This window comes from Shewanella sp. YQ_9 (genome assembly GCF_043103185.1).
Taxonomy (GTDB): domain Bacteria; phylum Pseudomonadota; class Gammaproteobacteria; order Enterobacterales; family Shewanellaceae; genus Shewanella; species Shewanella algae.
The window spans coordinates 1-57671 of record NZ_JBICJO010000059.1 but is presented as its reverse complement, the minus strand read 5'-3'; the positions used below and the strand labels follow the sequence as shown (position 1 = coordinate 57671).

At 52.6% G+C, this 57671-nt stretch carries 48 protein-coding genes, 2 tRNA genes and 1 pseudogene (1 of these 51 running past the window's edge); 35 read left to right on the top strand and 16 right to left on the bottom strand.

The window, feature by feature from the left end; genetic code table 11:
• Both secD and secF read left to right on the top strand, forming a co-directional pair.
• A protein-coding gene (secD, locus tag ACF8D4_RS16125; protein WP_392465892.1) for a protein translocase subunit SecD crosses the window boundary here: on the top strand, nucleotides 1-874 show its 3' portion. The gene continues 962 nt to the left of window position 1, outside the view; only the last 874 of its 1836 coding nucleotides appear in the window; its start codon lies off the left edge, out of view; it ends in the stop codon at nucleotides 872-874.
• Between the two features lie 4 nt (nucleotides 875-878).
• A complete protein-coding gene (gene secF, locus ACF8D4_RS16120) occupies nucleotides 879-1775 on the top strand; it encodes a protein translocase subunit SecF (protein ID WP_370628999.1) in 897 nt (298 codons plus the stop codon).
• A gap of 115 nt (nucleotides 1776-1890) precedes the next feature.
• On the opposite strand, the gene yhbY is transcribed toward secF, so the two are convergent.
• Nucleotides 1891-2190, bottom strand: a complete 300-nt coding sequence (gene yhbY / locus ACF8D4_RS16115; RefSeq protein WP_025009926.1) for a ribosome assembly RNA-binding protein YhbY — start codon at nucleotides 2188-2190, stop codon at nucleotides 1891-1893.
• Nucleotides 2191-2280: 90 nt separating this feature from the next.
• On the opposite strand from yhbY, the gene rlmE reads away from it, so the two are divergent.
• From rlmE to rpsO, 14 genes are all read left to right on the top strand, one after another.
• The gene (gene rlmE / locus ACF8D4_RS16110) at nucleotides 2281-2910 is read left to right on the top strand and encodes a 23S rRNA (uridine(2552)-2'-O)-methyltransferase RlmE (RefSeq protein ID WP_025009927.1); all 630 of its coding nucleotides are present in this window, start codon (nucleotides 2281-2283) and stop codon (nucleotides 2908-2910) included.
• A gap of 44 nt (nucleotides 2911-2954) precedes the next feature.
• Nucleotides 2955-4919: an ATP-dependent zinc metalloprotease FtsH gene (ftsH, locus tag ACF8D4_RS16105; protein WP_392465888.1), complete on the top strand. Its 1965-nt coding sequence runs from the start codon at nucleotides 2955-2957 to the stop codon at nucleotides 4917-4919.
• A 113-nt stretch (nucleotides 4920-5032) separates the two neighbouring features.
• The gene (folP, locus tag ACF8D4_RS16100; RefSeq protein WP_096141561.1) at nucleotides 5033-5869 is read left to right on the top strand and encodes a dihydropteroate synthase; all 837 of its coding nucleotides are present in this window, start codon (nucleotides 5033-5035) and stop codon (nucleotides 5867-5869) included.
• Between the two features lie 98 nt (nucleotides 5870-5967).
• Nucleotides 5968-7305, top strand: a complete 1338-nt coding sequence (gene glmM / locus ACF8D4_RS16095; RefSeq protein ID WP_082050144.1) for a phosphoglucosamine mutase — start codon at nucleotides 5968-5970, stop codon at nucleotides 7303-7305.
• 182 nt (nucleotides 7306-7487) lie between these two features.
• Nucleotides 7488-8270 carry a triose-phosphate isomerase gene (gene tpiA, locus ACF8D4_RS16090; protein WP_045283644.1) on the top strand — a complete coding sequence of 261 codons (783 nt, stop codon included), beginning with the start codon at nucleotides 7488-7490 and terminating at the stop codon, nucleotides 8268-8270.
• A 1-nt stretch (nucleotide 8271) separates the two neighbouring features.
• The gene (gene secG / locus ACF8D4_RS16085; RefSeq protein WP_025009932.1) at nucleotides 8272-8577 is read left to right on the top strand and encodes a preprotein translocase subunit SecG; all 306 of its coding nucleotides are present in this window, start codon (nucleotides 8272-8274) and stop codon (nucleotides 8575-8577) included.
• Between the two features lie 10 nt (nucleotides 8578-8587).
• Nucleotides 8588-8674: transfer RNA gene (locus tag ACF8D4_RS16080), tRNA-Leu, on the top strand.
• An 81-nt stretch (nucleotides 8675-8755) separates the two neighbouring features.
• A tRNA-Met gene (locus tag ACF8D4_RS16075) sits at nucleotides 8756-8832 on the top strand.
• Between the two features lie 174 nt (nucleotides 8833-9006).
• Entirely contained in the window at nucleotides 9007-9462 is a 456-nt protein-coding gene (gene rimP / locus ACF8D4_RS16070) for a ribosome maturation factor RimP (RefSeq protein WP_025887922.1), read from the top strand.
• Nucleotides 9463-9489: 27 nt separating this feature from the next.
• A complete protein-coding gene (nusA, locus tag ACF8D4_RS16065; protein ID WP_028780659.1) occupies nucleotides 9490-10989 on the top strand; it encodes a transcription termination factor NusA in 1500 nt (499 codons plus the stop codon).
• Nucleotides 10990-11013: 24 nt separating this feature from the next.
• On the top strand, nucleotides 11014-13671 hold the full coding sequence (infB, locus tag ACF8D4_RS16060) for a translation initiation factor IF-2 (RefSeq protein ID WP_025887923.1): 2658 nt from the start codon (nucleotides 11014-11016) through the stop codon (nucleotides 13669-13671).
• Between the two features lie 57 nt (nucleotides 13672-13728).
• Entirely contained in the window at nucleotides 13729-14142 is a 414-nt protein-coding gene (gene rbfA / locus ACF8D4_RS16055) for a 30S ribosome-binding factor RbfA (RefSeq protein ID WP_025009934.1), read from the top strand.
• Nucleotides 14142-15089 (top strand): tRNA pseudouridine(55) synthase TruB, encoded by a 948-nt coding sequence (gene truB / locus ACF8D4_RS16050; protein WP_144218558.1) that lies wholly within the window; start codon nucleotides 14142-14144, stop codon nucleotides 15087-15089. The genes rbfA and truB overlap by 1 nt, the downstream gene beginning before the upstream one ends.
• A 100-nt stretch (nucleotides 15090-15189) precedes the next feature.
• Nucleotides 15190-15459, top strand: a complete 270-nt coding sequence (gene rpsO, locus ACF8D4_RS16045; RefSeq protein ID WP_025009936.1) for a 30S ribosomal protein S15 — start codon at nucleotides 15190-15192, stop codon at nucleotides 15457-15459.
• Between the two features lie 195 nt (nucleotides 15460-15654).
• Here rpsO and ACF8D4_RS16040 read toward each other — a convergent pair whose 3' ends face one another.
• A complete protein-coding gene (locus ACF8D4_RS16040) occupies nucleotides 15655-17709 on the bottom strand; it encodes an EAL domain-containing protein (protein WP_044733930.1) in 2055 nt (684 codons plus the stop codon).
• 200 nt (nucleotides 17710-17909) lie between these two features.
• Here ACF8D4_RS16040 and pnp point away from each other — a divergent pair, with 200 nt between their 5' ends.
• From pnp to deoD, 10 genes are all read left to right on the top strand, one after another.
• Nucleotides 17910-20012: a polyribonucleotide nucleotidyltransferase gene (gene pnp, locus ACF8D4_RS16035; protein ID WP_025009937.1), complete on the top strand. Its 2103-nt coding sequence runs from the start codon at nucleotides 17910-17912 to the stop codon at nucleotides 20010-20012.
• A 153-nt stretch (nucleotides 20013-20165) separates the two neighbouring features.
• Nucleotides 20166-21065 carry a lipoprotein NlpI gene (gene nlpI, locus ACF8D4_RS16030; RefSeq protein WP_044733931.1) on the top strand — a complete coding sequence of 300 codons (900 nt, stop codon included), beginning with the start codon at nucleotides 20166-20168 and terminating at the stop codon, nucleotides 21063-21065.
• A gap of 99 nt (nucleotides 21066-21164) precedes the next feature.
• Entirely contained in the window at nucleotides 21165-22748 is a 1584-nt protein-coding gene (gene prfC, locus ACF8D4_RS16025) for a peptide chain release factor 3 (RefSeq protein WP_025009938.1), read from the top strand.
• 228 nt (nucleotides 22749-22976) lie between these two features.
• Entirely contained in the window at nucleotides 22977-23774 is a 798-nt protein-coding gene (locus ACF8D4_RS16020) for a TatD family hydrolase (RefSeq protein WP_025009939.1), read from the top strand.
• A gap of 176 nt (nucleotides 23775-23950) precedes the next feature.
• Nucleotides 23951-25246 (top strand): NupC/NupG family nucleoside CNT transporter, encoded by a 1296-nt coding sequence (locus ACF8D4_RS16015; protein ID WP_025009940.1) that lies wholly within the window; start codon nucleotides 23951-23953, stop codon nucleotides 25244-25246.
• A 293-nt stretch (nucleotides 25247-25539) separates the two neighbouring features.
• The gene (locus tag ACF8D4_RS16010) at nucleotides 25540-26454 is read left to right on the top strand and encodes an outer membrane protein OmpK (RefSeq protein WP_392465934.1); all 915 of its coding nucleotides are present in this window, start codon (nucleotides 25540-25542) and stop codon (nucleotides 26452-26454) included.
• A gap of 391 nt (nucleotides 26455-26845) precedes the next feature.
• Complete coding sequence (deoC, locus tag ACF8D4_RS16005) at nucleotides 26846-27619, top strand: deoxyribose-phosphate aldolase (RefSeq protein ID WP_392465880.1); 774 nt, start codon at nucleotides 26846-26848, stop codon at nucleotides 27617-27619.
• Nucleotides 27620-27763: 144 nt separating this feature from the next.
• Nucleotides 27764-29104: a thymidine phosphorylase gene (deoA, locus tag ACF8D4_RS16000; RefSeq protein WP_025009943.1), complete on the top strand. Its 1341-nt coding sequence runs from the start codon at nucleotides 27764-27766 to the stop codon at nucleotides 29102-29104.
• A 1-nt stretch (nucleotide 29105) separates the two neighbouring features.
• Nucleotides 29106-30323, top strand: coding sequence for a phosphopentomutase (locus tag ACF8D4_RS15995; RefSeq protein WP_044733933.1), 1218 nt, complete (start codon nucleotides 29106-29108; stop codon nucleotides 30321-30323).
• Between the two features lie 75 nt (nucleotides 30324-30398).
• Nucleotides 30399-31109, top strand: a complete 711-nt coding sequence (deoD, locus tag ACF8D4_RS15990; RefSeq protein WP_025009945.1) for a purine-nucleoside phosphorylase — start codon at nucleotides 30399-30401, stop codon at nucleotides 31107-31109.
• Nucleotides 31110-31217: 108 nt separating this feature from the next.
• Here the strand turns inward: deoD and ACF8D4_RS15985 are convergent, their stop codons facing one another.
• Nucleotides 31218-32303, bottom strand: coding sequence for a YtjB family periplasmic protein (locus ACF8D4_RS15985; RefSeq protein ID WP_392465876.1), 1086 nt, complete (start codon nucleotides 32301-32303; stop codon nucleotides 31218-31220).
• An 81-nt stretch (nucleotides 32304-32384) separates the two neighbouring features.
• Here ACF8D4_RS15985 and serB point away from each other — a divergent pair, with 81 nt between their 5' ends.
• Both serB and ACF8D4_RS15975 read left to right on the top strand, forming a co-directional pair.
• A complete protein-coding gene (gene serB, locus ACF8D4_RS15980) occupies nucleotides 32385-33362 on the top strand; it encodes a phosphoserine phosphatase SerB (protein WP_392465875.1) in 978 nt (325 codons plus the stop codon).
• Nucleotides 33363-33453: 91 nt separating this feature from the next.
• The gene (locus tag ACF8D4_RS15975; protein WP_392465872.1) at nucleotides 33454-34374 is read left to right on the top strand and encodes an alpha/beta fold hydrolase; all 921 of its coding nucleotides are present in this window, start codon (nucleotides 33454-33456) and stop codon (nucleotides 34372-34374) included.
• Here ACF8D4_RS15975 and ACF8D4_RS15970 read toward each other — a convergent pair.
• Nucleotides 34341-36755 carry a PilZ domain-containing protein gene (locus ACF8D4_RS15970; RefSeq protein ID WP_392465871.1) on the bottom strand — a complete coding sequence of 805 codons (2415 nt, stop codon included), beginning with the start codon at nucleotides 36753-36755 and terminating at the stop codon, nucleotides 34341-34343. The genes ACF8D4_RS15975 and ACF8D4_RS15970 overlap by 34 nt on opposite strands.
• A gap of 167 nt (nucleotides 36756-36922) precedes the next feature.
• Between ACF8D4_RS15970 and radA the strand changes: the two genes are divergently transcribed.
• Nucleotides 36923-38287, top strand: coding sequence for a DNA repair protein RadA (gene radA / locus ACF8D4_RS15965; RefSeq protein ID WP_039033655.1), 1365 nt, complete (start codon nucleotides 36923-36925; stop codon nucleotides 38285-38287).
• A gap of 91 nt (nucleotides 38288-38378) precedes the next feature.
• Here radA and ACF8D4_RS15960 read toward each other — a convergent pair whose 3' ends face one another.
• A complete protein-coding gene (locus tag ACF8D4_RS15960; RefSeq protein ID WP_025009948.1) occupies nucleotides 38379-38747 on the bottom strand; it encodes a PilZ domain-containing protein in 369 nt (122 codons plus the stop codon).
• A 147-nt stretch (nucleotides 38748-38894) separates the two neighbouring features.
• Between ACF8D4_RS15960 and torR the strand changes: the two genes are divergently transcribed.
• Nucleotides 38895-39605 (top strand): two-component system response regulator TorR, encoded by a 711-nt coding sequence (gene torR / locus ACF8D4_RS15955; protein ID WP_025009949.1) that lies wholly within the window; start codon nucleotides 38895-38897, stop codon nucleotides 39603-39605.
• Here torR and torT read toward each other — a convergent pair.
• Nucleotides 39595-40620: a TMAO reductase system periplasmic protein TorT gene (torT, locus tag ACF8D4_RS15950; protein ID WP_115389962.1), complete on the bottom strand. Its 1026-nt coding sequence runs from the start codon at nucleotides 40618-40620 to the stop codon at nucleotides 39595-39597. The two genes, torR and torT, sit on opposite strands and share 11 nt — an antisense overlap.
• A 184-nt stretch (nucleotides 40621-40804) precedes the next feature.
• On the opposite strand from torT, the gene torS reads away from it, so the two are divergent.
• Nucleotides 40805-43675 (top strand): TMAO reductase system sensor histidine kinase/response regulator TorS, encoded by a 2871-nt coding sequence (gene torS, locus ACF8D4_RS15945; RefSeq protein WP_392468844.1) that lies wholly within the window; start codon nucleotides 40805-40807, stop codon nucleotides 43673-43675.
• Nucleotides 43676-43881: 206 nt separating this feature from the next.
• On the opposite strand, the gene torD is transcribed toward torS, so the two are convergent.
• From torD to ACF8D4_RS15925, 4 genes are all read right to left on the bottom strand, one after another.
• Nucleotides 43882-44511 carry a molecular chaperone TorD gene (gene torD / locus ACF8D4_RS15940; RefSeq protein WP_392468841.1) on the bottom strand — a complete coding sequence of 210 codons (630 nt, stop codon included), beginning with the start codon at nucleotides 44509-44511 and terminating at the stop codon, nucleotides 43882-43884.
• Between the two features lie 71 nt (nucleotides 44512-44582).
• Nucleotides 44583-47072 carry a trimethylamine-N-oxide reductase TorA gene (gene torA, locus ACF8D4_RS15935; protein WP_123115874.1) on the bottom strand — a complete coding sequence of 830 codons (2490 nt, stop codon included), beginning with the start codon at nucleotides 47070-47072 and terminating at the stop codon, nucleotides 44583-44585.
• Between the two features lie 12 nt (nucleotides 47073-47084).
• Nucleotides 47085-48263 (bottom strand): pentaheme c-type cytochrome TorC, encoded by a 1179-nt coding sequence (gene torC / locus ACF8D4_RS15930; RefSeq protein ID WP_025009951.1) that lies wholly within the window; start codon nucleotides 48261-48263, stop codon nucleotides 47085-47087.
• Between the two features lie 20 nt (nucleotides 48264-48283).
• A complete protein-coding gene (locus ACF8D4_RS15925; RefSeq protein WP_025009952.1) occupies nucleotides 48284-48436 on the bottom strand; it encodes a nitrate reductase in 153 nt (50 codons plus the stop codon).
• A gap of 352 nt (nucleotides 48437-48788) precedes the next feature.
• On the opposite strand from ACF8D4_RS15925, the gene ACF8D4_RS15920 reads away from it, so the two are divergent.
• The gene (locus ACF8D4_RS15920; RefSeq protein ID WP_044733941.1) at nucleotides 48789-50144 is read left to right on the top strand and encodes an NCS2 family permease; all 1356 of its coding nucleotides are present in this window, start codon (nucleotides 48789-48791) and stop codon (nucleotides 50142-50144) included.
• Nucleotides 50145-50332: 188 nt separating this feature from the next.
• On the opposite strand, the gene ACF8D4_RS15915 is transcribed toward ACF8D4_RS15920, so the two are convergent.
• The gene (locus tag ACF8D4_RS15915; protein ID WP_025009954.1) at nucleotides 50333-50839 is read right to left on the bottom strand and encodes a GspH/FimT family pseudopilin; all 507 of its coding nucleotides are present in this window, start codon (nucleotides 50837-50839) and stop codon (nucleotides 50333-50335) included.
• A gap of 94 nt (nucleotides 50840-50933) precedes the next feature.
• Nucleotides 50934-51464, bottom strand: coding sequence for a GspH/FimT family pseudopilin (locus ACF8D4_RS15910; RefSeq protein WP_025887938.1), 531 nt, complete (start codon nucleotides 51462-51464; stop codon nucleotides 50934-50936).
• A gap of 343 nt (nucleotides 51465-51807) precedes the next feature.
• On the opposite strand from ACF8D4_RS15910, the gene glnB (ACF8D4_RS15905) reads away from it, so the two are divergent.
• A complete protein-coding gene (gene glnB, locus ACF8D4_RS15905) occupies nucleotides 51808-52146 on the top strand; it encodes a nitrogen regulatory protein P-II (RefSeq protein ID WP_025009956.1) in 339 nt (112 codons plus the stop codon).
• A 253-nt stretch (nucleotides 52147-52399) separates the two neighbouring features.
• Here the strand turns inward: glnB (ACF8D4_RS15905) and ACF8D4_RS15900 are convergent, their stop codons facing one another.
• Together ACF8D4_RS15900 and ACF8D4_RS15895 are read right to left on the bottom strand one after the other, a co-directional pair.
• Nucleotides 52400-52705 carry a hypothetical protein gene (locus ACF8D4_RS15900; protein WP_342203375.1) on the bottom strand — a complete coding sequence of 102 codons (306 nt, stop codon included), beginning with the start codon at nucleotides 52703-52705 and terminating at the stop codon, nucleotides 52400-52402.
• Between the two features lie 76 nt (nucleotides 52706-52781).
• Nucleotides 52782-53003 (bottom strand): annotated as a pseudogene (locus ACF8D4_RS15895) (transposase); the annotation flags it as partial.
• A gap of 107 nt (nucleotides 53004-53110) precedes the next feature.
• Between ACF8D4_RS15895 and ACF8D4_RS15890 the strand changes: the two are divergent.
• Together ACF8D4_RS15890 and glnB (ACF8D4_RS15885) are read left to right on the top strand one after the other, a co-directional pair.
• On the top strand, nucleotides 53111-54085 hold the full coding sequence (locus ACF8D4_RS15890) for a transposase (RefSeq protein WP_392465856.1): 975 nt from the start codon (nucleotides 53111-53113) through the stop codon (nucleotides 54083-54085).
• A 713-nt stretch (nucleotides 54086-54798) separates the two neighbouring features.
• The gene (glnB, locus tag ACF8D4_RS15885; protein WP_025009956.1) at nucleotides 54799-55137 is read left to right on the top strand and encodes a nitrogen regulatory protein P-II; all 339 of its coding nucleotides are present in this window, start codon (nucleotides 54799-54801) and stop codon (nucleotides 55135-55137) included.
• A gap of 368 nt (nucleotides 55138-55505) precedes the next feature.
• Here glnB (ACF8D4_RS15885) and ACF8D4_RS15880 read toward each other — a convergent pair whose 3' ends face one another.
• Nucleotides 55506-55814 carry a hypothetical protein gene (locus tag ACF8D4_RS15880; protein ID WP_208137709.1) on the bottom strand — a complete coding sequence of 103 codons (309 nt, stop codon included), beginning with the start codon at nucleotides 55812-55814 and terminating at the stop codon, nucleotides 55506-55508.
• A 32-nt stretch (nucleotides 55815-55846) separates the two neighbouring features.
• On the bottom strand, nucleotides 55847-56536 hold the full coding sequence (locus tag ACF8D4_RS15875; protein ID WP_208136707.1) for a hypothetical protein: 690 nt from the start codon (nucleotides 56534-56536) through the stop codon (nucleotides 55847-55849).
• Nucleotides 56537-57671 lie beyond the last annotated feature (1135 nt).

The window sequence follows — 57671 nt, the reverse complement described above, 5'->3', positions numbered from 1 at the left end:
TGTGCTGACCGGCGAGCATATTGTCGATGCCCGTGCCGGCATAGGTGAAATGGGTACTGCCGAGGTCAATATTACCCTGGACAGTGAAGGCGGCCGCCGTATGACCGACTTCTCCCGAGACCATATCGGCAAACCTATGGCCACGGCATACAGTGAGTACAGCCGCGATGCCAACGGCAAGGCAGTACAAAGCAATGAAATTATCAGTGTCGCCACCATTCAGTCTGTGCTGCCGGAGCGTTTTCGGATAACCGGCGCCGGTAGTTATCAGGATGCGCAGCAACTGGCTCTTTTGCTGCGGGCCGGTTCTATGACTGCGCCTGTCACCATAGTTGAAGAGCGCACCATAGGCCCGACGCTGGGGGCAGAGAATATTCACAACGGCTTTGCCGCCCTGGCGCTCGGCATGGGGATCACCCTGGTATTTATGGCGCTTTGGTATCGCAGGCTTGGCTGGGTCGCCAACCTGGCGTTGCTGGCTAACATGGTGTTGCTGTTTGGCTTGCTGGCCTTGATTCCCGGCGCGGTACTGACTCTCCCCGGGATTGCCGGTTTGGTGCTGACAGTGGGGATGGCGGTGGATACCAATGTACTGATTTTCGAGCGGATCCGCGACAAGATTCGTGAAGGGCGAGCATTGGCTCACGCCATTGATAAGGGCTTTGACAGCGCCTTCTCCACCATTTTCGATGCCAACTTCACCACTATGATCACTGCTGTAGTGCTCTACGCCATAGGTAATGGTCCTATTCAGGGGTTTGCGCTGACGCTGGGGCTGGGGTTGTTGACCAGTATGTTCACCGGGATTTTTGCCTCAAGGGCGATTATTAACCTGGTCTATGGCAAGAACTTCAGCCGCGAAGTGAGGGTTTAATATTATGATTAATATGAAAAATGCAACCAAGTGGCGTTATTTCAGCAGCGCGATTTCTGTAATTTTGATGATAGTGTCCATCAGTGTGATTGCCGTCAAGGGGCTCAACTGGGGGCTGGATTTTACCGGCGGCGTGGTCAGTGAAATCCGTATCGACAGCTCAATCAGCTCCAAATCGCTGCAACCTGTGTTGCAGCAGGCCTATGGCCAGGAAGTCAGCCTGATTGCTGCCGGTGAGCCGGGACGCTGGGTGCTGCGTTATGCAGCGCCAAGTGCCGGGCAAACCATGCCCGAACTGCCGGAGGTACTGGCGGGGATGAACACTCATGTTGAAGTGCTCAATACCAGCATAGTCGGGCCTCAGGTCGGCCAGGAGTTGGCCGAGCAGGGCGGCTTGGCTTTGCTGGTGGCAATGCTGTGTATTCTGGGGTATCTCTCTTACCGCTTTGAGTGGCGTCTGGCGTCCGGTGCGGTATTTGCTCTGGTGCATGATGTTATCTTTGTGCTGGCTTTTTTTGCCGCCACTCAGATGGAGTTCAACCTGACTGTGCTGGCGGCTGTGTTGGCCATTTTGGGATATTCGCTCAACGATTCCATCATTATTGCCGACAGGATCCGCGAATTGCTGGCTGCCAAACCCAAGTTGGCGGTAAAAGACATCAATAACCAGGCGATTGCGGCCACTTTTGCCCGAACCATGGTGACATCCGGTACTACCCTGATGACTATTTCAGCACTGTGGATCATGGGCGGAGGCCCCTTGGAAGGATTTTCCATCGCCATGTTTATCGGGGTGTTGACCGGTACTTTCTCATCGATATCGGTTGGTACTTCACTGCCGGAATGGCTGGGACTGTCCAGTGAGCATTATCGGGTGACGCCTGTGACCCAGACTCCTTGATTGAAACCCATCAATTAATACTGATTTAATCCGCCGGCGCCACAATGTGTGCGCCGATGGGATTATGGTAACAAAAAAGCCACCGGTTAAGGTGGCTTTTTTGTGGGGAAAGGGCTTATCTGGCCTTGGGCAGAGCGATTTTCATCTCTTCGGATTGACGGAAGAGCACCAAAACATGGCCGATCAGCTGCACCTTGGTTGCCTGGGTTTCACGGACAATGGCATCAACGATAGCGGCTTTCAGTTCTCTGTCTTCAGAGGCGACTTTAACTTTAATCAGCTCATGGTGAGAGAGCGCATTATCAATTTCAGCCAGTACCCCTTCAGTCAGGCCATTGGCACCAAGCAGCACTACCGGCTTAAGGCTGTGTGCCAGGCCCTTGAGATGCTGTTTCTGTTTGGTTGTTAAGTTCATTTCTACCAACTTTTGCTGAGTTACTGTTGAAAAGCCGCTATTCTACCCTCATATAGCCCTTGTGTAACTCTCATTTGTTGCGGATTTTGAATGTCAGGTAAGAAACGTACGGCCAGTTCCACCCGTTGGATGCAGGAACACTTTGATGATCACTATGTCAAATTGGCACAAAAACGGGGGCTGCGTTCGCGGGCCGCGTTCAAGTTAGAGGAGCTGCAACAAAAAGATCAGCTGATTAAACCCGGGATGACAGTGGTCGACCTGGGGGCGGCTCCCGGAGGTTGGTCTCAGGTGGCGGCCAAGTTGGTCGGTGAAAAAGGTAAAGTGGTTGCCTGTGATATTTTACCGATGGACCCAATCGTTGGCGTCGATTTCCTTCAGGGAGACTTCCGTGAGGAAAAAGTCCTTGAGGCCTTGCTGACCCGGGTAGGGGAAGATAAGGTTGACTTGGTGCTCTCGGATATGGCGCCCAATATGAGTGGTTCAGATGGTGTGGATCAGCCCAGAGCCATGTATTTAGTGGAGTTGGCGCTGGATATGTGTCATCAGGTGTTGGCAGCCAATGGTAGTTTTGCTGTTAAAGTCTTTCAGGGGGAGGGCTTTGACGAGTATATGAAAGCAGTCAGACAAGCGTTCAAGACTGTAAAAACCCGTAAGCCGGATTCCTCCAGGCCACGTTCTCGCGAGGTCTATCTGGTAGCGACAGGGTACAAGTTGTAGTACCCTGATTGAAGTAAATCTCAAGACTTTGTGAGGTTCAGTAATTGAGTGACATGGCAAAAAATTTGATTCTCTGGGTGGTCATCGCCGTGGTGCTGATGTCCGTGTTCCAGGGTTACTCCCCCTCTTCTTCGTCAGCGCAGAAGATGGATTATTCGACTTTCCTGGACGATGTTCGCAGCGGCCAAGTCAGTAACGTTGAAGTGAAAAGCGACCAACGTACGATTGAAGGCGTCAAAAAGTCCGGTGAAAAGTTCACCACCATTATGCCCTTGTATGACCAGGATCTGATCAATGACCTGGATCGTAAAGGCATCCGCATGAAAGGGCAGGAAGCCGAAGAGTCAGGTTTCCTGACACAGATCTTTATCTCCTGGTTCCCCATGTTGCTGCTTATTGGGGTGTGGATCTTCTTTATGCGACAGATGCAGGGCGGTGGCGGTAAAGGCGCCATGTCCTTTGGCAAGAGTAAAGCCAAGCTGATGAGCGAAGATCAGATTAAGACCACCTTTGCCGATGTGGCCGGTTGTGACGAGGCCAAGGAAGAGGTGAAGGAGATGGTGGATTATCTGCGTGATCCCACCAAATTCCAGAAACTCGGTGGCCGTATTCCTACCGGTGTCTTGATGGTTGGTCCTCCAGGTACAGGTAAAACCTTGCTTGCCAAGGCGATTGCCGGTGAAGCCAAGGTGCCTTTCTTTACCATCTCAGGTTCTGACTTTGTGGAAATGTTTGTCGGTGTCGGTGCCTCCCGGGTACGTGACATGTTCGAGCAGGCCAAAAAGTCGGCTCCATGCATCATCTTTATCGATGAAATCGATGCCGTGGGCCGTCAGCGTGGTGCAGGACTCGGTGGTGGTCACGACGAGCGTGAGCAAACATTGAACCAGATGCTGGTGGAAATGGATGGCTTTGAAGGTAATGAAGGTATTATCGTTATCGCTGCAACCAACCGTCCAGACGTGTTGGATGCCGCGCTGCTGCGTCCAGGCCGTTTCGACCGCCAGGTTGTAGTGGGGCTGCCGGATGTTCGCGGCCGTGAGCAAATTCTTAAAGTGCACATGCGTAAAGTGCCTTTGGGTGACGATGTTAAAGCCAGTGTGATTGCCCGTGGTACGCCTGGGTTCTCTGGTGCGGATCTTGCCAACCTGGTTAACGAGGCGGCACTGTTTGCTGCCCGCGGTAATCGCCGTGTGGTGACCATGGAAGAGTTTGAGAGTGCCAAAGATAAGATCATGATGGGCGCCGAGCGCCGCTCCATGGTAATGTCTGAGTCCGAGAAAGAGATGACGGCTTACCACGAAGCCGGTCACGCGATTGTGGGCTATCTGGTGCCTGAGCATGACCCTGTGCATAAGGTAACCATTATCCCTCGCGGCCGGGCCTTGGGTGTGACCTTCTTCCTGCCGGAAGCCGATGCCATCAGTGAGAGCCGCCAGAAGCTGGAGAGTAAGATCTCTGTGGCCTACGGTGGTCGACTGGCCGAAGAGATTATCTTTGGCACTGAAAAAGTCTCTACCGGTGCATCTCAGGACATTAAATATGCTACGGCCATTGCCCGTAACATGGTGACCCAGTGGGGCTTCTCCGAGAAACTCGGTCCGCTGCTGTATGCAGAGGAAGAGGGTGAGGTATTCCTGGGCCGCTCCATGGCCAAGTCCAAGCATATGTCTGATGAGACTGCGGCCATCATAGACTCAGAAATCAAGGCTATCATTGACCGCAACTACCAGCGTGCCAAGCAACTGCTGGATGAGAATATGGACGTACTGCACGCGATGAAAGATGCGTTGATGAAGTATGAGACCATAGACTCGCGCCAGATAGAGGACCTGATGGAGCGCCGCGAAGTGCGTCCTCCTGTGGATTGGCATATGGATGACAATGGCTCTTCCAACGGCAATAATGGCAGTAAAGGTGCCAAGCCTGAAGAGACTGAAGTTGAAGAGCATGAGCCGAGTGATACTGCTGCAGATTTGGGCAAACCCGGTGAGAGCCCGCTGAAATAAGCCTACTCTGAGGTAAAAGAAAACCCCGCAAGGGGTTTTCTTGTTTCTGCCTGAAGTCACAATAATAAATCCAATAAAGATGTTCTCGCGCTTGACGCGTAAGGGAGTAAAGAGTGTTTGAACTAAAGTCCGGTGCTCACCAACTATTACTCGATGAGCCCAAGGTAATGGGGATCCTCAATGTAACCCCGGATTCGTTTTCCGATGGCGGCCGTTTTTCTTCCTTTGAACTGGCCTGCCGCCACGCCGACCAAATGGTGGCCGATGGCGCCGTGTTTATCGATATCGGCGGCGAGTCCACCCGGCCCGGGGCTGCCGATGTCAGCGTCGATGAGGAGCTTTCCCGGGTTGTTCCCTTGGTGGAGTATATTGTCGCCAAGTATCCCCAGATCTGGATCTCTTTGGATACCAGTAAAGCCGAAGTGATGCGCGCCGGTATCAATGCCGGCGCTCACCTTATCAATGATGTGCGGGCCTTGCAGGAGCCCGGCGCTCTACAAGCCGCTGCTGAACTGCAGGTGCCTGTGTGCCTGATGCATATGCAGGGGCAACCCAGAACCATGCAGAATGCGCCCCACTATGAGGATCTGCTTGCCGAGGTGAATGACTTCTTTGCCAAGCGCATTGAGGCCTGTATTGAAGCGGGGATCGCCAGAGAGGCAATATTGCTGGATCCGGGTTTTGGATTTGGCAAGACGCTGGAACACAATTATCATCTGCTGGCCCATTTGCAGGAGCTGGCAAAATTTGATCTGCCTTTACTTATCGGACTGTCGCGAAAGAGTATGATAGGAAATCTGCTTGAGCGCAGTGTCGACAACAGATTGGCAGGTAGCTTGGCAGGCGCCATGTTGGCAGCTCAGCGGGGCGCACATATTATTCGGGTACATGATGTCGCAGAGACCAGCGATGTACTCAAGGTCATGGCAGCAACCAAGCAGTTTGGATAAAGACAGCGCCGTGACTTCATAGGTTTCAGGCCGGTGGGTCAGCCGGTATTAGGTTTACAGTATATAGAATAACCATTCAAAGATGGTTCTCAGTAGGAGTGAGCGTGAGAAAGTTTTTTGGTACGGACGGGATCCGCGGCAAGGTTGGAGCGGGCAAGATGACTCCGGAGCTGGCACTTAAGCTTGGCTGGGCTGCCGGTAGGGTCTTGTCCCGCAGTGGTACCCGTAAAGTGATTATAGGCAAAGATACCCGGATCTCAGGTTATCTGTTCGAGTCGGCGTTGGAAGCCGGCTTGTCTGCCGCCGGACTCAATGTGATGTTAATGGGGCCCATGCCGACGCCGGCCGTCGCCTACCTGACCCGAACATTCCGCGCCGAGGCGGGGGTCGTTATCAGTGCATCTCACAATCCCTACTATGACAACGGTATTAAGTTTTTCTCCACAGATGGCAGCAAGCTGGATGACGAACTGGAACTGGAGATAGAAGCCGAGCTGGAAAAACCTCTGGTTTGTGTCGAGTCGCACCTGCTGGGGAAAGTCTCCCGTATCGATGATGCCGCCGGTCGTTATATCGAATATTGCAAAGGTAACTTCCCGGCGGATCAAACCCTCGCCGGGCTCAAGATAGTGGTGGATTGTGCTCACGGCGCAACTTATCACATCGCCCCCAATGTGTTCCGCGAACTGGGCGCCGAGGTAGTGACCATAGGGGATAAGCCCAATGGCATCAACATCAATGATCAGGTTGGTGCGACCTCCATGGCCAAGATTTGTGAGACCGTGGTCAGCGAAGGCGCCGATCTGGGTATCGCGCTCGATGGCGACGGCGACCGTATCATGATGGTCAATCGACAAGGTGAAGTGATAGACGGCGATCAGATCCTCTATATTCTTGCCTGCGACGCCCAAAAGCGCGGCATTCTCAAAGGCGGGGTTGTCGGTACCTTGATGTCCAATCTTGGACTCGAATTGGCGCTCAAGCAGCTCAATATCCCCTTTGCCCGTTCCAAAGTTGGCGACCGCTATGTAATGGAACTGCTGAAAGAGAAAGATTGGCGTATAGGGGGGGAGAACTCAGGCCATATCCTCAATCTGGATCATGGCACTACGGGTGATGGTATAGTGGCAGGTATTCTGGTGCTGGCGGCAATGCGCCGTCACAACGCCTCGCTGGAAGAGTTAACTGAATCTATGAAGATGTTGCCTCAGGTCCTTATTAATGTTCGCTTTGAAGGCAACTCAGATCCGCTGGCATCACAACTGGTGCAAGACGCCCAGGCTCAGGTTGAGTCGCAACTGGGTGAGCGCGGCCGGGTACTGCTGCGTAAATCCGGTACTGAGCCTTTGATCCGGGTGATGGTGGAAGGGGACGATGAAGCCCAGGTGCGCGCCCATGCCGAAACCATAGCCACCGCAGTCAAACAAGCGGTTTAAACTGGCCTTTTTTAGCTTAATCAAAGTAAAATTAATGACTTAAGCTGGAATTGTGAGCGATTTATTGAGTGCGAGCGCAAAAAGTAGCCGAACACACAGTAAATCGCAAAAATTCCGCAATCAGGTATTGTAAGTTAATAAGTGGTTCGCTATTATTCACGCCGCTTTCAGAGGAGATGGTGATGGCACTCAGACGTCCAATGGTAGCAGGCAACTGGAAAATGAATGGCAGCGCGCAGTTGGCGCAAGAGTTGTTCAAGAAGTTTGCCACCAAGCTACATAATGATTCTGTTGAAGTGGTTTTATGCCCACCAGCAATTTACCTGGAAAGCGTAAGGCAACTGCTCGAAACTAACAAGGAAACCCTGAATGGTTCTCTGGTTAGAATGGGGGCTCAAAACCTGAGTCAGCACGATTTTGGTGCCTACACAGGTGAAACCTCAGGGCGGATGCTGAAAGATGCCGGCTGTCGTTATGTGATAATCGGTCACTCGGAACGCCGCCGTATGTACGGTGAGACGAGTAATATAGTGGCAGAGAAATTTGCCGCAGCTCAAAAGCACGGTTTGACCCCGATACTTTGTGTCGGTGAATCGGGCCCGGCTCGTGAAGCAAGACGTACCTTCGAGGTGCTTGCCGAGGAGTTGGATGTGGTAATCGAAAAGAACGGTACCATGGCTTTTGATAATGCGATCATCGCCTATGAACCCCTTTGGGCTGTAGGGACAGGAAAGAGCGCAACACCGGAGCAGGCACAAGAAGTTCACGCGTTTATACGCAATCGCCTCTCTGAAGTGTCCCCTTATATTGGGGAAAACATCAGGATCTTGTACGGCGGCAGTGTCACACCGAGTAATGCTGCAGATTTATTCGCCCAACCTGATGTGGATGGTGGACTGATAGGCGGTGCTAGCTTAAACTCTACCGAATTCTTGAGTTTATGTACGATAGCAATGAGCGCTTAATATGAAAGAAGTACTGATGGTTATTTACTTGTTGGTGGCTTTGGGTCTGGTTGGACTCATCCTTATCCAGCAAGGCAAAGGGGCTGACATGGGCGCATCTTTTGGTGCCGGTGCTTCAGGAACCCTGTTCGGTTCAGCAGGTTCAGGTAACTTTCTGACCCGTACAACGGCGATTCTCGCTATCGCGTTTTTCACTCTCAGCCTGGTTATCGGCAATATGAGTGCACATCACGTGAAGCAGGAAACCAACATTATGGGGCCTGATGTAGAACAGACCCAACAGTCTGAGACCAAAATTCCAGACTAATACCGAATATGCCGAGGTGGTGAAATTGGTAGACGCGCAGCCTTGAGGTGGCTGTGACCTAACGGTCGTGCGGGTTCAAGTCCCGCTCTCGGCACCAATATTTAACTGAGAAATGGATGTGAAATTTTCCTCAGTTATTGCAAGTAAAAGCTGAAATCAGTAAACTTGCAGCAGTTGACGCGGGGTGGAGCAGCTTGGTAGCTCGTCGGGCTCATAACCCGAAGGTCGTCGGTTCAAATCCGGCCCCCGCAACCAGCTCCCAGTGATGAATTGCGCTACTCTACAATTCATCCTGTTTACAGGTTCTTGAAGATAATGACCTCGTGATTACGGGGTTTTTTGTTATCTGGGACTTTTAAATTTGCTGCCTTTTACGGCAGCTCAATACTGGGGCTATTAATAGCCCTTTTTTGTTTTTCGGGGGTTACCTTGGCAACATTAGAATCCAGACTCACAGAAATGCTTACTCCAGCAGTGGAAGGCTTAGGCTACCAGCTCTGGGGTATTGAATTTGTTAAGGCCGGCAAGCATTCAACCTTGCGGCTATTTATTGACAGTGAGAACGGCATTAATATTGAAGACTGTGCCAATGCCAGTCGTCAGGCGAGCGCCATTCTGGATGTCGAGGACCCTATCACTTCCGAATACACTCTGGAAGTCTCCTCTCCCGGTCTCGACAGGCCGCTGTTCACCTCTGAGCAATATGGTATGTACCTTGGAGAGGAAGCAAAGATTCAACTGACTATGCCGGTAGCGGGTAGTCGTAACTTAAAAGGTACCATCACTAAGGTGGAAGGGCAGATGCTCACTCTGACAGTGGATGGAAAAGACTTGATTATTGCCTTGGATAACATCCGTAAAGGCAACCTGATCGCTAAGTTTTGATGGTTTCAAGGTGAACGAGGCAAGACGATGAATAAAGATATTTTGCTGGTCGCTGAAGCGGTTTCCAACGAAAAGGCTGTACCGCGCGAAAAGATTTTCGAGGCGCTCGAAATTGCGCTGGCTACCGCAACCAAGAAAAAGTATGAAGGCGATATCGATGTTCGTGTTGCCATAGATCGCAAAACCGGCGACTACGAGACTTTTCGCCGCTGGTTGGTGGTTGATGATAACGGTGAAGCGTTGGAAAACCCTTACCGTGAAATCACTCTGGAAGCGGCTCGTTATGAGAACCCGGAGATCCAGCCTGGCGAGTTCATTGAGGATGAAATTGATTCGGTACAATTTGACCGTATCACCACTCAAACCGCCAAGCAGGTGATAGTACAGAAAGTCCGTGAAGCCGAGCGCGCCCAAATCGTCGAGCAGTTTATCGACAAAGAAGGTGATTTGGTTACCGGTGTGGTCAAAAAGAGCAACCGCGACAGCGTAGTGGTTGACCTTGGCAACAACGCCGATGGCGTGCTGTTCAAAGAAGATCTGATCTCCCGTGAGACTTTCCGTCCGGGTGACCGTGTACGTTCTCTGTTGTATGCAGTGCGTCCCGAGGCCCGTGGTGCTCAGTTGTTCCTGACTCGCACCAAGCCAGAGATGCTGATCGAACTGTTCCGTGTTGAAGTACCGGAAATTGCCGATGAGATGATCGAAGTGATGGGCGCTGCCCGTGACCCAGGTTCACGGGCCAAGATCGCCGTGAAATCAAATGATCGTCGTATCGACCCTATCGGTGCCTGCGTAGGTATGCGTGGAGCCCGGGTACAGGCCGTATCCAATGAGCTCGGTGGTGAGCGTGTTGACATAGTGCTTTGGGACGATAACCCGGCACAATTTGTTATCAACGCCATGGCACCGGCCGATGTGGCCTCAATTATTGTTGACGAAGATAACCACTCAATGGATATCGCCGTCGAAGCCGATAGTCTGGCACAAGCTATCGGCCGCAATGGTCAAAACGTTCGTTTGGCGACACAGCTGACCGGCTGGGTACTGAACGTGATGACAGTGGAAGACATGAACAAGAAACATCAGGCCGAAAGCGCCAAAGTGATGGAGCTGTTCATGGGTGCGTTGGATGTGGACGAAGATTTCGCCCAGGTGCTGGCCGACGAAGGATTCACCTCTCTGGAAGAGGTGGCTTATGTTCCTGTTTCCGAGCTGTTGGCCATCGAAGGATTTGATGAAGACATTGTTGCCGCATTGCGTGAGCGCGCCAAGGCTGCCTTGTCTACCCGTGCACTGGCATCCGAAGAAGCACTGGATGGTGCCGAACCGAGTGAAGAGTTGTTGTCCATGCCTGGAATGGAGCGCCACCTGGCCTACGTTCTGGCAAGCATGGGTGTGATAACTCTGGAAGATTTAGCCGAGCAAGGCATTGACGATTTGATCGAAATTGAAGAATTGACAGAAGAAAAAGCAGGTGAGCTCATCATGGCAGCCCGCAACATCTGTTGGTTTGGCGAAGAAGCATAGTCGATCAACAGGGGGATTTAACTGATGGCAGAGACAACAGTAGAGAAACTGTCCACTGAAGTGGGAAAAAGCGTAGAGCGATTGATCGAGCAGTTTTCCAAGGCCGGTATCAAGAAAGGCAAGAATGACAGCGTCACCGAGGCCGAGAAACAGCAACTGCTGGACTACCTGAAAAAGCAACATGGTGCGGACAGTGCGCCCACCAAGATGACATTACAGCGTAAAACCGTATCGACTCTGAGTGTCGCCGGCAGCGGCGGCCAGTCCAAAGACGTCAAAGTCGAAGTTCGCAAGAAGCGCACCTTTGTGAAGCGTGACCCGGCCGAATTGGCCCGTCAGGCGGAAGAGCAGGCCCGCGCAGAAGCCGAAGCCAAAGCTCAGGCGGAAGCCGAAGCGAAAGCCAAGGCAGAAGCTGAAGCCAAGGCCAAGGTAGAAGCCGAAGCGAAAGCCAAGGCGGAAGCTGAAGCCAAAGCCAAGGCTAAAGCGGCTCAGGATGCCGGCAAAGCCAAGGAAGAGGTCAAGGCCGATCCCAAGACCAGCGCCGAGCAGGAAGCTGCCCGTGTTGAAGCCGAGCGTTTGAAAGCGGCTCAGGCTGAAGCTGTTAAGCGCAAGGCCGATGAAGAAGCCGCCCGTGCGGCAGCCGAAGCCCGTCGCCTGGCTGAAGAGAATGAAAAGCGCTGGGCCGAAGAAGAGCGTCAGCGTCTTGAAGCCGAGAAGCGCAGCGATCACCATATCACTACCTCTAAAGTGGCCCGCGCCGCCGAAGATACCAGCGATATGGATGAGGAGAAGCGTGGTCGTCGTTCACGTCACAAGAGTGCCGGTAAGAAACGTACCAAGGACTCCCGTGACGGTCGCGAGCGCAACATCCGTAACCGTGCGCCTCAATCCATGAACCATGGCTTCAACAAGCCGGTTGCCGCGGTAAACCGCGATGTACGCATAGGTGAAACCATTACTGTGGCCGAGCTGGCCCAGAAGATGGCCATCAAAGCCACTGAAATCATCAAGACCATGATGAAGATGGGCTCTATGGTGACCATCAACCAGGTACTGGATCAGGAAACTGCCCAACTGGTTGCCGAGGAGATGGGCCATAAGGTTGTGCTTATCCGTGAAAACGAGCTGGAGCATCAAGTTCTGGCCGACCGTGACGGTGAAGATGTCAAACTGGAGCCACGTGCGCCGGTTGTGACCATCATGGGTCACGTTGACCACGGTAAGACCTCGCTGCTTGACTATATCCGTCGCACCAAGGTTGCGGCCGGTGAGGCCGGTGGTATTACCCAGCATATCGGTGCCTACCATGTAGAAACCGACAACGGCATGATCACCTTCCTGGATACTCCAGGCCACGCCGCGTTTACCGCTATGCGTGCCCGTGGTGCCAAGGCCACTGATATCGTGGTTCTGGTTGTGGCTGCCGATGACGGCGTAATGCCTCAGACCATTGAAGCTATCCAGCATGCCAAGGCCGGTGGTGTACCGCTGATCGTGGCAGTGAACAAGATGGATAAGCCCGAAGCTGATATCGACCGCGTCAAGAGCGAACTGTCCCAGCACGGCGTGATGTCGGAAGAGTGGGGCGGTGACAACATGTTTGTGTTCGTATCTGCCAAGACAGGTATGGGCGTGGACGAGCTGCTGGAAGGTATCTTGCTGCAAGCCGAGATCCTCGAGCTCAAAGCCGTACGTGACGGCATGGCCGCCGGTGTGGTTGTTGAGTCTCAGCTGGATAAGGGCCGTGGTCCTGTTGCTACCGTCCTGGTTCAGGAAGGTACTCTGCGTCAGGGCGATATCGTTCTGTGTGGTCTGGAGTACGGTAAGATCCGTGCCATGAAGGATGAAAACGGTAAGAGCATCACTGAAGCCGGTCCGTCGATTCCGGTTGAGATCCTGGGTCTGTCCGGGGTGCCTTCTGCCGGTGACGAAGCGACTGTTGTTCGTGACGAGCGTAAGGCCCGTGAAGTCGCCCTGTATCGTCAGGGTAAGTTCCGCGACATCAAGCTGGCGCGTCAGCAGAAGTCCAAGCTGGAAAACATGTTTGCCAACATGACCGAAGGCGAAGTGAAAGAGCTGAATATCGTGCTCAAGTCCGACGTACAGGGTTCTTTGGAAGCCATCGTCGACTCGCTGACCCGTCTGTCTACCGAAGAAGTGAAAGTGAACATCATAGCCAGTGGCGTAGGTGCACTGACCGAGACAGATGCGACTCTGGCAGCGGCGTCCAACGCCATCATGGTGGGCTTCAACGTCCGTGCTGACGCTCAGGCCCGTAAGACCATCGAAAGTGAGAGTGTGGATTTGCGTTACTACAGCGTAATCTATGACCTCATCGACGAAGTCAAGTCGGCCATGAGCGGTATGCTTTCTCCTGAATTCAAGCAGGAGATCATTGGTCTGGCTGAAGTGCGCGATGTGTTCAAGTCACCTAAACTAGGTGCAATCGCCGGTTGTATGGTGACCGAAGGTATCGTTAAGCGCAGTGCACCTATCCGGGTTCTGCGTGAGAACGTGGTTATCTATGAAGGTGAGCTTGAGTCTCTGCGTCGCTTTAAAGATGACGTTAGCGAAGTTCGCAATGGCATGGAATGTGGTATCGGCGTGAAGAACTACAATGATGTTCGCGTAGGCGACCAGATTGAGGTGTTCGAAACCGTCGAGGTTGCCCGTACCCTGTAACGACAACATCGAAAAGGGCGGCTGAGGCCGCCCTTGTTGATTTTGGGGAAGAATACTATGGCAAAAGAATTTAGTCGTACCCGGCGTATCGCCCAGCAACTGCAACAGGAGCTGGCGCAGGTACTGCAGCGTGATATGAAAGATCCTCGTGTAGGCATGGTCACTGTCAATGACGTGGAAGTCTCACGGGATCTGAGTTATGCAAAGGTGTTTGTCACCTTCTTTGAAGAAGACCCTGTCAAGGTCGACGAAAAGCTCGCTGCACTCAACAAGGCAGCGCCTTATGCCCGCACCCTGGTTGCCGGCAGAATGAAACTTAGGGTGATGCCTGAGCTGAGATTTGTCTATGACAAGTCTCTGGTCGAGGGGATGAGAATGTCCAACCTGGTGACCGAGGTCATCAACCAGGACAAGGCCAAGCAGCAGACCTTTGGCACCGAGTCTCAAGACAAGGATGAGGAAAACAACTGATGGCGCGTCGTCCCAAAGGCCGTTTGGTCGATGGTATCGTCCTGTTGGATAAAGACACTGGCATGAGTTCCAACTTTGCCCTGCAAAGGGTAAAGCGGATCTACAACGCCGCCAAGGCCGGCCATACCGGCGCGTTGGATCCTCTGGCGACAGGTATGCTGCCCATCTGTCTTGGCGAAGCCACCAAGTTTTCCCAGCACCTGTTGGATGCCGATAAACGCTATCTGGTGACAGCCAAGCTTGGAGAGCGCACTGATACCAGCGATTCTGACGGTGAAGTGGTACAAACCCGGCCGGTTGAGTTTTCCATGACTCAACTGGAAGTGGCGCTGGAGCATTTTCGCGGCGATAGCATGCAGGTGCCTTCCATGTACTCGGCGCTCAAGTATCAGGGTCAACCCTTGTACAAGTACGCCCGGGAAGGCAAGGAAGTGCCCCGCGAAGCCAGGCCTATTCATGTCTATGAGCTCAAGTTCATCTCTTTGGAGAATGACGAGCTGACGCTGGATATTCACTGCTCCAAGGGTACGTATATTCGCACTATCGTAGACGACTTGGGCGAAATGCTTGGCTGCGGTGCCCATGTGATCATGCTGCGCCGTACTCAGGTGGCGGGTTATCCCTATGAGCGTATGGTTAGTCTGGCACAGCTTGAAGCCTTGCTGGAACAGGCCATGACCGAAGAGCGGGTGCCTTCCGAGCTGTTGGACCCTTTGCTGCTTCCCATGGACACTGCGGTTGCCGACCTTCCCGAGTGCAATGTACCCGATGCCATGGCCGGATATCTGCTTAATGGTAACCCGGTGCGGGTCGCCAAGCTGGAAGCCGATACCCTGGTGCGGATCACCTTGGGTGACAGCAAGCGCTTTATCGGTGTTGGTATGATGAATGACGATGGTTTGTTGGCTCCCAAGCGTTTGGTAGTGTTGCCTGAGGCAAAAAGCTGAGCTTGACTTGCGATCTACGGCCCTTGAGGTTATTATGTCGCGCCCTTGGCTGAGTTAGTGATCGGCTGGGGAAACAATCAAGACTATTTTGGAGAGACACATGTCACTAAGTACTGAAGCGAAAGCGAAAATCCTGGCTGAATTCGGCCGTGGCGAAAACGACACTGGTTCTACTGAAGTTCAGGTTGCACTGTTGACTGCTCAGATCAACCACCTGCAAGACCACTTCAAAGAGCACACTCACGATCACCACTCACGTCGTGGTCTGCTGCGTATGGTTAGCTCTCGTCGTAAGCTGCTGGCTTACCTGAAGCGTACCGACGTTGCTCGTTATACCGCTCTGATCCAGAAGCTGGGTCTGCGTCGCTAATCGCGAACTGTACCAAAAGAAGAGGAGGCCCAGGCCTCCTTTTTTTGTATCTGCAATTTGGGGCAAACTTATTGAAATCAAGCCCTTTTCTGTGCGCTTTCGTCCTAACCTGTCTTTAAAAATTCTACCTAGGCATTCTCTTTGAGCACGGGCTTTTCAGAGTGAGTGAATGCAGCGAAGCTTATCGGCTCAAGCTCAGCTTAGTTGGCCATCCAACTCCAGGATCCTGGCGTTATTCGGGATGATGTACTTGGCCTCAAACTCTTCCAGTGACAGCGGCTGACTGAAATAGAAGCCTTGACCTATGGCGCAGTGATTTTGCTTCAGCCACTCAAGTTGCTGCTCGTTCTCTATGCCTTCGGCGACAATTTTCAGATCCAGTTGCCGTCCCAACATCAAAATAGTGGAAGCTATTGCGCTCTCGTGGGGCAGGTCGGTCACGAAACAGCGGTCAATCTTCATGGTGGTGATTGGCAAGTGTCTCAGATAGGAAAGGGATGAGTAACCTGTACCGAAGTCATCGACGGCAATACCGAACCCTGCGGATTTAAGTTGCTCCAGCTTGCTGATTGCCAACTCAATATCATTCATCAGCGAGGTCTCGGTGATCTCCACTTCCAGCAATTCGGGCTTTATCTGATAGCGCAGCGCCATCTGTTTGATATCCGGTACCAGGCTGGCGTCAGCAAACTGCTGTGAGGCGACATTGACGGCGATAGGGGTGCTGAAGTTATAGCGTTTTTGCCAGCGGCGCAGCACCCGGCAGCTTTGTTCTATGACCCAGCGGCCGATAGGGATGATGATCCCGGTTTCTTCCGCCACGGGAATAAACGACATGGGGCTTATCAGGCGGCCGTCTTTTTGCCAGCGGATCAGCGCCTCACATCCCATCAACTCGCCAGTCTCTATATTGACCTTAGGCTGAAAGTGCAACAGGAATTCGTTGTTACGGATGGCATCGTGCAGGGAGGCTTCGGTGCGCAGTCTCACCGCCGCTCGCTCTGTCATCTGTTGCTTGAAGAAAGCCCATTGGTTGGAACCGGCGGCCTTGGCACTGTACATGGCGATATCGGCATGACGAATAAGGTCTTCGGCGCTCAGACCATCTTCGGGGTAGATGGAGATACCTATGGAAGCGGCCGGGTGAATGGCATGTTCGTTGAGCTGCACCGGAGTATTGAGCTGGACCAGCAACTTGTCGACAAAGTCGGCGGCCTGGGTCGGTGATTGGATTTCATCGGCCAGGATCACAAACTCATCGCCGCCGAGACGGGCCACTGTGCCCTTGTCACCGACCACCCGCTCCAAAATACGGGCGATTCTTGCCAGAAACTGATCACCCACCGCATGACCCAAGGAATCGTTGACGTTTTTGAACCTATCGAGGTCGATAAACAGCAGACTGAAGTTACGTCTGTGCACCCTGGCGCGTTGAATGGTGACGGCTATGGTTTCAAGTAGCAAGGTACGGTTGGGCAGGCCGGTGAGTGGATCCCGGGTCGCCATTTTACGCAGCTTGCTTTGGGTCTGGCTGAACTGTTTGAGGATCTGGTTGAACTTGGAGGTAACCAGCCCCAATTCGTCATCTTTGTGGTTGGCCGATACCGGCAGCATGTTTTCATCCGGTGATTCCGGGTCAATTTTGTCTATCGCCTCGCTGATACGGGCGATGGGTTGGGTCAAGAAGCGGTGGAATACTATGGACAGCACCAGAGTCAGAAACAACGCCCTGGCCAGGGTGGCGGCAAAACTGAACTGCAACTGGCTTATAAGGCTTTGGGTCAGCTCTCGGGTATCATAATTGATAGTGAGCGTGCCTATCAGTTGCTCTTTTTGCGCACCTTCAAAATAAAAGGGCCGTTGCAGTGGCCTTGATATCTGCTTGAGATCGCCAAACAGTTTGAGACTGATATCCCCGAAAGTATCTGAGGGCTCCGGGCGGCTGCTGCCGAGATTCACGAATAGAGAGTTGTCGTCCAGAGTGATCTTGGCCGAACCGACATGGTCTACCTTCATCACCCCTTCAAGGGTTTGCCGGGCCAGATTATCATCCAGCGCCCAGACAGCATTGGCGGCAGGCTGCTCCACAGAATCGAGCAACTCCTGCTGGCTGCTGATCAAGGACTGCCTTTCTGTAGTCACCACAATCAAAATTTCGATGATAAAAATGGCAACGGCAAAGAATAGCGCAGTGAAAACCACCAGATTGGTTTGCTTCCAGGTGAGTGATTTGAACCTGGCAGTATTCATCTGCCTCTTCCTGCTTTGTAGTCGAATTCTATATTCAAGGCTAGTCCAAATTGGTAGCAATGCAGCAACTTGTGGTTGATATAGTCCACTTTAGAAAAAAGAAGCGCCTTTGTCATCATCTGGCACTCTTTATCTATTCAAGATGTTTGCAGTATACTTACGCGCGAAATTCAAGGTTATTAAATTAAGGAATGGGTCAAGTGAATCCTATTGTAAAAAGTTTTGAGTATGGTCAACACACAGTCACTCTGGAAACAGGGGTTATTGCACGCCAAGCCGATGCAGCCGTTCTGGCCAGCATGGGCGATACTACAGTTCTGGTGACTGTGGTTGGCAAGAAAGAAGCAGACCCAAGCCGTGACTTCTTCCCGCTGACTGTTAACTATCAGGAAAAGACTTACGCAGCTGGTAAGATCCCTGGTGGTTTCTTCAAGCGTGAAGGTCGACCATCCGAAGATGAAACACTGATCGCCCGCCTGATTGACCGTCCTATCCGTCCACTGTTCCCTGACGGCTTCACTAACGAAGTCCAAGTGATCATCACTGTGGTTTCTGTTGATCCACAGATCGAGCCAGACATTGTGGCCATGATAGGTACCTCTGCTGCTTTGGCTATTTCCGGTATTCCATTCAATGGTCCTCTGGGGGCGGCACGTGTCGGTTACATCAATGGCGAGTACGTGCTGAATCCTGGTGCAGAATTGCGTGAAAACAGCCAGCTGGATCTGGTTGTTGCCGGTACTCAGAGCGCCGTGCTCATGGTGGAATCTGAAGCCAAGGCCCTGCCTGAAGAAGTGATGCTGGGCGCCGTGGTATACGGTCACGAACAGCAGCAGGTGGTGGTTAATGCCATCAATGAACTCAAGGCCGAAGCCGGTAAGCCTGCTTGGGACTGGACAGCTCCTGTTGCCAACGAAGAGCTGGTTGCCAAGGTTAAGGCGCTGGCCGAAGAAGGTCTTACCGCCGCTTACCAGATCATCGCCAAGCATGAGCGCCGCGATGCGGTAGTTGAAGTCAAGAAAGCCGCTATCGAAAAGCTGCTCGAGGAAAACCCTGAGCTGGATCAGCGTGAGCTGGACGGCCTGCTGGGTAGCCTGGAGAAGAAAGTGGTTCGTAGCCGCATCATCAAAGGTATGCCTCGTATCGATGGTCGCGAGCCTGATATGGTGCGTGCCCTGTCTGTGATGGCCGGCGTGCTGCCACGTACTCACGGTAGCGCCCTGTTTACCCGTGGTGAAACTCAGGCTCTGGTGACCTGTACTCTGGGTACCGAGCGTGATGCGCAGAAGATTGACTCCATCATGGGCGAGCGTACCAACCGCTTCATGCTGCACTATAACTTCCCTCCATACTCTGTCGGTGAAACCGGCATGGTGGGTTCACCCAAGCGTCGTGAAATCGGTCACGGTAAGCTGGCATGGCGTGGTATCAACGCAGTAATGCCTTCTGCCGAAGAATTCCCATATAGCGTGCGCGTAGTATCTGAAATCACCGAATCCAACGGCTCCAGCTCTATGGCGTCTGTGTGTGGTACTTCTCTGGCGCTGATGGATGCCGGTGTACCTATCAAGACTTCTGTTGCCGGTATCGCCATGGGTCTGGTAAAAGAAGGTGATGATTTCGTCGTACTGTCTGACATTCTGGGCGATGAAGATCACCTGGGTGATATGGACTTTAAAGTGGCCGGTACCCGTGATGGTGTAACCGCACTGCAGATGGATATCAAGATTGAAGGTATCACCAAGGAGATCATGGAAATTGCGCTGCAGCAAGCCTATGGTGCCCGTGTGCATATCCTCAATGTAATGGATCAGGCCATTGGCTCTGCCCGTGACGATATCTCTGACCATGCTCCACGTATCACTACCATCAAGATCAACCCTGAGAAGATCCGTGAAGTGATAGGTAAGGGCGGTGCAACTATCCGTGCACTGACCGAAGAGACAGGTACCACTATCGAGTTGGAAGACGACGGCACTGTGAAGATTGCTTCAAACAATGCCGATGCCACCAAGGAAGCTATCCGCCGCATCGAAGAGATCACCTCTGAAGTGGAAGTGGGTCGTATCTACAAGGGTAAAGTTATCCGCATCGTTGACTTCGGTGCCTTCGTTAACATACTGCCTGGTAAAGATGGCCTGGTACACATCTCTCAAATCGCTGAAGAGCGTGTGGCCAACGTATCCGACTACCTGCAACTGAACCAGGAAGTTACCGTTAAGGTAATGGAAGTGGATCGTCAGGGCCGTGTACGTCTGTCTATCAAGGAAGCACAACAAGCCGCTCCAGAAGCAGCCGAGTAAGCTTTCATAGCATGAGAAAAGGAGACCTTGGGGTCTCCTTTTTTATTGTCACCACTTAAATTATCTTGGATTTGCCACTGCGGCTTGATAGCGTAGGCACTGCTGTATTGCTATGATTGAGCCTGCATTGGGATATGACAAAGGAAGGATTGGATGAGTTTTAATCTGCGCGCCGCTGTGTTTTCTGTACTGGCCGGAGCCAGTTTGCTGACTTCGGGATGCGCTTCCCTGCCGGCGTCTGAATCCAACAGTGAATTGTTGGTTGCTCCCGTCTTGCCGGACTATAAGTTGGAAGTCACTCTGGCAAAACTCAACGAAATCCTGGCCAGAGCAGAGCTGACCACAGAGCAACGCGCCCGTTTTCATTATGATCGCGGCGTTATATATGACAGCGTAGGCTTGAGGATCCTCGGACGTATCGATTTCCATCAGGCGCTGAAATTGCAACCGGATTTGGCCGATGCCTATAACTTCCTCGGTATCTATTACACCCAGGAAGGTGAGTTTGAAAGTGCCTACGAGGCGTTTGATGCGGTTCTTGAGTTATCGCCTGAATATGATTATGCCTTTCTCAATCGCGGAATTGCCCTTTACTATGGCGACCGCAAAGAGCTTGCTGCCAAAGACATGGAAAGCTTTTACCTCAAGGATGAAAGCGATGGTTACCGGGCGCTGTGGCTATATCTGACCGAGTATGAACTCTCTCCCCAGGAAGCGCTGGCAAGGCTGCAGTTCAACCGCACCCGTCTGGATGACAATGCCTGGGCGACTGTGCTGGTCGACTATTATCTGGGCGCGGTTGATGAATCCCAGGTGTTTGCCATGGCCAAGAGTGGCCTGACTCACCCCAAAGAATATGCCGAGCGCTTGTGTGAAGCCTATTTCTATTTGGCCAAGGTGGCGACCGAGCAAGGCCATAAGGATAAGGCGGCCGATTATCTGCGCCTGGCGCTGGCTACCAATATCTATGATTTTGTCGAGCACAGATATGCCAGAATGGAACTGGCATTGCTGGAGCAAACGCCGCAACCTGTACAACAGACAGCTAACTGATCTGCCTTTATCTGACAATCAAAGGCCTTGCCTAGCCAAGGCCTGAGTGAGGCGCTATAATTTGCGCCTTTTTCAAGCGTCATAAGTGTACGGAAGAACATGTCAGGTATTAAAGTCGAAGTGGACAAGCGCCGCACCTTCGCCATCATTTCTCACCCGGATGCGGGTAAAACCACCATTACAGAGAAAGTCTTGCTCCATGGCCGCGCCATTCAATCTGCCGGTACAGTGAAAGGCCGTGGCTCGTCTCAGCATGCAAAATCTGACTGGATGGAGATGGAAAAGGAGCGGGGGATCTCGGTCACGACTTCTGTGATGCAGTTCCCCTACAACGACTGCCTGGTTAACCTGCTGGATACCCCAGGCCACGAAGACTTCTCTGAGGATACCTACCGTACCCTGACAGCGGTGGACTCCTGCCTTATGGTTATCGATGCTGCCAAAGGGGTTGAGGATAGAACCCGTAAGCTGATGGAAGTGACGCGGCTGCGTGATACCCCTATCGTCACCTTCATGAACAAGCTCGACCGGGATATCCGCGATCCGATGGAATTGCTCGATGAAGTGGAAAACGAGCTCGATATTCTCTGTGCACCGGTCAGCTGGCCTATAGGCTGTGGTAAGTCTTTCAAAGGCGTTTATCATATCCATCGCGATGAAACCATCCTGTATCAAACCGGTCACGGTCACACCATTCAGGAAGTGAAGATACTCAAAGGATTGGATAACCCTGAGTTGGACCAAGCTGTTGGCAGCGATCTGGCAGCGCAGCTGCGTGAAGAGATGGAGTTGGTAACCGGCGCCTCCAATGAATTTGATCTCGAGCTGTTCTTAAGTGGTGAGCTGACACCTGTGTTCTTCGGTACCGCCCTGGGTAACTTCGGGGTTGACCATATGCTGGATGGCCTGACCGCCTGGGCCCCCAAGCCAATGCCAAGACAGACCACTGAGCGTTTGGTCGAAGCCGGTGAAGACAAGTTTTCCGGTTTCGTTTTCAAGATCCAGGCGAATATGGATCCCAAGCACAGAGACCGTATCGCCTTTATGCGTATCGTTTCCGGTAAATACACCCAAGGCATGAAGATGAAGCATGTCCGTATAGGGAAAACCGTCAGTATTTCCGATGCGGTAACCTTTATGGCCGGTGACCGTGAGCGCGCCGCCGAAGCCTATGCCGGTGATATCATAGGCCTGCACAACCATGGCACCATTCAGATAGGTGATACCTTTACCCAAGGTGAAGAGTTGAAGTTCTCCGGGATCCCCAACTTTGCGCCGGAAATGTTCCGCCGTATTCGTCTTAAAGATCCATTGAAGCAGAAACAGCTGCTTAAAGGCTTGGTGCAGCTCTCGGAAGAGGGGGCCGTACAGGTTTTCCGCCCTCTGGACACTAATGACCTTATTGTTGGCGCTGTTGGGGTGCTGCAGTTTGAGGTAGTGGTAGCCAGACTCAAGTCGGAATATAACGTGGAAGCCATCTATGAGGCCATCAACGTGGCAACCGCGCGTTGGGTCTACTGTGACGATGCCCGCAAGTTGGAGGAGTTCAGGCGCAAGTGCTCCACCAACCTGGCGCTGGATGGTGGCGACAACCTGACTTACATTGCCCCGACCATGGTTAACCTCAATTTGTCCATGGAGCGCTATCCGGACATTGAGTTTGCCAAGACCCGGGAACACTAAATCATAAAGGTGGAGCTTGCTCCACCTTTTTTATTGGGATGTTGTTGAGAGATCTTCTGATGTTTTTTATTCAAAAGTGCTGGCAAAGTTACATCCGTTTTTGTGATCGCATGGGGTTAACCGAAGAAAACCGGCGCTGCTGTATGCCAAGACTCAGCGATCCTCCTTTGCAAAAAGTTGGGCAAGAGGCCGACGCTAAAGACAGGCAAAAAGAAGGAGAACAGCATGATCTTTGATTCTCACGCTCATCTGGATTTCAGCGACTTTGATCATGACAGACTAGCCCTCATGGCCGCGATGAAAGCCGCCGGTATTGGCGGTGCTATCATTCCCGGTGTCAGTCCTCGGCATTGGTCAAAGCAGAAAGCGATTGCTCACCAGCTGCAACTGCCTTTCACCTTAGGGATACATCCTTGGTATTGCCCTAAATCAATTGCCGAGAGTGACCTGGCGCTGACAGCGCTCAAAAGTGAGCTCACTTCTGTAAATGACCCTCTGATGGTAGGAATCGGCGAGTGTGGTTTGGACAAACCCAAGGCTGAGCTGGCGCAAGATAACCCGGCGCATGTCCCCTGGAACCTGCAATACAGGGTGCTGGAAGGGCAGTTGGCCTTAGCGGCGGAGTTGAAGCTGCCGCTGATACTGCATTCGGTGAAGACCCATAATGAACTCTTGGGCATGTTGAAACAGCATTCACTGCCGAGGGGCGGAGTGGTTCATGCCTTTAATGGCTCTTATGAGACGGCGATCGCTTATTTGGAGCTTGGCTTCAAGTTGGGGATTGGCGGCTTGTTGCTGAATAAAAATGCAAAAAAGCTGCGTGATGCAGTTGGCAAATTACCGCTCGATGCCTTGTTGGTTGAGACTGATTCGCCCTCAATGACGCCGAGTTTCCTGCCGGAAAAACGCAATACCCCCCTGACATTGGTACAAATAATAGCCGAATTGGCGGATTTGCAGAAAAAAACCAATGTTCTAATATCAGAACACCTCCAACAGAACTTGATGCAACTGTTTGAGCTTTAGTTTCTTTTAATTAAACAGGTGTAACTCGCATTCTGTGATGTGACTAAACTTTTGAAAATTAACTTCAAAAATTTGATCAAAACGACGATTTTGCCCCGGAGGTCGGGTATAATCTTGCTCGGAAAAAGGTTGGTTAACAACATAATTAAAAAGCGTTAACAATAGGGTGATGGTTAATGAATATACTTATGAGCTTGGTAGGGGTGGTCACCCTACTCGCGATTGGTTTCTTGTTGTCCAACAACAAGAAGGCAATCAATCTTAGAACTGTCGGTGGTGCACTGGCAATTCAGGCTGCATTGGGCGGTTTTGTCTTGTACGTGCCGTTCGGTAAGGACGTTCTCAAGAACGTATCCGATGCTGTTTCCAGTGTTATCGGTTATGCACAAAATGGTATCAGCTTCCTGTTTGGTGATTTAGCTAACTTCAAAGTTGGCTTTATCTTCGCAGTGAACGTGCTGCCGGTTATCGTGTTCTTCTCCTCTCTGATCGCTGTGCTCTACTATCTGGGCATCATGCAGTGGATCATTCGTATTTTGGGTGGGGCGCTGCAGAAGGCCCTGGGCACCAGCCGTACCGAGTCCATGTCTGCCACAGCCAACATCTTCGTGGGTCAGACCGAAGCGCCTCTGGTGGTTCGTCCCTTTATTCCAACCATGACTCAATCTGAGCTGTTCGCCATTATGGTGGGTGGTCTTGCATCTATCGCAGGTTCTGTTCTGGCCGGTTATGCACAGATGGGTGTACCTATCCAGTATCTGGTTGCGGCTTCTTTCATGGCGGCACCTGCGGGTCTGTTGATGGCCAAGCTGATGCATCCTGAAACTGAAACTGCCAAGAACGACATGGATGAGCTGCCTGAAGATCCAGACAAGCCTGCCAACGTACTCGATGCTGCCGCTGCCGGTGCTTCTTCCGGTATGCACCTGGCACTGAACGTTGGTGCTATGCTGCTGGCCTTCATCGGTTTGATTGCCATGATCAACGGCATCATAGGTGGTATCGGCGGTTGGTTCGGTATGGAAAACCTGACTCTGGAGCTGATCCTTGGCTATATCTTTATGCCGCTGGCTTACCTCATCGGTGTGCCTTGGAATGAAGCCATGGTTGCCGGTTCTTTCATCGGTCAGAAGATAGTGGTCAACGAGTTTGTGGCTTACATGAACTTCGCACCCTACATCCATGATGCTGCCATGAGCTGTACTGCTGTTGCCGCTGAGGTCACTAAAGAGTTGCCTATGTGTGTGGCTGAAACTCAGGCGCCAATGACAGTCCGTACTCAGGCGATTATCTCTTTCGCTCTGTGTGGCTTCGCTAACTTGTCTTCCATCGCTATTCTGCTGGGCGGCTTGGGTGCCATGGCACCAAATCGTCGTCACGATCTGGCTAAACTGGGTCTGCGCGCTGTGGTTGCCGGTTCTCTGGCTAACCTGATGAGTGCGACTCTGGCCGGTTTGTTCCTGGCACTGTAAGACGGTAGTGAACAGAGGCCTGAATTCGCAGGCCTCTTGTTAACCCAATCGATTTCCAAATTAGCTTTGCTTGGCTCCTGTGCCCACTTAGGTAGGCAACATGAGCAGAACAAGAGTGCAGATATTTCTGACTAGTGAGTGAAATGGGTACTTTTGTTCAAATATAAAATTTAGTGTTCGTATTTTATTTTGTCTTTCTTGTAGTTTTGGATGGAGAAGGTAGAATGCGGGCGCCAATTAAAAGAATGCTGCTCCAAGAGGGTAGCGAGAACCAAAGATGAATGGGGTTGATGATGAAAAACGTTAAAACTTTAGCTTTAGCCGCTACAGCGGTCGCAGCCGTGTCAGGCAATGCCAACGCCGCTGATCGTTCTGACCTGCACGCCAGTGACTACAAATGGATGCAGTTTAATGCGATGTACTCTATTGATGAGCATCCAATTGCTGCCGGTTCAGATGCCGAACATAACTACCTGGAAATGGAGTTCGGTGGTCGCTCTGGTATTGTTGATTTGTACGGTTATGTAGATGTATTTAACCTGGCAAACAGCAAGTCTGGTGACAAGGTTGATGGTGCAAGCAAGATGTTCATGAAGTTTGCTCCTCGCTTCTCAATCGATGCCATGACTGGTTGGGATCTGTCTGCCGGTCCTATCCAAGAAGTTTACTTCTCTACTCTGTTTAACTGGGGCGGTGGCGCTATCACAGGTGTTTACGATGCCAAAGACCCAGATGGTAAAGACGTTAAAGTAGAGACTGAAGGTGATACCAACGTATCATTCTGGGGTATCGGTGCCGACGTTATGGTGCCTTGGCTGGGTAAAACCGGCATGAACCTGTACGCTACTTATGACTTCAATAAGAAGGATTGGAACGGTTATCAGTTCTCCATGAACTGGTTCAAGCCTTTCTACTTCTTCGATAACAAGAGCTTCCTGTCTTTCCAAGGTTATGTCGATTGGCAGTTCGATATGGACGTTGATCCAAACAACTTCAACGCATTTACTGGTAAGAACAATAACTCTTCTCACGGTGGTAACGTGTTCCTGGGGCTGTACTGGCATTCAGATCGTTACGCGGTTGGCTACGGTGCCAAGTACTACAACAGAGTATATGGTCTGAATAACCAAGCGTTTGCCAACGAGTTCTGGGGTGGTTTGGATACAACTGGTTGGGGTCACTACTTCAGCGCTACCTACAAGTTCTAATGGTAGATGGGGGGTTATCCTCTAGGGTGACCCCCGTTTTTATTTTGCTCTGACTTAATCTTTACCTAAGCCTGAGCTATAGTGAGTTGGGTTCAATGAACCCGCAATATTAGCCGGAAGCTGGTTCAGCTTGTTTATGTAAAGGTTGACAGATTTCTCGCGTTAAAAGGGATTTTTCGCGGCAAGGCAAGGAACTCGAGTTCCCCCTTCCCGGTCTTCAAGGATTCAAGTCGTGATACTCGTTATCAAGGTTGAATACCCTACAAAGATGATTTGCAGTCAAATGCAGGCGTCGCCCGAAGGCCCGGCCATAACAATAACCACAAAAAGCCCCTCTGGCGCTGCCAAGACAGATTTTTAATCCTTTGATTTTATGTCTCGGAGAGCAATTATGAGCGATTTAAAACAAGCAGCACAGCGCGCCATCCAACTGATGGATCTGACCACCCTGAATGATGATGATACCGATCAGAAGGTGATCGAATTGTGTCATAAGGCCAACACTCCGGCCGGTCATACTGCTGCTATCTGTATCTATCCACGCTTTATTCCTATCGCGCGCAAGACTCTGGATGCCATGGGCGCCGATGATATCCGTATTGCCACAGTCACCAACTTCCCTCACGGCAATGATGACATCGCTATCGCCGTGCTGGAAACCCGTGCAGCAGTCGCTTACGGTGCCGACGAAGTGGATGTGGTATTCCCTTATCGTGCGCTGATGGAAGGCAACGAAACTGTTGGTTTTGAGTTGGTCAAAGCCTGTAAAGAAGCCTGTGGTGACAATGTGCTTTTGAAAGTGATCATCGAATCCGGTGAACTGAAAGACCCGGCGCTTATTCGCAAGGCTTCCGAGTTGTCTATCGATGCCGGCGCTGACTTTATCAAGACCTCTACCGGTAAGGTACCTGTCAATGCCACTCTTGAAGCGGCTGAAATCATGCTGACCGTTATCAGTGAAAAGAACCCCGCAGTAGGGTTCAAGCCTGCCGGTGGTGTACGTGATGCCGCCCAAGCCGCTGAATTCCTCGGTACAGCCGAGCGTATTCTGGGCAATGACTGGGTTTCACCCCATACTTTCCGTTTCGGTGCATCCAGCCTGCTGGCCAGTCTGCTGCACACGCTGGAATTGGCTGACGCTCCAGCACCGACTCAAGGTTACTAATCCCCGCTGATTGTGATCCAAGTCTATTTGGTGACGTCAAAACTTGGTTAGTATCTGTAATAAAGTTACTACATATTTTGACGTCCAACCCCAATACTGTAACGGCTTTTATAGACAAGGTTGCAGTAGAAAGGAGGCAGTATTATGTTTCTGGCACAAGAGATAATTCGTAAAAAACGCGAAAAAATGGCGCTTTCCAAGGAGGAGATCCAGTTCTTTGTCAAAGGCATTACCGATAACAGCGTGTCTGAAGGTCAGATAGCTGCATTCGGGATGGCGGTGTATTTTAACGACATGAGCATGGATGAGCGCATCGCACTGACTACGGCTATGCGTGATTCCGGCACTGTGCTCAATTGGGATAGCCTGCAGCTCGACGGCCCTGTCATAGACAAACACAGCACAGGCGGCGTGGGCGATGTTATCAGCCTGATGCTTGGCCCCATGGCGGCAGCCTGCGGCGGTTATGTTCCCATGATTTCAGGTCGTGGTCTGGGCCACACAGGTGGCACTCTGGATAAGTTTGACGCCATCCCCGGCTATCAGACTGAGCCCGACAGCGAACTATTCCGTAAGGTGGTTAAAGAGGTCGGTGTGGCCATTATCGGTCAAACCGGCGATCTGGTCCCTGCCGACAAGCGTTTCTATTCCATTCGTGACAACACGGCCACTGTCGAATCCATCCCGCTTATCACCGCCTCTATTCTGTCGAAGAAGCTGGCTTGTAGCCTGGATGCGCTGGCGATGGACGTCAAAGTGGGCAGCGGTGCCTTTATGCCTACTTATCAGGCATCCGAGGAACTGGCTCGTTCTATTGTTGCGGTTGCCAATGGTGCAGGTACCAAGACCACGGCTCTGCTGACAGATATGAACCAGGTGTTGGCCTCCTGCGCCGGGAACGCGGTCGAAGTGCTCGAGGCGGTGAACTTCCTTACCGGCAAATATCGTAATCCGCGCCTCTACGAAGTCACCATGGGACTTTGCAGTGAGATGTTGCTGCTCGGTGGCCTTGCCGCCAATGAGGCCGAGGCCCGCAGTAAGCTCAACGCCGTGCTGGATAATGGCAAGGCCGCCGAGATCTTCGCCCGTATGGTTTCCGGACTGGGCGGCCCGGTCGATTTTGTCGAACATCCTGAAAAATACTTGCCCCAAGCCAAGATTATTCGTCCTGTATATGCCGAGCGTTCCGGCTTTGCTTACAGCATGGATACCCGTGAACTCGGCTTGGCTGTGGTCACTCTGGGTGGTGGTCGTCGTAAGCCAGGTGATGCCCTGGATTACAGCGTCGGCCTGACACAGGTTTGTGCCCTGGGACATGAAATCAATGCCGACAAACCGCTGGCAATGGTGCATGCCCAGTCAGAAAGCGCCTTCGAAGAAGCCGCTGCCGCGGTGCGCAGAGCCATAGTCATTGGCGACAGCGCCCCTGAGAAAACACCGGAGATCTATCGCGCCATCCGCGCTGCCGATCTCCAGGAGAAGTAGTATGAAACGTACCATTATTTTAATGCTGGATTCCTTCGGCGTCGGCGCAGCCGGTGATGCTGCCAAGTTTGGTGACCTGGGTTCAGATACCTTTGGTCATATCGCCAAAGAGTGTGCCGAAGGGCGTGCCAATGATGGCCGTGAAGGGCCGCTGAAGTTACCCAATCTGAGCCGTCTGGGGTTGGCACATGCCGCCATGGAAAGCACAGGTCAGTTTGCCCCCGGGTTTGACGCCGATGTCGAGTTGATAGGCGCTTATGGTCATGCCGAAGAGCTGAGCTCAGGCAAGGATACCCCCAGTGGTCACTGGGAAATGGCCGGTGTTCCCGTGCTGTTTGATTGGGGCTATTTCAGCGACAAACAAAACTCTTTCCCCAAAGAATTGACCGATAAGATCCTGGCACGCGCCGGCCTTGGCGGTTTCCTCGGCAATTGTCACGCATCCGGTACTGCGATTCTGGAAGAATTGGGTGAAGAACATATGCGTTCCGGCCTGCCTATCTTCTATACCTCGGCCGACTCTGTGTTCCAGATTGCCTGCCATGAAGAAAGCTTCGGCCTGGAAAACCTCTACCGTTTGTGTGAAATCGCCCGTGAAGAGCTTGAGCCATATAATATCGGCCGAGTCATAGCGCGACCTTTTGTTGGCAGCGGCGCCGCCGATTTTGCCCGCACCGGCAATCGCCGTGACTACGCGGTAGAGCCGCCGGCGAAAACTGTGCTGGATAAGCTGAAAGCCGCCGGCGGCCAAGTGGTCAGTGTCGGTAAAATTTCCGATATTTATGCCCACTGCGGTATCACCAGCAAGGTTAAGGCCTCGGGCCTGGAAGCCTTGTTCGATGCTACACTGGAGCAGGTCAAGGCTGCCGGTGACAACACCATAGTCTTCACCAACTTCGTGGATTTCGATTCCCACTATGGCCACCGCCGTGATGTGGCTGGTTACGCCCGGGGACTGGAATACTTCGATGCAAGATTGCCTGAAATCCTGGCACTGCTGAATAAGGATGACTTGCTTATCCTGACCGCAGACCATGGTTGCGACCCTACCTGGGAAGGCACAGATCATACCCGCGAACATGTGCCGGTTCTGGCCTATGGCGCAGGTTTGAGTGCCGGCTCATTGGGGCGTCGCAAGAGCTTTGCCGATATCGGCCAATCCATTGCCAGCTACTTCAAGCTGGAACCAATGGAATACGGCGAATCATTTATTCGCTGAAAGATATGGCTCCCTCGCCGGAGCCGTCTTTAATAAACAGACTTGAGTCTTTATAAAACTAACGGGGTTATTTCGATGGCAACACCACATATCAATGCAGTTGACGGCGCATTCGCTGAAACCGTACTTTTCCCTGGCGATCCATTGCGGGCCAAGTACATTGCCGAAACCTTCCTGGAAAACGTAGAACAGGTTACCGACGTACGTAACATGCTCGGTTTCACAGGTACCTACAAAGGCAAGCGTATCTCTGTGATGGGTTCAGGCATGGGTATCCCTTCCTGCTCCATTTATGCCACAGAGCTTATCAAGGACTATGGTGTCAAGAACCTGATCCGTGTAGGCACCTGTGGTGCAATCAGTACTGACGTTAAAGTGCGCGATGTGATCATCGGCATGGGCGCCTGCACCGATTCTCAGGTGAACCGTCTGCGTTTCAAAGGTCAGGACTTTGCTGCCATCGCCAACTATGAGCTGATGAGCGCCGTAGTCGACTCAGCCAAGACTCACGGTACCAAAATTCGTGTAGGTAACGTGTTCTCTGCCGATCTTTTCTACACTCCGGATCCTGAAATGTTCGACGTGATGGAAAAGATGGGAGTACTGGGTGTGGAAATGGAAGCTGCCGGTCTCTACGGTGTTGCCCATGAATTCGGTGCCCGCGCTCTTTGCGTGGTAACAGTTTCCGACCATATCCGTACCGGTGAGAAGACCAGCTCTGATGAGCGCCAAACCACTTTCAACGATATGATCGTCATGACGCTGGATGCTGCGATTACCCTGTAATCCGGTAACCAACTGACATCATAAGGGCTCCCTCGGGAGCCCTTATTGTTTTTAAGCCTTTCCACTTATTCCAGGAGTGCGGCTCTGCAGCTGAAGCTGGCTCTTGGGCTACTCGTTCTTTTTGTTTGCTTCTGCAGTTTGAGGCTCCCGTTTGGGGACCACTCCCGGCCAGGGACGTTTACCGCGGGGATCGTCCGCATCGACAGGATCCGGGATCAGGCTATCGTTGGCTTGCTTGGCTTGCTTGGCTTGCTTGGCTTGCTTGGCTTCGCTTTGGTCGCTTTGGTTACTTGGGTCAATTGGGGGCGCTGAAGTTTCAGCGCCTGTTTCAGTTTGGACCTTTTCCCCTGTTTTATTGCCAATCCCGGGTTCAGTGTTTACCTTCGAGTGCTCCGGCCTGGCAGTCTTTGTGGCCAAGGCTTTGGCGGGCTTTTCTGCCTGTTTGAGAGGCGTATTGGTGTTGAATTCAGCGTCAAGCTCTGTCTGGGATTCGCCGGTATCCGGGGCTGAATCTTGGCTTTCGGTGGCAGTAGGTTCAGTATCCGCAGCTTCCTTGGCGGTTGCTTTTTCCTGTTGTTTAAGCTTTTTACGCCTGCGCTTGACTCTGGTGCGGCGGCGGTCAAAGTCGGCGCGTTTGAACGACAAGGCCCGCGACAGCAACAGGCCGATAAAGCCCGCGACTATCAGCATCAGTTGCTGCTGCTCCATATTCAGCTCGTGGGCTTCTTTGATCTCATTGAAAAACAGCTTGGGATCCAGCCTGACTTCGACGAAGCCCAGGTTTTTACCTTGCTGGATCACCGGCTCGACATAAGGGGGATAGGGCGCCAGCAGATCATCCAGCTCCGGGGAATCCGGCTCCAGCAACTCTGGGCTGACATCCTGGGCAAAGGATAGCCGCTGGCCATCCTCGCTGTAGATAGTCGCCGCCATCACCTTGGGATCTTCCACCAGGGCGCTGGCCAGCCATTGCAACTGCTCATCATTTTGCAGTTGCAACGCCGGTGCGGCACCATAGGCTGTTTGTTGCACCAATAATCTGGCCATCTTTTGGGTTTGGGTCTTCAGAAGCCGCTGCCCTTGTAGTAGGCTTGTCTGCCACAGCTGGACCAGGCCGACCAGCAGAGTGACGGCTATGGCGATCTGCAGCAGTCTGCTGATCTTCTGGCTTTTTTTAAGGCCCTTGAACAACAATACTTTGTCCCTTAATCAAATTCGGTGTTTCCCTAATCATAATGGATTATGGGTATGCCCGATAGCCGGAGAGCAGTGACCATGGAGTCAGTCTTACCTTTTCCCCTGTTGGCCAGTCAACGTCAGGATGGTGTCTATGTCTTGAGTCTGCAGCAGCATACTTGGCCGGCCTTCAAGGAAGGACAACACGCTCAGGGTGAGAGATTACGGCTGATCTTCAGTGAAAAGGCCGCGGCTGCTGTTGCCGGCTTGCTTCCCGAGTTGGCACCGAGGGCGGTGGCGATTTTGCAGCGCGAGCAATCCTTGTATGGGCTCGAGTTGCTGCTCGAGGAGAGTATCTGTCAATCCATGCAGAATCGTCTTGAGTCAATTTGCGAGCTGGACTACCTGTCCATTGCGGAGACAACGAGTTTACCGCAGCTTTCGACTCCAGGCCTGTTGGTGATGGATATGGACTCGACCGCCATTACCATTGAGTGTATCGATGAATTGGCGGCCGCTGCCGGCGTGGGCGCCGAGGTGGCACAAGTGACCGAGCGGGCGATGCAGGGGGAGCTGGACTTCGAACAGAGCCTGCGCCAGAGGGTGGCCAAGCTCAAGGGCGCGAATCAAAGTATTATTGATGACCTCTGTGCCCGCTTGCCCTTGAGCCCCGGGCTTGAGAGCATGATAGCCGAGCTCAAGTCCCATGGCTGGCGCATTGTGGTGGCCTCAGGTGGTTTTACCCCCTTTGTTGGCCATCTGCAGCAGTTGCTTGGGTTGGATGCCGCTTTTGCCAATGAACTGGTAATAAGCGATGGCAAGTTGCTCGGCGAGGTTAGCGGCCAGGTAGTGGATGCCGCCTTCAAGGCTGATGTGGTGAAAACATGCGCCGGGCAGTGGCAGATAGCTGCCGGGCAAAGGCTGGCCATAGGCGATGGTGCCAACGATATCCCCATGGTACAGGCGGCCGATTTTGGTATTGCCTATCATGCCAAACCTAAGCTGGCTGCGGCGGCTGCGGCCAGGATCAATAAGCTGGGCCTGCAGGTATTACCTTTCTTGCTGCAAGGGCGCTGAAGCGTTAACAGTTAGAATTAGAGTGATTGCTCTTGTTTTTGTGACCGGGATTCATTAGCTTTTGCTATAGAACCCGGTGACGACACACTCCATGGAAACTGTACAGCAATCAATCTTTCTGCCTTATCGAGATGGCAAACTGCATCTTCGGAAAATTTCTCCCGCAGCCGGTTTTCGGCATCAGATCCCGATTTTGATGTTGCATGGCGCCATGTCCAACGGCCGGGTGTTTTACAGCAGCAGAGGTCGAGGTCTGGCACCGTTTCTGGCCCAGGCTGGCTTTACCGTCTATGTAATGGACAGTGCAGGTCGCGGCCTCAGCACGCCTAAGTTGGCGCGAGGGTTTGAGCTTGGACAAGGCGAGGTCATCCGTGAACAACTGCCCCTGGTGCAGCAGTATCTGCTCGAGGCCGAATCCCTGGACAAACTGCATTGGTGTGCCCATTCTTGGGGCGGGGTGCTGATGGCCAGCGCCTTGGCCCGATTTCCTGAACTGCAAGCCTCGGTGGCATCACTGCTTACCTTTGGCAGCAAGCGCACCATAAGAGTCAGGTCATTGAAAAAGTGGCTGATGGTGGATCTGGTTTGGAACCGCCTGGCTCCCGGCATTGCCGCTGGTCACGGCTATCTCGCGGCCGACAAGTGGCGCATGGGCATGGATAACGAGAGCCGGGCTTCGCTACAGCAGAGCATAGATTGGGTACGCGGTGATTGGATAGATCATGACGATGGTTTCGACTATGGCCGGGCTGCCGCCAAAGCCACTTGGCCCAAGAGTTGGTTTATCGCCGGACAGAATGACACTGTGCTCGGCAACCCGGAAGATGTGCTGGATATGATGGCCGAATGCGGCTTGCAAAATAGCCGCTTTACCTTACTGTCACGGGAAAACGGCAATCGCCACGACTATGGTCATGCGGATATGCTGACCCATGTGGATGCACCAAACGATCATTTCAACAAGGTGCTCGCCTGGTATCAGGGGGTTGAGCTTTCCAGCGTCAGTGACTGAGCTTCTGGATTTAATTCCGGGTAGCGCAGCAAGACCTCGCTGGTGATTTCCAAAAACTCGCCGACGCCCACCACCCGCCACAGCATCTCTTCGAGCTTCTTGGCCTTGTGCTTGGCATGGACACCTATATATTCCAGCTCGCGACGGATATAGCCCAGATCCGGTTTACCGGCGGCGCCGCGATAGACTTTCAAGGCCATAAAGCTGCCGAGCGACTGTGCCTGACGGATAAAATCCACTTGGGCCTGACGCTCCGCCAGTTCATGGCGGGCAGTGCAACGCAGCCGCAACTGGCCGCTGGATTGGCGTACCAACTGCACAAAGACTTCGAAGCTGTCCATGGTCATCTGCGGCTTCATCGCCCGTATCGGGCCGATAAAGTCGCGCTTCAGCCGGCCGTCTTGCAGTAAAGGTTCGAGATTGAACTGCAACTGCTCAGCGCTGCTGTTGGCGAACAAGTCGCTGACGGCATCCGGCTCTACGCCGACCCCCAGCGCCGACAAACGGAAAGACTTGACGGTTTTTTCCACAAGAAAAGGCACTGAATGCAGTTTGCGCATCAAGAGGTTTTTCATCGCTTCGGCCAGTTCTTTGACCTCAGAGTTATCCTCTGTCAGTTGCTGCAATTTCTCGCGGTTTTGCTCTATCAGGCGATGTAAAAACTCCACGCCCGGATGAGGCGTGTGGCCCATAACTGCCGCCAGATGCAGGGTGACACCGTTTTTACGGCTGCGCACCAATCGATAGGGCAGCGCCTGAAGTTTTGCCTTGGGCGCCAGCTCCTGCAGTTTGGGAAAGCTCAGCAGCAGCGGCTCCTTGGGGTTGAGAGTCGCGTTCTCATCCAGGTTCAGCTGCAGGCCACGACTGGAAATATCATGGGTGATCCCTGTGTATTGCTGTTTGCCCTGACTGATGTTGACCAGGGTCTTGAAGGAGAACCTGGCTTCCTGGCGCCGTTCGCTGAAATACATGGACACCAATCGGATACTGTTGGTGGTGATTTTGGCTTGGCCGAAACGCTTGAGCTCATTGGCGTCCATCTTGAATGGCCAGCGACGATACTCTTCGGCGGCCTGTTCGTCGGTCACATCCATCAACTGTAATATGTGGCTGTATTTGCTCAGCTGCTGCTCAGTCAGTGCCGAGTAGTTGCTGTCATCGCCCGGGAGCATGGAGGCCTTGTAGGAACCCCGGTGGTCTATGGTATCCAGGCTCACCTGGATAACCTTCCAACTGCCCTTGGTGGCACCAAAGCCGAGAAACAGAGGTTGTAGGCGGCTTTTTTTCAACTCGCTGAGGCTGGCAGAGTAGAAGTAGAGTTGACCACGGGCGTTATAGGTAAAGCTGAACAGTAATCTGTGGTCGGCGTTGTCCGGCTCGGCGAGCATGGCCGCCAGTCTCTGCTTGCTCAGCAGTCCCGGCAATTGGTTGATATCGGCTTCATCGAGGAAATCGTGCAGCAGTGCCTGATTGTCCCGACTAAGCAGCAGAGCACCAATAGCAGGCTTGCCTTGGCTGTCCTGTTCGATAAACAGTGGCAGGTGCGGCAGATGAGCCAGGTAATGGCGCTCGAACCCCATCCCAGTGGCGGTTACCAGCACATCGTTGACATCCACCTTATAGCGGAACTTATAGCCGCGAATGAGGCTGGCGAGCATTTCGGCCAACTGTTCGCTGCCGCCGATGCGCTTGAGCCGCATCCAACAGGTGTCCTGCTCTGTCTGGGCATCGACTATCTGGTAGTCGACCCCGAGTTGCAGATCCCGGTAATAGTATTCATCGCTGAGATCCAGCAGCTTGACCCGCAGCGGCCGGTTGAGATCGAAGTTGTGTCTGGCGGGCAGGCGCACTCTGGCGCCACCGACGGAGAGATCCGCGGTATTGCCGCGCACCTCCTCTCTGCCGGGTTGGGAAACAGCTATCTTGATGCTGTAGTTCATCCGCTCTTCACTGCGGTTGAAGTAGCGCCCCAGCACAATCCCTGGTACCAGATAGGGATTCCCCTGTCCTTCCTGATTGCGGGGCGTTTGCTGCAGCTTTTGGCGACGCTGGCGATGCGCCTCCATTACCTGCTCGTACACTCCCATGGTGTACTGGTTGCGGTACAGTGCCAGTGCGGCATCAAAGGCCTCTTTGGCCGGGTCATCGAGGAAGTGGCGTTGGTCGGCGAAGCGATACTCCTGGCAGGGCAGTTCCGACTTGTCTCTGAGGTCAATGATCCTCAGGCAGGGGGAAGCCAGGCGCTGGATTTCCATCTTTAACAGAAAGCGGGTCGAGTTGGACTCTTCGGCGGTGAGCTGCAAGAAGATCTCACTGAAGTCCGGCTCCATCATCAGGGGCTTGAGTTGTTCAATCAGGGCGCTGTGGTGATCTGGGCTCATGGACTCGCTCTTTAAAGGGTGCTTATTCTTGTGCTGACTGTTAGTCTTATGTCGGCCCGGCTTTGGGAAGCTTGAACCCAATTCGGGATTATCACGCTGAAAGTATCACTTTGAAAGTGCAATTATTTTAATTAACTATTACAGATTTTACACAAGTTTGAACCCAGATGGCGAAGAATAAAACAGCATACGTGTGCAACGAATGTGGCCAGGACTTTCCCCGCTGGCAGGGGCAGTGCAGTGCCTGTCATGAATGGAATACCATTACCGAAGTCAGACTGGGGGCGGCCACGCCATCCCGGGGCGGTCAGTTCAGCGGTTATGCCGGCGCCGGTGCCAGTGAGATCCAGACGCTGGATCAGATAGATCTCAACGAAGTGCCAAGGATCCCCAGCAGCTTTATCGAATTTGACCGAGTGCTCGGTGGCGGCATAGTCGCCGGCAGTGCCATCCTGATTGGCGGGCATCCGGGGGCCGGCAAGAGTACCTTGCTGCTGCAGACTTTGTGTCAGCTGGCCGAGACCATGCCGGCTCTCTATGTGACCGGCGAGGAATCTTTGCAGCAAGTGGCGATGCGTGCCCATCGTTTGGGACTGCCCACCGGGCGTTTGAAGATGTTGTCCGAAACCAGTGTCGAGACCATCTGCACTGTGGCATTGCGGGAGAAGCCCAAGGTCATAGTGATAGACTCGATTCAGGTGATGCATATCAGCGATGTGCAGTCCTCCCCCGGTAGTGTGGCCCAGGTTCGTGAGTCGGCCGCCTTTCTGACCCGTTTTGCCAAGCAAAACGGTATCGCCATCATCATGGTCGGCCATGTTACCAAAGACGGCTCTCTGGCCGGCCCCAAGGTGTTGGAGCACTGCATAGATTGCTCTGTGATGTTTGAAGGGGACAGCGATAGCCGCTACCGTACCCTGCGCTCCCACAAGAACCGCTTCGGCGCCATCAATGAACTGGGGGTATTCGCCATGACGGAGCGGGGGCTCAAGGAAGTGGCCAATCCGTCGGCGATATTTCTGTCACGCGCCGATGAAGCCGCCTCCGGCTCCTTGGTGATGGTGGTTTGGGAGGGCACCCGGCCGCTGTTGGTGGAACTGCAGGTGTTGGTAGACAGCTCGGCACTGTCGCATCCGCGGCGGGTCGCAGTGGGGATGGATGCCAACCGTTTGGCTATGTTGCTGGCGGTAATGCATCGTCATGGCGGCTTACAGATGTCGGATCAGGACGTGTTTGTCAACGTGGTCGGTGGTGTCAAGGTGACAGAAACCAGCGCCGATTTGACTCTGCTGCTGGCCATGGTTTCCAGTTTCCGCGGTGATATTCTGCCCAGAGATCTGGTGGTGTTCGGCGAAGTGGGCCTTTCCGGCGAGATACGTCCCGTGCCCAATGGCCAGGAGCGTTTGGTCGAAGCTGCCAAGCACGGCTTTACTCGGGCAATAGTGCCCAAGGCCAATATGCCGAAAAAACCGCCTCAGGGGATGCAGGTGATAGGGGTGAGCAAACTCAGCGAGGCGCTCGGGGCTTTATGATTGCTATATGAGCGCTATGTGATTGCTATGTGAGTCATAGCCCGGAAAACAGGGCTATTGCGGCCCTGTATACTGCGAAGCAGGAGCCGCCTCAGCGGCTCTGTTCATGTTCGGCGATAAACTGCTCCAACTCCCGGTGCAGCAGTGAGGCATCGCCAAGATTCAACTCCAACAGCCTTCTTAAGTGACTGATGCTCTCGACATCGATGAGGGCACACTTGAGACCCAGAAGGCCGTTGCGGCGATGCACAACTTCGGCCTCCATACAGAGTTGCACCTCGGACTGAGGTAGGCGAAAACTCAGCTCCAGCACGCCTTCGGGAGCGAAATCGGCAGGTTCTTCTACCATGGCGCCGTTGAGACAGAGATCCAACAAGTGGGTGCCCCATATCTTGTCACCGCAGCTCAACTGGGCATCTATGGTAAACAGGATCCGTGAAAACTTGCGCTTTTCGTCCATATTCAGTCCTTTAATTCTTGGTCTGTCCTTATTGTAGCCACATAAGAAGCGCTTGGCACCGAACTCAGGTCAAATATCTATCCGCTACAGACAAAATATGAAAAATTGTGAATAATGGCGTCTACCCCAGCCGGTTGGAATACAAGCATGGCATACCGCATATTGATAGTGGACGATGAGGCTATCATTCGGACTCGTTTGAAAGGCTATTTTGAAAAAGATGGTTACCAGGTAATGGAAGCCGCCGACGGTGAGCAGATGTGGCAGCAACTGCAGCAACAGCATGTGGATCTGGTGATGCTGGATATCAATATGCCGGGGGACGATGGCCTGATGCTGACCCGTGAGCTGCGCAGCCGCTCAGATGTGGGCATTATTCTAGTAACCGGCCGGGATGAGGCGATAGATAAGATAGTGGGCCTAGAGATGGGCGCCGATGATTATGTCACCAAGCCGTTTGAGTTTCGCGAGCTCAGGGTCAGGGTCAAAAACCTGCTCTGGCGCATCTCTCTGGTGAAAAAGGCCCAGCAGCAAACGGCCGAACAACTGTCGCGCTCGGACGATAATCTTTATTTCGAAGGCTATCATCTGCAGCTCAACAGCCGTCGCTTGAGCCTGGATGGGCAGGCTATCAAGTTGACCAAGGCGGAGTTTGAACTCTTGGTGGCCTTTGCCCTGCATCCGCAGCAGGTACTCTCGAGAGAGCGCTTGATGCAGCAAACCAGCCACAGGGATCAGGATGTCAACGACCGCACCATAGATGTGATTATTCGGCGCCTGCGCAGCAAACTGAGCCCTGAGCTGTTTGTCACTGTGCACGGCGAGGGCTATCTGTTTGCCGCCGATGTCAGCGACTGAGTTCTGAGCCCTTGGCTTCCACCCTGTATATGGGGTAGAAGTCTGCCGGTGCCAAACTGTCATCCAGTTGCATGCTTTTGAGGTTATCCGGGCGCAACTGCAAAATTGCCGGACCTATATCACCAAACGCCTTTTCCCCCTGCAACAGCCTGACGGCGAGATCGACCGCCAGCCGCCCCTGTAGTACCACTCTGTCATCATTGGCATAAGCAACCTTGTTGCGCTTGAGGGCACGCAGTACATCCGGCGATAGATAGCTGCTCACCAGCGCCATTTTGTTGGTCAGGTTTCTCTGCCTGAGAGTGCCCATGGCGGCTTCAATGGCGACGGCACTGCCGAGCAAGGCTTGCGGCAGTGGCTGCTCATTTTGATTGAGCAACAGATTGAGCTGATCCCGGTAGAGATTACGGTTGTTGTCGGCATGCATCACGGCCACTATCTCCACCTGGCTGTCTTGCAGTGCTTGTCTGACACCTTTTTCCACCAGGTCGGTTCCGCCACGGCCTTCGGGGCCCGCCAGCATCGCCAGGCGTTTGTGCGGGGTAGATGCGAGAAACTCACCGGTCAGATAACCCATCTGATACCAGTTGACTCCTATATGGGTTTGTACCCGGTTGTCTGCCAACTGGTTCACCAGCGCCAACACCGGCTTGGTCAGCTCCAGCGTCTGGCCCTCGAGCAGGTGTGGGCTGACGGCGCCAAGCAAAATCGCATCGGCATCGCCATCAAGGCAGGATTTGAGTTGCGCCAACTGGGTTTGGTTGTTGCCATAGCCACCGGCTTCATGGAGTTCCAGCCCAAGGCCCAAGGCTTGGCTCTGTTTGGCCAAGCCATAATCAATCCCTATCCAATAGGCGTCCTTAAGATGCGGCACCAAAGCGCACAGCTTCCAGGGCTTGTTGGCCTTGGTGAGCGGAGTGTGGGTCAGAGGGCTGGCCTGCTGGATTGCTTCGTTGTAAGGACTGCGCTGCTCAAGCTCCCAGGTTTCATTGGCCAGCGCGGCAGGGGTAAACATCAGCAGAGCCAATAACCACAGCAGCAGAGGTCTTTTGGTTGTCGGCAACAAAGACTCGAACTTGGCGGCAAATTGGCTCATGGGGAAGGTCCTGATATATGATGCCAGTATTCTACCATAGCATTCCTGCTGAATGTTTGAGTGGGTCAATGCCTATGCGGACCGGTATCAACAAGGATAACAAGTGAGACCTTTTTCTTCATGGCTGAGCAGCCTGACCGGCCGTCTGATGCTGGCGTTCTGTTTGCTGGCGTTGCTGCTGTTATTACTGGTGACTTTGGGCAACTTGAGCCTTTACTGGGTCAAGGGCGCAGACAGCTTTCTGTATGAGAAGGCCTTGCCCGCATCAGAAGCCGCGCGGCAGCTATCGCAATCGGCCACCTCGCTGGCGGAGAATGCCCAGCGCCTGGGCACAGTTGCCGATGAAAAGCAGCGTCAATATTTGGGGCGCCGCCTGTCTCTTGAGAGCAATCGCATGTTGGCGGCGATTGCGACCCTGGAGCAGTTGGCGGTGCCGGATTCGGCCAATCTGAAACAGGCGGCGGCCACCATTATCGCCGAGCTGACCTTACTCGGCGAACAGACGGGGGAGCGACTTGAGCGTACCCAAGCGCTGAAACAGAAAGGGCTTTTACTGGTACAGGCCTCCAAGCAGGCCGATAATCTGCTGCGCTCCGAGCTGGCGGTGCTGGACTCAGTCATTATTGCCAAGCTGAGCCAGATCCCGGGGGCGGCGGCAGTGGATGACATTATAGAGCTGGATCTCAGCAGCGCCGAGCAGCTCAACCGCGCCCTGAAACTGACTCATAAGATAGCCTTGCTCGGGCAGATATTTGCAGCGGCCGATGCGCCGCAAGACTTGGTCGGCGCCATTAACCATTCACCGTTGACCGATGATGCCCTGTCCCCGGGATTGCTCAAGCGCATTCCCGTGGCCGATTTGGTTCGGGATCCCGGCAGAGCCGAGGCGCTTGAGGCCGAATTTGCTCGTCTTGATCAGGTGACTGTCGGCCAACAATTGGCCGAAGCAATATGGCAGTTGCAGCAGCAACTGGAGCAAAGGCAACTGGTGATTTCGGACAACCTCAAATCGATGGAGCAAACCGTGGATGCTGCGCTAGAGGGCCAACAGCAACAGCTGAATTTGGCCCGACGCGACTATCTGGGGCAGCTCAATTGGGCCAGTGCCGGGCTCTGGGGGACGGGCGCCTTAATGTTGCTGCTGATCCTGTTTGTCAGCTGGCAGGTTATCTATAAGGGTATCGCCCGGCGCTTGAGCGATGCCACCCAGGCGCTGAGTCGCCTGAGTCTTGGCGATACCAATGTCAGCATACGCTCCTACGGCGATGATGAACTTACCGCCATGGCCTCGGCGCTGGAAGCCTTCAAACAGAAAACGGCCCACAATCAAAAGTTGCAGCAGGATCTGCAGCGCACTGCAGCCGAGTTGACCGAGCATAAGCTGGCGCTGGAGCTGAAAGTGGCCGAGCGAACCCGAGAACTCGCCCAGACCAATGCCCAGCTGGAAGAAGCCAGTCAGGCCAAGTCGTTGTTTTTGGCTACCATGAGCCACGAAATACGCACGCCGCTTAACGGCTTGCTCGGTACGCTGAGTTTGCTGGGGCAGGCGGAGTTACCCGCCAAGGCGCGGCAGATGTTGGCGCTGTCCCAGTACAGTGGTACTCAATTGCAAACCGTGCTCAATGACATTCTCGATTTTTCACGTCTGGAGCAGGGCAGGCTGCTCAATGAGCCAAGGGCCGTGGAGTTGCCAGCGCTGCTCAACGAAGTGACCGCCATCATGTTGGCCGGGGCCAATCTTGCCGGGCTCGAGCTCAGGCTGTTAAAGCCGGAATTGCCCGAATGGGTCTGGCTCGATGGGCCCAAGCTCAGACAGGTGCTGTTTAACCTTCTGGGCAATGCCATCAAGTTTACCGCCAAGGGTAGTGTGACTCTGGAGGTCAGTATTGAAGATGCGCGCCTGTGCTTCAGCGTAACCGACACAGGTATCGGCATCCGCCCCGAGGCCATGGTGCATCTGTTTACTCCCTATGCTACAGAGGCGACCCATGCCAGTGCCAGGGGAACCGGACTTGGGCTGAGTATCAGCCGCGACCTGGTGCAGTTGATGAATGGCAGTGAGAGCGGGGATGCTCCCGCCATAGAAGTTATCAGTACGCCTGGGCAGGGCAGCCGTTTCAGTTTCAGTGTGCCGCTTCAGCCCTGTGAGCAGGGGGAGCAACAGTCGAGTAGCTTGCCACAGAGTGAAATCGCCAAGCGGGTGCTGCTGGTGGAAGATAACAGGGTTAATGCCTTGGTGGCTCAGGGCTTTTTGGCGCATCTTGGGCATGAGTCACTCTTGTGTGTCAGTTTGGCCGAGGCACGGAGTGTGTTGCTTGATAACACGTCAGGCCCATTCGATGCCGTGATGCTGGATTTACAACTGAGTGACGGCTCCGGCAGTGAGCTGTTACCTGAGCTCAGGCAACTGCTGGGCCCCAAGGTGCCGATTGCCGCCTTTACCGCCCAGTTGCAGACTCAGGATATCGCTGATTACCAGGCCATGGGCTTTGATATAGTGCTGGGTAAGCCCTTGGGATTGCAGGCACTGGCCAACTGGCTAGGGGTTGTCTCCGGCTCGAATCAGAGTGATGAGCACCATAAGGAAGAGGAGACCCAAGCGCCGGGCCTTAAATCCCACAATACGGACAACACCCAATGGCTGGCGCTGGAGCAACTTGGGCAGGACCTGCAAGTGCTCGGCAAGGCCACTTTGCTGGAGATGCGGCAGCAGTTTGTGGACAGCAGTGATGCGCAGCTGCAAGCTTTACAGGCGGCAGATGGGCAACTGGATATCATGGCTGCCAAGCTGCACGCACTCAAGGGCAGCAGCGGTAATATGGGGCTTGAAGCGCTGCACTTGCGCTGCGCCGCACTGGAGCAGGCCGTCAAGACTGGCAAACCTTTGCGCGACGAGGAACTCACCGAGCTGACAGATTGCGTAGCGGCATCATTGCAGGCGCTCGATAACTGGCTGGAACAGCAATCAGACTAAGGTGCTTTCTTACCTGGGGTTTAAGCACTGAAGACAGGAAGCGCAGTATTTACCGGCTGCTGAAGATATAGAAAGGGCACCGCTCGATACTCGAGTTGGCGCCCTTTGAACCTTTGACCCTTTGACCCTTTGCCTCTTTGATTAGGGGGGCTGTGTTACGTTTGATTCAGGCAAGCGCTTGTTAGCTCTTGTCTAAATCGCCTCACTCAATGCGCTGCGGCGCTTTTCAGCCATTCGGCATCACTTTGAACAAAGGCCAGGGTCAGGCGCGCGAGTGCGGCATAAAAACCGCCGCGATCGCATTCGGCCACCCGCTGACAAAATGGCTCCAGCCAACTGAGCAGGCACTCTTGCAGATACTCCTGCTGCGTTGATGCCGAGGCGTTCAGACACAGATGAGCCTGATAGGCAAGAATCACCGCCAGGTGGTCTGCGGGCTCGGGGAAGTCACCGCTCAGCTGCAGCTGACTTCGCTGCAAAAAGGCCAGCATCTGTTGATGCTGCTCACCGAACAGGGTGACATCCTCATCCGCTTGCAGATAGAGGCCGGCATAGGGCGAAGCGCTCTGTTTACTGCCCACCAGAAACAGCCCACAGAAGTCTGCCGCCAGCTCCAGCAACGCCTTGTCTCTGTCCTGCATCCAGGCAATGGATTGCAGTTTTTGCTCCATCAGCTTGGCTTCTTGCTTGAGGGCGGGATCGCTGCTCAGCTGTTGCCAAAAGGCCTTGCTCTCCGGCGCCGTCAGTTGACTCAGGCGCTCGGCATTCAACTCGCGGGCGAACAGGCCCGAGAGGAAGTTGTACAGCATGGCTCTGCCTTGATTTAACTGTTCCATTGGCTTACCTCAGTTATCTGCGATTAGTGATGGTGCGAATAAGTCCTCGTGGGACTTGTTCGCACCTTCCCTTAGATTTTTATCTCAATCGGCCCATCGAAGGAGGATACCTTGGGCGCCTTGCCGGTGAACTTTTCAAATTCCACCTGGCAAGTGTAGGCCGAGCAGGCCTGCGCCAGCTTGGAGGTACCTATATCCTGAGTCAGGGTATTGGGGTCACCATAGCTGCACAGGGCACCGATTTCGGCGCCGCCTTCGACGCTGCCATCCTTACCTACCGGGCCATACCAGGCGCCTTCATGGATCCGGATAACCCCTTTGGGGAAACGGCCGGAGACGACGGCACCGGCCAGCAGTTGGCCGCGGCCGTTGAACACCCGCACCAGATCGCCGTCTTTGATACCGCGAGCCCTGGCATCTTCAGGGTTAATGTAAACCGGCTCACGCCCTTGCACCGTATAGGTTTCGCGATATTCCTTGGACTCACACATCTGTGAGTGCAGGCGCTTGTCCGGGTGGCAGGACTGCAGCCAAACCGGGTACTTATCGCTGCCTGGACCGCCATGGCTGCGCTCGGATTTTTCCATCCACACTGGGTGGCCAGGGCAGTCATCATAACCGAACTGGGCAATCTTACGGCTGAAGATTTCAATCAGGCCGGAAGGAGTACCCAAGGGGTTGATCTCAGGATCCTCGCGGAAGTCGGCATGTCTGACCCAGTTTTGCCCTTCACCGAAGTGCACATAACCCTGCTTCCAGAACTTGTTGAAGTCCGGCATGGCAAACTTGCCTTGGTTGGCGGCCTTACACTCGTTGTAGAGTTTTTCCAGCCATTCCATTTCTGTTAGCCCGCGGGTGTATTCCTTCTCCTTGCCGAGTATTTTGGCAAAGCGGGTGAATATCTCAAAGTCTGACAGACTTTCAAACAGTGGCTCAACCATCTTGTGCATCGCCAGAATACCGCGGCCGGCGTAGGCACCGTAGACATCGATATCGTTACGCTCCATGGTGGTACAGGCGGGCAGGACTATATCTGAGAAGCGGCAGGTGGCGGTCCAGTTCACATCTATGGAGACCACACATTCCAGCTTGCGGAATGCCTGCTTCATACGGTTTCTGTCCTGATGGTGGTTCCAGGGGTTGTTGCCCGAGAACACCATCATGCGGATATCCGGATAGGTAACCTTGCTGCCGTTGGCATCAATAGTCTTGCCGGGTTCCAAAATGGCATCTATCCAGCGGGCGACCGGAATAGTGCTGCTGGCGCCCTTGAAGTCGTTGTTGTCGAACAGTGGCTTTTGGCCTTCGTCCAGGTTGCGCGGGAAGGCGCCCGGTGCTGCGGCACCTGTGGCGGGTACCCCAATACCTGAATAGTGGTGGCCATAGCTGATACCACCGCCAGGCAGGCCTATCTGGCCTATCATGGTGGCCAGTACCGCCGCCATCCAGTAAGGCTGCTCTCCGTGTTGCTGACGCTGAATACACCAGCCCATCATGATCTGGGTACGGCCCTTGGTCAGGGTGCGGGCCAGATCGCGGATGACTTCAGCCTTGACGCCACAGATGGCTTCGGCCCATTCCGGAGTCTTGGCGATGCCGTCTTTGTCACCCAGGAGGTAGGGCAGGAACTCTTCAAAGCCCAGGCTATAGCCTTCGATAAACTTGGCATCGTGCAGCTTGGCTGTGTACATCTCATGGGCGATACCCAACATCAAGGCCACGTCTGTTTGTGGGTTGACATACAGCTGCTCACAACCCAGATAGGCTTGGGTCTTGGTTTCGACCGGATCTATGCTGATCACCCGGATCTTACCGGCTTTGACCTTTTCCTTGAGCTGCGCCAGATAGGCGAAGGACTCGTGGGTTTCGGCGTTCCAGCCCACCTGCAGGTTTTTGTAAGGATCGTTGGACCAGAGCACTATGGTATCGCTGTGCTCGAGGATCAGCGGCCAGGAGGTGCCCTGAGCGTACACTTCGGTAGAGCCCAGCACATAAGGCATAATCGTTTGCCCGGCGCCAGTGGAGTAGTCGCCCACTTTCTTGACGAAGTTGCCGTGCATGGCGATGGCGCGCTGCATATGGCTGGTGCTCGAGTGCAGCTGTCCGGTGGCACGCCAACCGGTTTGTCCGGCGTGCAGGCCAGATGGCCCGTACTGGGTTTGAATGATATCCAGCGACTCTTTGAACAGAGTCAACGCCTTGTCCCAGGTGACACGAACGAAACGGAAGTCGCCGCGTTCATGGGTATTGCTCTTGTGTCCCTTGAGCAGGAAGTCGAGCCGCACCATGGGATAACGGATCCGCGATGGGTTATAGACCAGGCCACGGATGCCGCGGATCATGTCGGTGGGATACTTGTCGTATTCCAGTGGTTTGACGTCGGCGATAACCCCGTTGCGGCGCTTGATACGAAATGCGCCGAAGTGGGAGCCTGTGGTCAGCCAGGCGTCACCGTCATCCATCCCCTTGGCCAGCGCCGACAGGGGAGCGAGTACCGAACTGCTTCCGGCAACCACAACGGAAGTGGAGGCCAGGCCTTTTAAAAAGTCTCTTCTGTTCATAACGCCAACCTCTTAGTGCTCTTCTTTGCTGAAGGTGGAAGAATGTTGTTGCAGGTATTTCTGCACCAGTGCCTGGGTGTCCTGATCCATGTTGACGAAGGCCAACATCCCCTGGAACATGCCCGGCCAGGTGTTGGCATCGAAGTGATGCTCATCGGGCTGGGTGTGGCAGACACTGCAGCTAGAGGCATAAGTGCTGCGGGCATAACCCCAGAGCGGTGCCAGTTCGGTCAGCAGATAATCGCTGTCGGTCCAGATCTCGGCTTCCACACGCTGCCACTTGAGGCCAGTCATGGGATCTTCTTTCTCTTCAAAGGTCTTGATCACTCCGTCGGTTTCGGCGGCAGCCTTGGTCAACTGAGCCGAGAGGATATTGATACCGAAGTCCATGTAGATCACCCGGCCGGCACCTATCTTCTTACGCCAGCCATCGATGGCAATTTTGACCCGCTTGCCCTTGAGCTCCAGCACCTTGATTTCGGTGGCCACGTTCAGAGTACCGGCTTCTTCCGCGCTCTTGTCATCCAGATACAGAGGCTTGGTCAAGGCGCTGAAATATTTGCCGCCCTGTTGCAGTGAGGTCTCACCTGAACCCACTTCGGCAATCAGTTCAGGGGCTCTGGCTGTGCCCATATCGGGCAGCTTGTGAGCTATGCCCTTGTGGCAATCGATACAGGACTGATCTTTCTCGGCCGCCTGTTTCATCTGTTTTTGCGCCAGGGCTGACATCTCGTCCCATTTCATTGACTTGTAGTCATGGCAGTTTTTACAGGCTTGGGAGTTGTCACGGGCAAAACGTTTCCATTCACGGCTGGCCATTTCCAGACGCTTGGCTTCAAATTTTTCCGGAGTGTTGACCGTTTGGAACAGCCAGCCCCAGACATCGTGAGATGCTTCCATCTTACGGGCTATCTTGCGGCTCCAGTCGTGGGGCACGTGGCAATCAGGGCAGGTTGCCCGCACGCCGGAGTGATTTGACCAATGCACAGTTTGCTGCAGCTCTTGATAGGGATTGCTCTCCATCGAGTGACAGCTGATACAGAAGGCCTCAGTGTTGGTGGCTTCCAGCGCCGTGTTGAAGCCGCCCCAGAAAATAATGCCCATGATAAAGGCCGACAGGCTGATGGCGCCCAGGCTTAGGTACTTGGTTGGGCGGTTGAGAGTACGCCAGATTGCTATTAACCGTTTCATCTATTCAATCCTCTCTTGTATCAGTGACTGGCGACGCCGCCGAGGGCCAGCATGATCCAGATGATCAGGCCATAGAGGCTGATACCTGTGATGGTCAGGGCCGGAAACAGCATGAAAATAATCAGGCCGTGGGCCATAAGTTCCTGTTTTTTGCTTGATGTGGACTCAGACATAGTGATTGCTCCAACGCAGCAGGGTTTGCTTGATGGGGCCACTATAGGGAAAGGATGTGAATGGCGATTGCGCTGCCAATGAATGGGATTTGAGTAAATATGAAAAGTTATGAACAACTGCATATTCAGGATGAGCCACAGATCCCGAAATCTTTTTAGCCGGGCGCGCCAATTTGCAGTATTATCCGCGACCAACAAAGGCTGCGTTGGACATCGGTTGACGATATTCCTTGGTGCCCACCACCTGCAGGTCACGTTTTATTGTGGATCTCTCACCCGCCCAGCGGGGCTCTCACCTGCCGTAGCCGGCGTCATCTGACCCGAACAAAGAGATCAAAAAGGTAGAATAATTATGATGTCTTCAAAGACAAATACCGCTGTACCTACTACATCATCATGGCTGGAACGCTTCTTCAATATCAGCGCTCGTGGCAGCACTGTCCGCCAGGAAGTGATCGCCGGTTTGACCACGTTTCTCGCCATGGTTTACTCAGTTATCGTTGTACCCTCCATGCTGGGAAAGGCCGGGTTTGATCCCGGCTCCGTGTTTATTGCCACCTGTCTGATTGCCGCCTTCGGCTCATTGCTGATGGGCCTGTGGGCCAATCTGCCGATGGCCATAGGCTGTGCTATCTCACTGACTGCGTTTACCGCTTTCAGCTTGGTTCTGGGGCAGGGCATGAGCCTGCCTGTCACCCTGGGGGCGATTTTCCTTATGGGTATCGTCTTTACCCTGGTGAGCGTTACCGGTATTCGCCAGTGGGTGCTTGCTAACCTGCCCAAGGGCATTGCCCATGGCACAGGGATAGGTATCGGCCTGTTTCTGCTGCTGATTGCCACTAACAGTGTGCAACTGATTGTGGCCAATGATGCCGGTTTGCCGGTCAAGCTGGGCGATATCCACAGCCTGCCGGTGATCGCCACTGTCGTGGGGCTGGCTGCCACTATCGGACTAGAGCGGCGCCGGGTACCTGGCGGCATTTTATTGGTGATCATCGCTCTGTCAGTGTTTGGTTTGCTGTTTGACCCCAATGTGGAGTTCAAAGGCGTGTTTGCGGTACCCGACTTGGGCGCAGAAGGCTCTTTGATTGGCCAACTGGATATCATGGGAGCCCTTAACCCTGTGGTGCTGCCGATAGTGCTGGCGCTGGTGATGACAGCTATCTTTGATGCCACAGGTACCATAAGAGCCGTGGCGGGACAAGCCAATCTGCTGGATAAGAATGACAACATCATAGGTGGCGGCAAGGCGCTGACTTCGGATTCTGTCAGCTCTATCTTCGCCGGTCTGGTGGGCGGCGCGCCTGCCGCAGTTTACATTGAATCGGCCGCCGGTACTGCCGCAGGCGGAAAAACAGGGCTGACGGCCACTGTGGTGGGTGTACTGTTCCTGCTGATGATCTTCCTGGCACCCCTGTCTTATTTGGTGCCTGCCTACGCCACGGCGCCTGCGCTCATGTATGTGGGACTGCTGATGTTGTCCAATGTCACCAAGTTGGACTTCGATGACAAGGTGGATGCTATGGCGGGACTGACCTGCGCGGTATTCATCATACTCTCCTGCAACATAGTCACAGGCATTATGCTGGGGTTTGCGACCCTGGTTATCGGCCGTATCTGCAGCGGTGAGTGGCGTAAGCTCAAGCCAGGTGTGTTGGTTATCACCATAGGCCTGGTGGTGTTCTATATGGGCGGCTGGGCCATTTAACCCTTAGACCCTTAGCCTTTTATGGCTGGTGGCGGAAACTATACCCCGCTAGAGTAAGCTTAATCGACTTAAACAAAGACCCCAGCCTAGGCTGGGGTCTTTGTTGTGAGCGCAGAGTCTTGCACTCCCGGGGCATACTTGGAGGATAATGGCTAAGCCGTCCTCGATGACCTGTCCGATACTGCCTGCTAGCTACAGGCAAGCCCGTCGGCGCCGTATTTGATCATCCCTGAGCTGGAAACCGTCACACTTCTTGAGCCGCTGGCCTGTTTGGCCGGGCAATAGATAAAGGTCACTTCACCTGTGGTGTTGCTGAGGCCATCGGGACGAAAACCCACATTACTGCCTTTGATGGCATCTTTACTGTCGATGCCTTCCACTACCCGCAGCACTTTTTCACTGCCGCTGGCAGTGGTATAGACCTTGAGGCCATTGTTGAAATTGGCGGCGCAGCCGACAGCACTCTGATAGCCACAAACTTCTACTGTCATGCCGTAGCTGATGGCTTGGTTGCGGGCGAAGGACAGGGCTTGCTCAATCCGGCTTATTTCCGACTGACTACGGTAGCCTTCATACAAGGAGGTGAGAGAAGGAACCCCCACAGACAGCAGTATGGCGGCTACAGCAATGGTGACCATGAGTTCGACCAGAGTAAAGCCGCGGATTCTGGAACTGGAAAAATGTGGTACAGCCATAGTCAACTCTTCACACGAATAGATAGGCTTAAGTATAAGTGAATGAGTTGTTAATTACAGCTGTCTTTGCAAATCCTGTGCAGTGGTCGTCAATTCAGCCGCCATCACCATCCTGGCAATTGATATTTTCATCCTGAGAGTGACGGATTCGCCCCGCCTGATTGATGACCAAGGCCTCGGAATGGGGACTGTTGGCCTGACCCGGGCAATATTTGAAGGTACCATTGGTTCCTGTTGCCAATCCGTCCGGCAGAAAGCGTATTGCATCCCGGTTGTACCTGAGTATGTCTTGGCTATCAAAAGCGCCGCTTTGAAAAAGCAGCTTGTCGTCATCATCCAGGGCCAGATTACCGTTGCGATCGCTGAAAACTGTTACTCCTTGTTGCCAGGCATCGGCTTCACAGCGGCCATCCTTGAGAGCGCAGACACTGACTCTGACACCATAACTAATGGCCTGATTGCGGGCAAATTGCAGTAGTTGTTGTACTTGCTTGATGCCGGTTTGAGCGCGATAACCTTCGTAGAGTGACTTGAGTGAGGGGGCCCCGACCGAGGCAAGTACCGCCAGCAGAGCCATGGCGACCATGACCTCCAGCAGCGAAAAACCAAGCTGTAAATGACGCATAATCTCATCCTTGAGTGGTGGGCGGCCCGCATCCGGCGAACCTGAGTGTTAGTTTAGTCCAGGCAGTGGCTTGGTTCTGGTTTCCTTTTAGATGAGTTTGCACTAAATATTGCACTTGCTTACCTAAGGGATGAATAAGTACACCGAGTTGATCATGGCTACTGCGAAGGAATAGGCCTGGTTTTTTCATCTGAGCGGACAATCACTTCTTGCCCGCAGTATGTCGTGATAAGCTATTGCGATTGTATGCGAACAAGCAAAATCGCGAGCTATTTCTCCGGTCAAATTGCCGTGGGAATGGTCATGAGTTGCAGAAGAATTCCAAGCCCTAAAGGAGTGCCTGATGAAGAAAGTGGAAGCCATAATCAAGCCGTTTAAACTGGACGATGTCCGTGAGGCGTTGGCTGAGATAGGAATAACCGGTATGACGGTTCTGGAAGTCAAAGGTTTTGGCCGTCAGAAGGGACATACAGAGTTGTACCGTGGTGCCGAGTATATGGTCGACTTTCTGCCCAAGGTGAAGATAGAGCTGGTTATTCAGGATGATCTGCTGGAACAGGCACTGGATGTGATTGTTGAAACCGCCCGTACCGGTAAAATCGGCGACGGCAAGATCTTTGTGACCGATATCGAACGCATTATTCGTATCCGTACCGGTGAAGAAAACGAAGAAGCGGTATAAAAACGAACGTAAAAAATTAGGTTCATCGCAGATTAGCGTGGACTGGAAATGAAAACGGTTGGAGAGTTATTGTTTAGTCGCCAAATAAACACAATGACCCACCCCAACCGTTGTCGATGTCGAATATTACCTGCACTAGCTCAGACTTTTATCTATTTGACAATGGGAATCATATCAACGCTAAGCACAGTTGCAAAATTCGTAACATGTATTTTGTCAATTGATGCGCCTTGTTAAGTGGCTGGTCGCACACCTAGCTAAAATACTTCAAAAATTCAATTATATGCCTTGGATTTATTGGCTTTTGTGAACATTGCTTCTCGTGCCACAAAGATAGAATCTCCGCTTCTTTTTCGTTTGGCGCTCTACCACCACCGCCACTACCACCAGTAGGACTATCACCACAAGAAAGTGTGATATTGATATTATCTAATTCGATAAATATTCTAATGTATATCGGAACACCTTCTTTTTGACGCCCTACTATATTCTTGGTAATCCAACTAGGGTTAGTATTTGAAAAATCCGTTGTCTCACCATTGATTTCAATTTTAATCATTTTGTGACCTCGAATGTTTAGAAGCAATTTAATTACTGTATAGTGCGCATAGCTATCTTATTGTATTAGCTGGATATAGATGCAGATGATTACTCATTATGGCGAATGCGGCCACATCAATGGCAAAAACGGCTTCCAGTTCAAACAGTAACAATTCAACCCAACCACGGCGATGATCATAATTCTTACCCGAGTAGGCATCATCACCACACAAGAAGGCACGCCGCACCACGCGGCTGCAACAATGATAGTAAGGCGTGTCTTCAAGGCTGATTTGAGTTCGGCGAGGGCGCGGCATAATAACCTCCTTGTTAAACAAGACAAAATGAAGACACCCATAATTCTTGGCAGGTTTCTCTCACCTTGTCTAGGCTTGAATGGAGCCTTTGAAAAGGAAAGGATGCCATGCCGAGGCCAAGATATGCTCAAGTCAGTCTTGAGGACACCCCCTTCTATCACTGCATCTCCCGCTGTGTCCGTCGCGCCTTTCTATGTGGCGTTGATGACTATTCGGGCAAGAGCTATGAACATCGCCGCGATTGGGTTGAATCCCGTCTATTGGAACTGGCGGCAGTGTTCGCCATTGACTTGTGTGCCTATGCGGTCATGTCCAATCATCTGCATTTGGTACTCAGAGTTGACTTGAAAACAGCCACTGAATGGACATTGGAGCAGGTTTTACAGCGTTGGCACCTGCTTTACAGTGGAACCCTGTTATCCCAGCGTTTTCTGCGCGGTGAAACACTTTCTGATATTGAATATCTCACCCTGCAACAAACCACTGAAGTCTATCGCCAACGTTTGATGGATATCAGTTGGTTTATGCGGGCGCTCAATGAACCTATTGCCAGACAGGCCAATCGGGAAGACGGATGCAGCGGTCGCTTCTGGGAAGGCCGCTTCAAATCCCAGGCGCTATTGGATGACGCAGCCGTATTGGCCTGCATGGCTTATGTTGACTTGAACCCTATCCGCGCGGGAATAGCCAAAACCCCAGAAGACTCAGACTATACCAGTATTCAACGACGGATACGGGCCGCGATGCAGGGCGAAAACACACCTGAGCTGTTACCCTTTGTCGGCAATGAACGGCTGAACATGCCACAAGGATTGCACTTTGAAGCCAAGGATTATCTGCAACTGGTCGATGATACCGGGCGCATTATCCGCCACGACAAGCGCGGTCACATCACTGCCGGCACAACAACCATTTTGAATCGTTTAAACATCCCTATCGACAACTGGCTCAAGTTAACGACTGATTTTAGCCGTCTATTCAAAGGGCCAGTGGGTACACTGGAATCTCTTACCGACTACTGTATTCACCTACAACGACGACGAAGACAAGGAGCCGCTAATTGTCAGAAGTTGTTTAGCTGAATCCCCGAGGCTCCAAGATATTTCTCTCCAATCGAACTTTATTCGACCTCCATCGTGTCTGAAATTCGACTTTTGCGCTCATTTCAATAATTGAATGGCCCTCAAAAGGTTTGAAAGATGATTTTCTGCCAGTGAAAACATCAGTGTTTCTGTAATCCAGGCAACTAGAGTCTTCACTCAGCTAATAATGGGTGTCTTTGTTGTCGTCCACTGTATTCACCTACAACGACGACGAAGACAAGGAGCCGCTAATTGTCAGAAGCTGTTTAGCTGAATCCCCGAAGCTCCAAGATATTTATCTCCAATCGAACTTTGTTCGACCGACATTGTGTCTTAAATTCGACTTTTGCGTTCATTTCAATAACCGAGCGCCACTCAAAAGGTTTGAAAGATGATTTTCTCCCAGTGAAAACATCAGTGCTTCTGTGATCCAGGCAACTAGAGTCTTCACTCAGCTAATAATGGGTGTCTTTGTTGTTTGTTGCTCAGCTAATAATGGGTGTCTTTGTTGTTTGTTGCTCAGCTAATAATGGGTGTCTTTGTTGTCTTGGTTTTTTCATCTGAGCGGACAATCACTTCTTGCCCGCAGTATGTCGTGATAAGCTATTGCGATTGTATGCGAACAAGCAAAATCGCGAGCTATTTCTCCGGTCAAATTGCCGTGGGAATCGTCATGAGTTGCATAAGAATTCCAAGCCCTAAAGGAGTGCCTGATGAAGAAAGTGGAAGCCATAATCAAGCCGTTTAAACTGGACGATGTCCGTGAGGCGTTGGCTGAGATAGGAATAACCGGTATGACGGTTCTGGAAGTCAAAGGTTTTGGCCGCCAGAAGGGACATACAGAGTTGTACCGTGGTGCCGAGTATATGGTCGACTTTCTGCCCAAGGTGAAGATAGAGCTGGTTATTCAGGATGATCTGCTGGAACAGGCACTGGATGTGATTGTTGAAACCGCCCGTACCGGTAAAATCGGCGACGGCAAGATCTTTGTGACCGATATCGAACGTATTATTCGTATCCGTACCGGTGAAGAAAACGAAGAAGCGGTATAAAAACGAACGTAAAAAATTAGGTTCATCACAGATTAGCGTGGACTGGAAATGAAAACGGTTGGAGAGTTATTGTTTAGTCGCCAAATAAAAACAATGACCCACTCCAACCGTTCTTGATGTCGAATATTACCTGCACAAGTAATGCGAATAACCAAGCTCGCGTGGCTCTATTCAAAAGAGTGCAAGGTCAACCGCCGACACTTACTCGCCAAAGTCCGACTGTCAGAGTGTCCTTACCGGAGATTTTTGGGTCTCCGGTAAGGACACTTTTATCTATTTGACAATGGGAATCATATCAACGCCCAAAGCAGCGGCGCGCGTTAGCGCGTCCAGCCCGCAGGGCGATGCTGCCTTTGCTTGTTATGTTTTTAGGGCTCATAGGTTGCTACCTCACTGAGCCACCAGTTTAATTTGTCATCGAGCTGCCAAAGCTCGGGAGTTTCAAAAGTTTTTTGGAGCACTTGCGCTTCTGTTTCGACGTCCAAAGCCTCGACCACTAGATTCCCACTCTCCCACAGCGTTGCTCTAGCAAGTAATCCATTTCCATCTATTTCGACATAACGAGCTTTAACTGAATCACCTAGTTCTTCTGTGATAGAAACGGCATAGCCTTCAGTCCCAAATATTTTAGATTTGGAATTCTTCCATTTTTCGAGGTATGCAAGTAGCTTATTCATACTGAAACATAACGCCCAAAGCAGCGGCGAGTTTACGAGTCCGACTGCCTTTGATTGTTAGTTGACGACCGCTCTATGTGCGCCCTTTGCAAATCTAGCTTTCTCTTATTTTGAAGCTCCGCTAAGTCTCTAGCTCTTCTATACAGTGAAGCCAATATTTTAAGAACCGCCAACTCGTTATTTTCATTGCGAAAATATAATTTCGCGAGTGTTTCTTTTTTAATACCCATTAGGGATGAGATATCTACCACGGACTTGTGAATAAAATCCTTTTCTTTCTCCAGAAGGCTTAACTCTTCACTTCGTAAATTCAGCCTCGTGAGCTTTCGCTCGCTCATACCTTTATGAATAATGCTATAGGTTTTATTCCCGGCCAGAATGGCCGCAGAGACATAACCGACAATCTGAGCAACATCTTTTGCCACATCGACCAACTGGGAAAGCTCAATAAAGCCAGGGGATGCATACTGGATAGCCTTAATAGTTGGCCTGTAGTCTCTTGGCATTTTTGAAAATAGATTTTGGTAGAAATTTACAGCGCTAAATCCACCACGCCAAGGGTACTTTCCATAGATGTATTGGATTTCTGCATCTAAGTAGTCTTCTGCTATATCGAGTGAATATAACAATCCATAAAGTTGTATATACACGCGGGTCAACACGTTGAGGTCTGTCAGCTCCCAACGCCCATCGATGTATAGTTTTATATTATCTACTTCCACTCTGGACTTCCTTAGTCAACTAACAGCTGTATAGTGCGCATGCGCGTTTTAGTCTCGGAGGAGTGTAAACGCGCATCGCTATCTGTTTGTATTAGCTGGATATAATACCATTTAGTCCAAATATCCCTTGCAGCTAAACGCGCATGCGCGGTTTCTAAACCTATTATCTACCAGCTGTATTTTTTAACATTATGAATTTAATAGTATTTCCTGCAATATTACAGAAATAACGCGCAAGCTTAGCTGCAAATTCCCGGCATTTTGTCGAGAACGTCAATAATACTGTATAAAAAATCAGTTCTGAGGTGCTTTTCATGAGAGTTCCAAGCAGTACAACCAAGGGCCCTACAACCCAAGCCCTACAAAAAACGTTAAGTAAAGCCATGGCTACCGCACGGGTCCAAACTCTGTTTGCCCCTGCATTCCGCTGAAAACGGAAAGGTGCTGCTTTCGGCCTAAGCAAGCGCTAAAGCTAAGCGCTTGAATTGGTTATACAATAGCTAGCATTGAATGTGAAAACAATTAGCCAAAGGTCAAGTTTTTGACAAAGGCCACAAAACCCTGATTTAGTTTGTTTTTGAAGCAGAATTGACTGGGTTTGAAACCCAAAGCGACTTTCCCCAGCTAATGCTGGGTGTTTGCATTATTCCCCGTTTTCGACGGTCACAGTTTCGCCTGTGCCTGAAAATGAGGTGTATGCCTGCAGATCTTTCAAATAGTTCAAGCTACTCAGGGTTAATAGAATTGCACCAATTCCCCCTCGGTGTCGCCGAAAGCCGTTGGCGCAAATAACGTGGCTGAGGCATGGATGCCGAAGCAGCGCCAGTCGAATCAGGGATGAGCGTCTGAAGCGGTAGTTATTTGCGCCATTAGGCCGAGGGGCTTTCGACACCATGTGGGGCGGCAAGGGAGATCCAAGAGGGGATTGCTGTTGATCCCCTCTTGGTCGGGTGTGGGGCGAAGCTCCACGACTTTAGGCCGCTGGCACAGCGGCTATCATGGCTTCAAGCCAAAACTCACCAATGAACTTGATCCTAGCGGTTAGCTAAGTTGTAGCCAATCACCTGCGGTGCGCCTTTCGCACAGGCGATCCTGTGACACGGCGTGAATACGTCCATGTAGCCTCGACGAAAAC

Bases quoted from the DNA above. Each gene is read 5' to 3' on its own strand.
- torC (WP_025009951.1), bottom strand. From the start codon at position 48,263: ATGAAACGGTTAATAGCAATCTGGCGTACTCTCAACCGCCCAACCAAG.
- tpiA (WP_045283644.1), top strand. From the start codon at position 7,488: ATGGCACTCAGACGTCCAATGGTAGCAGGCAACTGGAAAATGAATGGC.
- infB (WP_025887923.1), top strand. From the start codon at position 11,014: ATGGCAGAGACAACAGTAGAGAAACTGTCCACTGAAGTGGGAAAAAGC.
- glnB (WP_025009956.1), top strand. From the start codon at position 51,808: ATGAAGAAAGTGGAAGCCATAATCAAGCCGTTTAAACTGGACGATGTC.
- rlmE (WP_025009927.1), top strand. From the start codon at position 2,281: ATGTCAGGTAAGAAACGTACGGCCAGTTCCACCCGTTGGATGCAGGAA.
- ACF8D4_RS16040 (WP_044733930.1), bottom strand. From the start codon at position 17,709: ATGAATACTGCCAGGTTCAAATCACTCACCTGGAAGCAAACCAATCTG.
- ACF8D4_RS16010 (WP_392465934.1), top strand. From the start codon at position 25,540: ATGAAAAACGTTAAAACTTTAGCTTTAGCCGCTACAGCGGTCGCAGCC.
- torA (WP_123115874.1), bottom strand. From the start codon at position 47,072: ATGAACAGAAGAGACTTTTTAAAAGGCCTGGCCTCCACTTCCGTTGTG.
- glnB (WP_025009956.1), top strand. From the start codon at position 54,799: ATGAAGAAAGTGGAAGCCATAATCAAGCCGTTTAAACTGGACGATGTC.
- ACF8D4_RS15880 (WP_208137709.1), bottom strand. From the start codon at position 55,814: ATGAATAAGCTACTTGCATACCTCGAAAAATGGAAGAATTCCAAATCT.
- rbfA (WP_025009934.1), top strand. From the start codon at position 13,729: ATGGCAAAAGAATTTAGTCGTACCCGGCGTATCGCCCAGCAACTGCAA.
- secG (WP_025009932.1), top strand. From the start codon at position 8,272: ATGAAAGAAGTACTGATGGTTATTTACTTGTTGGTGGCTTTGGGTCTG.
- ACF8D4_RS15975 (WP_392465872.1), top strand. From the start codon at position 33,454: ATGGAAACTGTACAGCAATCAATCTTTCTGCCTTATCGAGATGGCAAA.
- nlpI (WP_044733931.1), top strand. From the start codon at position 20,166: ATGAGTTTTAATCTGCGCGCCGCTGTGTTTTCTGTACTGGCCGGAGCC.
- ACF8D4_RS15925 (WP_025009952.1), bottom strand. From the start codon at position 48,436: ATGTCTGAGTCCACATCAAGCAAAAAACAGGAACTTATGGCCCACGGC.
- ACF8D4_RS15900 (WP_342203375.1), bottom strand. From the start codon at position 52,705: ATGATTAAAATTGAAATCAATGGTGAGACAACGGATTTTTCAAATACT.
- yhbY (WP_025009926.1), bottom strand. From the start codon at position 2,190: ATGAACTTAACAACCAAACAGAAACAGCATCTCAAGGGCCTGGCACAC.
- ACF8D4_RS15915 (WP_025009954.1), bottom strand. From the start codon at position 50,839: ATGGCTGTACCACATTTTTCCAGTTCCAGAATCCGCGGCTTTACTCTG.
- deoD (WP_025009945.1), top strand. From the start codon at position 30,399: ATGGCAACACCACATATCAATGCAGTTGACGGCGCATTCGCTGAAACC.
- truB (WP_144218558.1), top strand. From the start codon at position 14,142: ATGGCGCGTCGTCCCAAAGGCCGTTTGGTCGATGGTATCGTCCTGTTG.
- serB (WP_392465875.1), top strand. From the start codon at position 32,385: ATGGAGTCAGTCTTACCTTTTCCCCTGTTGGCCAGTCAACGTCAGGAT.
- ACF8D4_RS16015 (WP_025009940.1), top strand. From the start codon at position 23,951: ATGAATATACTTATGAGCTTGGTAGGGGTGGTCACCCTACTCGCGATT.
- ACF8D4_RS15910 (WP_025887938.1), bottom strand. From the start codon at position 51,464: ATGCGTCATTTACAGCTTGGTTTTTCGCTGCTGGAGGTCATGGTCGCC.
- rpsO (WP_025009936.1), top strand. From the start codon at position 15,190: ATGTCACTAAGTACTGAAGCGAAAGCGAAAATCCTGGCTGAATTCGGC.
- torR (WP_025009949.1), top strand. From the start codon at position 38,895: ATGGCATACCGCATATTGATAGTGGACGATGAGGCTATCATTCGGACT.
- deoC (WP_392465880.1), top strand. From the start codon at position 26,846: ATGAGCGATTTAAAACAAGCAGCACAGCGCGCCATCCAACTGATGGAT.
- nusA (WP_028780659.1), top strand. From the start codon at position 9,490: ATGAATAAAGATATTTTGCTGGTCGCTGAAGCGGTTTCCAACGAAAAG.
- ACF8D4_RS15995 (WP_044733933.1), top strand. From the start codon at position 29,106: ATGAAACGTACCATTATTTTAATGCTGGATTCCTTCGGCGTCGGCGCA.
- ACF8D4_RS15890 (WP_392465856.1), top strand. From the start codon at position 53,111: ATGCCGAGGCCAAGATATGCTCAAGTCAGTCTTGAGGACACCCCCTTC.
- ACF8D4_RS15970 (WP_392465871.1), bottom strand. From the start codon at position 36,755: ATGAGCCCAGATCACCACAGCGCCCTGATTGAACAACTCAAGCCCCTG.
- torT (WP_115389962.1), bottom strand. From the start codon at position 40,620: ATGTTTACCCCTGCCGCGCTGGCCAATGAAACCTGGGAGCTTGAGCAG.
- ACF8D4_RS15920 (WP_044733941.1), top strand. From the start codon at position 48,789: ATGATGTCTTCAAAGACAAATACCGCTGTACCTACTACATCATCATGG.
- torD (WP_392468841.1), bottom strand. From the start codon at position 44,511: ATGGAACAGTTAAATCAAGGCAGAGCCATGCTGTACAACTTCCTCTCG.
- secF (WP_370628999.1), top strand. From the start codon at position 879: ATGATTAATATGAAAAATGCAACCAAGTGGCGTTATTTCAGCAGCGCG.
- deoA (WP_025009943.1), top strand. From the start codon at position 27,764: ATGTTTCTGGCACAAGAGATAATTCGTAAAAAACGCGAAAAAATGGCG.
- prfC (WP_025009938.1), top strand. From the start codon at position 21,165: ATGTCAGGTATTAAAGTCGAAGTGGACAAGCGCCGCACCTTCGCCATC.
- ACF8D4_RS15960 (WP_025009948.1), bottom strand. From the start codon at position 38,747: ATGGACGAAAAGCGCAAGTTTTCACGGATCCTGTTTACCATAGATGCC.
- radA (WP_039033655.1), top strand. From the start codon at position 36,923: ATGGCGAAGAATAAAACAGCATACGTGTGCAACGAATGTGGCCAGGAC.